The sequence below is a fragment of the Rhizobium sp. CIAT894 genome (genome assembly GCF_000172795.2).
GTDB lineage: Bacteria > Pseudomonadota > Alphaproteobacteria > Rhizobiales > Rhizobiaceae > Rhizobium.
The window spans coordinates 65,001-122,671 of the sequence record NZ_CP020947.1; the positions used below are offsets into that span (position 1 = coordinate 65,001).

Below are 57,671 nucleotides of genomic sequence, written 5' to 3' on the forward strand. Positions count from 1 at the left end.
GAGATAGGGGAAGGACTGGAGGTAGGAGGGAAGCTTGTCGCTCTGGATCGTTTGTTGTTCGTGGCTTCGGCCTCGTCTGATGAACGATCGGATTACCGTTGCCTGACCGCGCGGTATCGGATCCAATCTCGAGAAGCTGGTCTTAAGACAGGCTGCAAGTGGGCTGCTCGGCGTAGCTCCAATAAAGCAGACCTGTCGAACACGTCGATGGCATTGTTGGATTGACTGGGTTGTAAAAGGTAACCCGGTCTGTTGCTGTTTCCTTTGGGAGCGGGCAACGAGATGATGAGCATTGGCAATGAGAACGATTAAGTGTCGTAAGGGCATTTGGTGGATGCCTTGGCATGCACAGGCGATGAAGGACGTGATACGCTGCGAAAAGCCGTGGGGAGCTGCGAATGAGCTTTGATCCATGGATCTCCGAATGGGGCAACCCACCTTAAGATACTTGGGAATCTGATGCGCCGATGGCGCGAGAGTGAGTAGGAATTAGTGAGTAGTGAGTAGTGAGTAGTTTAAAAACTAATCACTACCGACTAATCACTACTCACTGTTTGCATCACAGACGCATGAGGTTCCAAGTATCGATAATAAGGTATCTACACCTGAATACATAGGGTGTAAGAAGCGAACGCAGGGAACTGAAACATCTAAGTACCTGCAGGAAAGGACATCAACCGAGACTCCGCAAGTAGTGGCGAGCGAACGCGGACCAGGCCAGTGGCAATTGTGATTAAAGTGGAACGCTCTGGAAAGTGCGGCCGTAGTGGGTGACAGCCCCGTACGCGTAGATATCATGATTGTCCTAGAGTAGGGCGGGACACGAGAAATCCTGTCTGAACATGGGGAGACCACTCTCCAAGCCTAAGTACTCGTGCATGACCGATAGCGAACAAGTACCGTGAGGGAAAGGTGAAAAGCACCCCGACAAGGGGAGTGAAATAGAACCTGAAACCGGATGCCTACAAACAGTCGGAGCCTGAGAGGGTGACGGCGTACCTTTTGTATAATGGGTCAACGACTTAGTGTAACAAGCAAGCTTAAGCCGGTAGGTGTAGGCGAAGCGAAAGCGAGTCTGAATAGGGCGATATAGTTTGTTGCATTAGACCCGAAACCGAGTGATCTAGCCATGAGCAGGTTGAAGGTTGGGTAACACCAACTGGAGGACCGAACCCGCATCTGTTGCAATAGATTGGGATGACTTGTGGCTAGGGGTGAAAGGCCAATCAAACTCGGAAATAGCTGGTTCTCCGCGAAATCTATTTAGGTAGAGCGTCGAGCGAATACCCCCGGGGGTAGAGCACTGGATGGGCTATGGGGACTCACCGTCTTACTGATCCTAACCAAACTCCGAATACCGGGGAGTACTACTCGGCAGACACACGGCGGGTGCTAACGTCCGTCGTGAAAAGGGCAACAACCCTAACCTCCAGCTAAGGTCCCCAAGTCATGGCTAAGTGGGAAAGGATGTGAGGATCCCAAAACAACCAGGATGTTGGCTTAGAAGCAGCCATCATTTAAAGAAAGCGTAACAGCTCACTGGTCTAAATAAGGGTCTTTGCGCCGAAAATGTAACGGGGCTGAAGCCATGCACCGAAGCTGAGGATTTGCAGTAATGCAAGTGGTAGCGGAGCGTTCCGTAAGCTGATGAAGGGAGACCTGTGAGGGCTCCTGGAGGTATCGGAAGTGCGAATGTTGACATGAGTAACGATAAAGAGGGTGAGAGACCCTCTCGCCGAAAGACCAAGGGTTCCTGCTTAAAGTTAATCTGAGCAGGGTTAGCCGGCCCCTAAGGCGAGGCAGAAATGCGTAGTCGATGGGAACCACGTTAATATTCGTGGGCCTGGTGGTAGTGACGGATTGCACAAGTTGTTCTGGTTTATTGGATTATCAGGGCAGCGGAGCGGTTCCAGGAAATAGCTCCACCGTATAGACCGTACCCGAAACCGACACAGGTGGTCAGGTAGAGTATACCAAGGCGCTTGAGAGAACTATGTTGAAGGAACTCGGCAAATTGCACGCGTAACTTCGGAAGAAGCGTGACCCCATATGAGGCAACTCTTGTGGGGTGGCACAGACCAGGGGGTAGCGACTGTTTATCAAAAACACAGGGCTCTGCGAAGTCGCAAGACGACGTATAGGGTCTGACGCCTGCCCGGTGCTGGAAGGTTAAGAGGAGAGGTGCAAGCTTTGAATCGAAGCCCCAGTAAACGGCGGCCGTAACTATAACGGTCCTAAGGTAGCGAAATTCCTTGTCGGGTAAGTTCCGACCTGCACGAATGGCGTAACGACTTCCCCGCTGTCTCCAACATAGACTCAGTGAAATTGAATTCCCCGTGAAGATGCGGGGTTCCTGCGGTCAGACGGAAAGACCCCGTGCACCTTTACTATAGCTTTACACTGGCATTCGTGTCGGCATGTGTAGGATAGGTGGTAGGCTTTGAAGCGGGGACGCCAGTTTCCGTGGAGCCATCCTTGAAATACCACCCTTATCGTCATGGATGTCTAACCGCGGCCCGTCATCCGGGTCCGGGACAGTGTATGGTGGGTAGTTTGACTGGGGCGGTCGCCTCCGAAAGAGTAACGGAGGCGCGCGATGGTGGGCTCAGACCGGTCGGAAATCGGTCGTCGAGTGCAATGGCATAAGCCCGCCTGACTGCGAGACTGACAAGTCGAGCAGAGACGAAAGTCGGTCATAGTGATCCGGTGGTCCCGTGTGGAAGGGCCATCGCTCAACGGATAAAAGGTACGCCGGGGATAACAGGCTGATGACCCCCAAGAGTCCATATCGACGGGGTTGTTTGGCACCTCGATGTCGGCTCATCGCATCCTGGGGCTGGAGCAGGTCCCAAGGGTTTGGCTGTTCGCCAATTAAAGCGGTACGTGAGCTGGGTTCAGAACGTCGTGAGACAGTTCGGTCCCTATCTGCCGTGGGTGTAGGAATATTGACAGGATCTGTCCCTAGTACGAGAGGACCGGGATGGACATATCTCTGGTGGACCTGTTGTCCTGCCAAGGGCATAGCAGGGTAGCTATATATGGACGGGATAACCGCTGAAGGCATCTAAGCGGGAAACCCACCTGAAAACGAGTATTCCCTATCAGAGCCGTGGAAGACGACCACGTTGATAGGCCGGGTGTGGAAGTGCGGCAACGCATGAAGCTTACCGGTACTAATAGCTCGATCGGCTTGATCGTTCTCATTGACTGTGCTCATCGAACAAAGTTCGATAGTGAGTAGTGAATAGGCAGTAGCGAGTAGTGAGTAGTAAACTGCTCCGCCTCTTCCCTCGCAAACATCAAAGACGTGTTCAAAAAAATGCGATGACGCTAGTCACTATTGCCTAATGGCTACTGACTACCGCCTCATCCCCCAGCTTCTCAAACATAAGTTGCGCTTTGCCGACCTGGTGGTTATGGCGGGGTGGCTGCACCCGTTCCCTTTCCGAACACGGCCGTGAAACGCCCCTGCGCCCATGGTACTTCGTCTTAAGACGCGGGAGAGTAGGTCGCTGCCAGGTCTGCAAAGCGCAACTTCATGATATAAAATCTTCTCACACAAAACTAACGGCCCAAAGCCGATCAAAGGGCCGCTCACAAAGCGGCCTTTCGTGTTAATATATACCGCGGGGTGGAGCAGCCCGGTAGCTCGTCAGGCTCATAACCTGAAGGCCGCAGGTTCAAATCCTGCCCCCGCAACCAAATTCTCTACAGCCATACCAAAAGCCCGCTGCAAAGCGGGCTTTTGGCGTTTCGGCCCTCCAAAAACAGTGGCTGTCCGATAGTTCCTTAAAACCGGTCTTCTGTCCCGCCAATCCTGGCAAGGAAGTCCCCTGCCTGGATCCTATCCAAGGAGCTCGCCGTCTCTCTGAAATAAGGCAGAGTTTCCCAGAGGGACCGGTCGCCGACGATGTAGAAACGGCGTTTGGCGCGCGTCAGGGCCACGTTCAGGAGGTTTGGCTTCGATGCTGCCCAGGCTGCGGCTCCGCTATGCTCGGCATCGGCGCCGAGCACCATGAAAACCATGTCCTCCTCCTTGCCCTGGAAAGTATGCACCGTGCCGATCCGCTCCCGCAGCCACCTCGACAGTCTTGGCGGGGATGAACGCGGATTGCCGTCCGGATCGATCCATCTTGCGTGGGTCAGAGCCTCCCGCAGACGGTTCTTGATCTCCTTGAAGGGCGAAATGATATAAAGATCCGGCAATGCGCCATCCCGGCGGTAGGTGGCGGTGAGGAGATCGACGATAAAGTCCGTCTGTTCGGCAACCATCTGTTTCCCGGATACCTTGCCCTTGATGTCGATCCAGGCGCTGTCGCCGTAAAATGGCGGGGCATCGCCGGCGGGCTGGCGTTGCCTCAGCCCGAATATCATCTTGTTTTGATAGGCGATCCGGTTGGCAAGGCTGAACATCGGATCGATGCAGCGCCGATGCACCCTGAGGGGAGTGCCGATCCAGAGCCCATCCGCTTCCCCGCCCTCGATTGTTGTTCCGTAGCGGTTGGCGGCGTCGGCCAGCATCTGCACCGATGCCATGTTCGGTGAATATTGTCCTGTCGCCGTATGGGGCGAGAGCGCAGCAGTGGCGGTAATGAGCGCACTCGGCAGGGTGAAGACCGGCTCGATCTGCTGGGGGTCGCCGATCACCATAATGCGGCGTCCCCGCAGCAAGGCCCCGACAGCGGCCTGGGGCACGGCCTGGCCGGCCTCATCGATGAAAACCCAGCCGATCGAACCGGCTTCGAGGCCGTGGAACTGCCGGGAGAAGGACGCGAACGTCGTCGACACGATCGGAACGATCATGAAAAGGCTCTGCCAGATCAATGCAATATAGTCGCTGTCGACAGGATTGTTGTTGGAAAGCAGTTTGCTGATGGAGACGATGTTGCCGCCAAAACCTCCGCCCTTTCTGCCGACATCCGCCAGCCAGGCTTCATGCAGCGTCAGCGCCGCTTCCAGCAATGCAGAACGCAAAGCCGCCAGTTCGTCCTGATGCCAAAGGCCGTCGATCTGGACCTGCTCGGTCTCAAGATCCGCAAGGCGCCTGGGTGCGGCGGGATGACCGAGAATTTCCGCCAGCCGCTCGAATTCTTCTCTTTTCGCGGACCAGATTTTCCGTCGTGACCGCAGTGCCCGTTCAGCCCGGTCATGCTCCCGCAAAGCTTGTTCCAGCATAGGCCCATCGGCTTTGGCAAGCTGATGCTCGCATTCCGCCAGCGCCTTGCGCAGTTCCAATTGCTTCAGCGCATTGGCGACAACGTCCTGCCGATGCTGCCGGGCGGGGTTGGTCGCCAGTAATCTTTTCCATCGCGCAGGCGCGCTGCGGTCGAGCAACTGTTCCTCCTCCTTCAGATCAGACAGATCTTTCCTGATGCGACGCATTTCGGCGGCGACCCTGTCGCATCGGTCCTGCGCATCTCGACGTTCGGCCGCAGCGGCTGCCACCCTTTCAAGCGCCTCGCGGCAGAAGCTATCCTGCGAAACGAGAGTGATCTCGTCATGGAGATCGGCATAACGTGCATATTGGCCGATCTTGTCGCGAACCGCGCCGTCGGCGGCATGAAAAGCTGCCGACGCTTCGGCAAAGGTCGGTCCTTCATAGCTCTTCAGCCATTCCCAAATGGTCTGCGGCTTATCGGCACCGGACCAGCCGGGCTTTGGCCGGTCGGTGATTTCCATGAAGGCGAAACGCTCCTTAAAGGCGCGGCGGTTCCTGGAATTGCCGAGCGCACAGGCGATCAGCCCCCATGGGCGGTCGCCGTCGGAAAGCTTGACGGTGGCGCCATTGTCCTTCTGGCAGGCGATCTTGTGCGCGACCGTCTGCAGATATTGGAATGACGACCCTCTGGCGATCGCGCTTCGCTTGGGAAGGTCACGCGAAATATTCTCCACAGCGGCGTTGTTGGAGGAGGTGACGACCATCTCGAAACCGGTAAGGGCCGGGATCAGCGTCGACAGGGTGGCAGTGCTCCGGTCTGCGAAAATGGCGCGGCGCACCGATCCGTCAAAGGCATCGCGCGCCGTCTTCAAGGAGGAGAGAACCCGGGCGCGCCGAACGATATTATCCGCGAACATGTCGCGAAGCAGGGTCGTCTTTCCCGTCCCCGGTGGGCCGTTGACCGAGAAAAGTCCGGTTTCGGAAAGGTCGCCGACGGCCGAATTGATCGCGAACTGCTGCATGAGGCTCATCGCCTGATGCGGTTCGCCGAGCCAGCGTCCACGGTTGAGATTGCCAGGATGCAAGGCCCTGACGATCGCCCGGCGTCCATCCTCCGAGTAGAGGTCGATCCGCTTCTCCCGGGAAAGCGCCGTGAGATATCGCCTGAGCGGCTCGGGGATATCGCCCTGTTTGACGCGCAACATCGCCCGCTCGATATCCTCGATGAAGAAGCTGTTCAGGATACCGATCTCTTCCTCGACGTTTGCGCTCTCATCCTCCGCATCGTCGGCATCGGGCGAAGGGCTCTCCTGCGGCGGCGGCAGCGAGAGGACTTCCGGTTTTTCCACCTTGTCCTTGTAGCGGATTTCAACGGCGGCGATGGGCTTCTCCCGATGCGAGGCAAATTTGGCCCAATCGCAGAGCAATTCATGCAGCGTCAGGATCTCGCCGGCATCGATCGGTTGATCGTCGATGTCCCCGCAGGACGAAGATCTTAAATGCCGCTGCGCCCGAAAATTTTGCAGCAATTCCGATAGCTGCCGCTTACTCTCGGCAAATGCCTCGGAACTGAGCGAGGAGAGGCCGGATTTCTGCACTCGTCCCAGAGCCCATGGCAGCGTGGAAACGGAAAATGTTTCGAAAATCGGCTGCCCCAGCGGTGTGAGCCGCAGGCTGGCAAAGCAGGTATCGCCATCGAGATCGCTGCGTTCGGCATCCTCATATTCGGCGATATCGGCCGCCACATTGTCGAAGTGCCTGCGGATACTGGTAATTTCGGATTTGCTGAAAACGCCGAGGAACAGGGTAAAACCGGTAATCTGTTTCTCTTCGGGGATCGCTGGGCGACTGAGTGCGGCGCCGTCGTCTTCGAGCGTTTTTCTATGCAGCCAGAAGACACTGCGCCCTTCACCTGTGACGATACGGCTGGAGAGATCGTAGGGAATGAAGAACTCGATCTTGTGCCAGAAATCGAGAATGGCCAGAAGCCGTTCTCTTTCGGCGCGATCTGCACTGGTCTGCATGAGTTTCCACTGAGGAGTTGCAAAATTGGCTTGCACCTCTTTTAACAATGATCGCAACTCAAAATCAAAGACCATGCAAACGTGGCCGGCGTCGTTCGCCGAGCTGGCGCCGCCTTCGATCGATATCGCCCGAAAGTGCGCGGCGGTTTTGGCAGCGCCACGTCCATGCGGATTAGATCAAAGCCCGCCGGAGATCTGCGGGCTTGCGTGGATGAAGGCCCACAGCGTCTGGCTGATGGCGACGATTTCGGCGATCGACTTCTCCAGAAGGTCGAGCTCACGTGCATCCATCTGCTCGATCTTGCCGTAGCGGATTTCCTTGTCGTCCTCGACCAGCCGCATCAGCTGCGTGCTGGAGATCTCTCCCTTCTCGTCGAAGGAATAGATGCAGTGATTGTATTTGTTGCGGATTTTGGATTCCTTTTTCAGCCGCGACATGGCTGAGAGGATCGCCTTCCGGTCGGATGGCGAGGTCGACGCGAGCTTGGCAAGCCGTTCGACGAGATCGATCCGGGCGCGCGTCGTGTTGAGCGTCAGGAAGACGACGATTGCCGCTTCCTTTTCGACCTTGAGAAGATGGGCGATGATGTAGATCAGCAGGCTTTCGGTGTTCGTCCAGACATAATTCAAGCGGCCGACCCGCAGCAGGACATCGGACATCGCGGCCATGCTCGCCCTTTCTTCCCCGGAGGAGACGATCCATCCCGAAAGGATGATTGATACCGATACCATGTCGAAACGACGGGCAATCCTTCACTTTTAGCGGATCGGCGTCGTTTGCCGGACCGCCTACCTTCAGCGTTCCTTGATAGCCCGGGACATGCCGTCGGCGATTGGTTTGTTGGCATCCGCTCATTCGAGCGGGAGGCGGTTGGATCGAGGATCAGCAGGATATCGCCTTCCTTCACAGTGTCGCCCTCGCTGACGCGCATGATGCCGCCCTCCAGACGCTGGACGATCTTGTTGTTGCGGTCGCGACGAAGCCTTCCTGCGCGATGACGGCCGAAGCAAGTGGCGCCGTTGCGCCGAACCCTCCGAACAAGGCGAAGAGAACCGTCAGCCCGACGATGCTGTGCATGCGGGTCGAGCGCGGCACGCCGCTGTACCATTCGAGCTGTGCCGGGCCTGTCGTCAGGTGCTGCTGTCCTCGCCGACGTCGGAGACATGCGAATTGCCGCCGATGACGCTGGCGTCGACGGTGTTGCTGAGCAGGTTTGCACCCTGAACGAGCTCGAGGGGGAAGCCAGAATTGGCAGACACATCGATATCGGCTTTAACGGTTACGTCGACACCGTTGTCGGTATTGTCGCGATTATCGTCATTGGCGGCGCCGACATAACCGGTCGAGCCGTCGTCGACTTCAGTTGAATTGACAGCGCCGTTGGCAAAACCGTCGGCGAGCGCCCCGACCTTCGTGATGTCGTCGCCGGGTGGCTTCGGGTCGTGCTGATAGTCGTCAGGCATCAGAGTGTCTCCAGAAAAAACCGGAGCAGCCTTTCGACATCCCTCTCATCTCAAATGGGATTTTGCTCGCGCTCGCTCCGATGCGTTAACATCGGCAGATGTATTCGAAACCAGTCATCTGCGGCATGATCGCGATTTGTTGATCAAATCGTTGGTATTGGGAACGTACGCACTCAGTACAAGACCGCACGTATCCAGATCATCATCCTGGATGAGGATAAGGAGTATTCAGAATTTATTTTCGTTGAGTTGCCCCAATGGAGGTCGGGCATCAAAACGCATGCAGATACCTGACGTTTCCATGTCGCCACTTGGACAACCATCAAAGATTGCTGGAAAAATTGAGGATCCGATAGATATCAATTCGGGCTAAAGGCGGATCTGCCCCGGTGGCTAGCCCCTGTCGGTGGTCGGTTGAGACCGCTTCGGTTGGGGTCGTCGCTGAGCCGCGAGCATCCCAGATACCGGCATTCGCTGCTGGGTTGAGCGGCGCCGTTCGACGGTTGCCTGTCTCATATTCGACACTTCACGAATGCTGAAATATAACAATCTGTACTGAAATATTACATCGAGCGCTCATCTATATTCAGAGCAAATATAACCTTGAAGTATCACCGACAGTAAAAATGCAACCAAAACTTTGTATATTATCGTTTTTTGCCCACTAAAACTAATCACTTTGGGCCATTTCCTTCCTTCTCAATCCGTATTAACATTATTAAGAAATGTCTAAAGAATAAAGCGGTGACATCAGGGGCTGGCATTTCATAATATTTAATACCCGACATCGCTCCACGTTTGAGTAAAGTGTAACGCTAGGGGAGGCGTATATGTTCATGGCAGGCTCAGGAATGGAGAACGCAGACCAGGGAAAGAAGTTGGGTTCATCGGGAAATACTATCCTCGTGGTCGCCAAGGCGGATCTGTTTTCAGAATGCATGGTAGAAGCGCTGGCAAAGAAATTTCCGAACTGTGAAGTGGCAAGCATAACGAACACGAAGCCGATGCTGGAAAAAGATACCGGCGATTTGAAGCTCGTTTTATTCTATCATATACCTGCACCGGAGCTTCATGAGGCACTGCAGGCTGCCCGCGAAAATCACCCGGAAACCTCTGTCGGACTGGTCGTCGAAGCCATCGACATGCTTGAACCCTATGTCAGCCGGCTGGTCGAGGCAAGGATCATCGATGGCGTCCTGCCGCTCAACCTGCGGCTCGATGTCTTCATGGCCGCTGTGGATCTGCTGATGAAGGGCGGCGAACATTTTCCGTCAGCGCTTCTCAATCGCCTGACCAACAACAACGCCCAACTGGAGCCGTCGCTCTATCAGACGAAGTCGGTCGACGTGGCGCGCACCAATGCGCTGAAGCTGAGGCGCGACAGCATTTCCGCTTTGACCACCCGCGAGGTTCAGATCCTCGATCTTATCTGCAAGGGCACGCAGAACAAGATCATTGCCGACAAGCTGCATCTTTCCGAAAACACGGTGAAGGTCCACGTCCGTAACATCTACAAGAAGATGAATGTACGAAACCGCACGGAAGCAGCATCCCGTTTCTTCAACGAGCATCCCGCCGGCGATGACGACATGTCCGGCCGGTGGCGCAACTGATCGACAGCGCGACCTTTCTTTCAGACGTGCAGACGACGTTGCCGCACTTTGAATTGCTGCATAATTTTGTCCTTGGACCGATTCCGATTTGAGGAATTATGCAGTGGCGCTATTGTTTTCAGATCGAGGGGCGCGCAAAGCAGCGCGATTTCTGTCCGAAGCCGCTTGGAGAGCAGATGTAGGGCGCTGAGCCGTGATAGGCGACGCGAACCGTTGCTGGGGCCGGGCGTTCGGGCCGATCTGCCGGATAGGCATAGGCCTTCGAGACGCGCGGCGTCTCGACCGCGTTATTTTTCGCGATGGCGGCGATGTCGTCGTTAACAACCGTGCAGGCCGTCGCTCCGATCGCAAGGGCCGTTCCACAGGCGAACATCGCAAAATGAAATAAGCACCAGCCTTTCGGCTGCGCTGCATCTCGTTTTTTCAACATGGCCAAAACCCCTCTCATATGGCGCTTCCGGATGCAAGCTCGGTCCGCAGTTCAGCGCGGCCAACCTTCCCATTTCTTCTACGTCAACTTCATTGAGTGAAGCTTGAGCAAATGCCGGGATACTCGCTCCAAGTGCAAAATCGATATAAAGTGATTAATCATTTGTTAAAATAAAGAATAGTGCGTAGTTATTTTGGATGGTTGTAATTTTTAAAGTTGAACTTGGCTGTTATCGTCATATCATTTGAATAGTAATTCTGTTATCTTAAGAATAACTGAAACGTTATTCGAGTTGTGGTAGCCGGAAGGTGAATATCAACGAGGATAATGGAGGCGCGCAGTGCATCAATAAATCAAAAGACTAAAACATGGGAAGGAGTTTGTAATGCGTAGTTTCGTTCCCAGCGAAGGCTATTCTAAAGCATCAGGCATAGCGGTGCCCCAGGGGGTAGGCACCGTTCTGGTCAATGGCGGAGCCGGGTTCCTCGGCTCGCATCTCTGCGAAAGACTTCTGCAGCGCGGCCATAAAGTCGTATGTCTCGACAATTTTTCAACCGGCCGCCGCGTCAATGTCGATCACCTCGCCTCGAACAGCCGCTTCCAGATCGTCGAGCATGATGTCCGCCGGCCCTTCGATATCCATGCGTCACTCATCTTCAACTTCGCCTCGCCCGCTTCTCCGCCCGATTATCAGCGGGACCCGGTCGGCACGCTCCTGACCAACGTGCTCGGCGCCGTCAATACCCTGGACTGCGCGCGCAAGACCGGCGCGATCGTCGTCCAGTCGTCGACCTCGGAGGTCTATGGCGACCCGAACCACAGCCCACAGCACGAATCCTATTGCGGCAATGTCAACCCGATCGGACCGCGCGGCTGTTACGATGAAGGCAAGCGTAGCGCCGAAACCCTGTTCTTCGATTATCACAGGACTTACGGCGTCGACATCAAGGTCGGCCGCATCTTCAACACCTACGGCCCGCGCATGCGCCCGGACGACGGGCGGGTGGTTTCCAATTTCATCGTGCAGGCCCTGCGCAATGCCGATCTGACGATCTATGGCGATGGTGAGCAGACCCGCTCTTTCTGTTATGTCGACGATCTCGTCGACGGTTTCCTGCGTTTTTCGGCCGCTGGCAGCGCCTGCATCGGCCCCATCAACCTCGGCAACCCGGCCGAGTTCACCGTTCGCCGCCTGGCGGAAATCATCCGCGACCTGACGAATTCCCGTTCCCGGATCGTCCACCTGCCGCGGGTCATCGACGACCCCCGCCAGCGGCGGCCGGATATCTCCAGGGCCATGGTCGAGCTGGGCTGGCAGCCCCGCATCGGGCTCGAAACGGGCCTCGCCCGCACCGTCGACTATTTCGACAGCGTGCTCGCCGGCACAGAGAAGGCGGAGGTCGTATGAGATGCCCCGCTATATTCTGGTTACCGGCGGCGCCGGTTTCATAGGCAGTCATATCTGCAAAGCGCTGGCGCGCGCCGGCATGGTCCCGGTCACCTACGACAATCTCTCGACCGGGCATGCCGACAGTGTCCGCTGGGGACCGCTTATTCGGGCCGAGCTTGCAGACGCCGCCACGCTGCGCCGGACTCTCGCAGAGTTTTCGCCCGATTGCGTCATCCATTGTGGTGCCAATGCCTATGTCGGCGAATCCGTCGAGATGCCAAGGAAATATTACCGGAACAACGTCGTCGGCAGCCTGACGCTGCTCGAGGCCTGCCTCGACCAGGATATCGGCCGGATCGTCTTTTCGAGCAGCTGCGCCACCTATGGCATTCCTGCCTCCCTGCCGATCCGCGAGGAAAGCCCGCAGCTGCCGGTCAACCCCTATGGGCGCACCAAGCTGATATTCGAGATGGCGCTCGAGGATTTCGCCGCCGCCTATGGCATCCGTTTCGCCGCGCTGCGTTATTTCAACGCGGCCGGCGCCGATCCGGAGGGTGAGCTTGCCGAGCGCCATCAGCCCGAGACCCATCTCATCCCTCGTGCCCTTCTCGCTGCCGCCGGCCGGCTGGAGCGGCTCGATGTCTTCGGCACCGATTATGCGACCGAGGACGGAACCTGTGTGCGCGATTATATTCATGTCAGCGATCTCGCGCAGGCACATCTTGCCGCCGTCAATCATCTGATGGAGGATGGCGGCTCGCTCAGCGTCAATCTCGGCTCCGGCCGCGGCACCTCGGTGCGTGAGGTTCTCGAAGCCATCCATCGCGCGACCGGCCATGAAGTCCCCGTGCGTTATCGCCCCCGCCGCGCCGGCGACCCGCCGATCCTCTTTGCCAACATAGCACGGGCCAAGGCCGAACTTGGCTTCACGCCGGCTCTCTCGGATATCGATACGATCATTCGCACCGCCAGCCCGACCTTTGGACTGGGGGTTGTCGCATGAGCGACGTCTCGCGCCTTGGCTACGGCACCAGGACGGCAAAAGCCGCCACCGCCGCGGATGCGTTCGATGCTGTTTTCACCGGCTGGAACCGCGTTGCCTATGGTTTCGGCATTGTCTGCTGGCTGGCGGCGCTCGGCTACTTCTGGATCTGGTGGTTCCAGTCCACCCATATCATTTCCGGGGCGGCCTTCATGCTGATCACCCTGGTGCTCGCCTGGATCACGCTCGTGCCGGCCTATTTCATCCTGATCTTCCTCGATGCGCGGGCGGTCAACTCCTGCGCATCGCTTCCGGAAGGGCGGGTGGCGATGGTCGTCACCAAGGCGCCGTCCGAGCCCTTTGCCGTCGTGCGCGCCACGCTTCAGGCGATGCTCGGCCAGGTCGACGTCGAATTCGATGTCTGGCTGGCCGACGAGGATCCTTCGGAGGAAACCAGGCGCTGGTGCGCCGAGCATGGCGTGCTGATCTCGACCCGAAAAGGGGTGGCGGAATATCACCGCACGGTCTGGCCGCGCCGGACGCGCTGCAAGGAGGGTAATCTCGCTTACTTCTACGACCATTTCGGTTATGCGCGCTACGATTTCGTCGCCCAGTTCGATGCCGATCATGTGCCGACGCCGACCTATCTCCGCGAGATCCTGCGTCCCTTCGCCGATCCCGGGGTTGGCTATGTCTCCGCCCCCAGTATCTGTGATGCAAATGCCGAAGCAAGCTGGGCGGCGCGCGGCAGGCTCTATGCCGAGGCGAGCCTGCATGGTTCGCTGCAGACCGGTTACAACAATGGCTGGGCGCCGCTTTGCATCGGCTCGCATTATGCGGTTCGCACATCGGCCCTTCGTCAGATCGGCGGTCTCGGCCCCGAGCTTGCCGAAGACCACTCGACGACGCTGATGATGAATGCCGGCGGCTGGCGTGGTGTGCATGCCGTCGACGCCATCGCGCATGGTGACGGCCCGGCGAATTTTGCCGATCTCGTCGTCCAGGAATTCCAGTGGTCGCGCAGCCTCGTCACCATCCTGCTGCAACATTCCCGCCACTATGTCATGCGCCTGCCTTGGCGGCTGAGATTGCAGTTCGTGTTCTCGCAGCTGTGGTATCCGCTCTTTTCCGCCTTCATGGCCGTGATGTTCCTGCTGCCGGTTGCCGCCTTGCTGACGGGCCACGTCTTCGTCGACGTCACCTATCCGGATTTCCTGTTGCACTTCGCGCCGATATCGATCGTGCTGACGCTGTTTGCCTTGTTCTGGCGGGCGACGAGAACCTTCAGGCCGCACAATGCGAAACTGTTCGGCTGGGAGGGGCTCGCCTTCATCTTCCTGCGCTGGCCATGGTCGCTTGCCGGTAGCCTGGCGGCCGTCCGCGATCACATCTCCGGTTCCTTCGTCGACTTCCGCATTACCCCGAAGGGCAGGCAGCAGCAGCAGTCTTTGCCGCTACGCGTCGTTGCGCCCTATATCGGACTCGCCGGGCTTTGCGCGGCCGCCATGGCGATTCCCAACGAGGCCGCATCCGCCCAGGGCTTTTATATTTTCGCCGCGATGAACCTCTCGATCTATCTGTCGCTGACGGTGCTGATCGTCATGCGCCATGCGATCGAGAACGGTCTGCCGCTGCGGCCGCAATCACGCGGGCTCTGGCTTGCGACGGCCACCGGTTTGGCGATCTGCGTCACCGGCGGCATGCAGGCCGGCAGCCACGGTCTGCGCAGCCTCGAAGCCCTCTCCCACGGCCAGACGATCGTAAGTTTCAGCCAATCGCAGTTTGCCGTTGCCGGCGCCGGGCTCGGCGGCAAGACCAGGACCGTGAAGTTCCGCATCAGATGGAATGGGTTCGGAAACACGGGACAGGATCAACAAGGTGTCTGAGCCGGCGGAACCGGCAAGTATCGAGTAGGAGGACGTAATGCGTATCGGATCGAGATTGTATGGGGCAGTCCTTGCCCTCGGCCTGTGTTTGCCCGTGGCGGCGCACGGTGCCGAGGCGGCGGGGACGAAGGCACCGACGCCGCTCAGCGCCTATGAGCTCTATCGGATGTATGGCGACAGGACCTGGACCTGGGGCACCGGCGGCGGCCATTTCTTCGAGGAGGGCCGGCGCTTCGTCGCCTGGACCAACGACAAGGGTAAGCAGTCTTTCGCCGAAGGCAGATGGGTCGTCGACGATCTCGGTCAGCTCTGCATGCGCGCTACCTGGACCAATGCCGAGGGTGCGGCCCGCGCCAGCACCTGTTTCGGTCACCAGAAGCTCGGCAACACGATCTATCAGCGGCGCCAGCCGGACGGCAACTGGTACGTCTTCCGCCATGCAAAGGCGCGTGACGACGACGAATTCCGCAAGCTCATTCCTGTGGATACCGTGAGCGCGAAGGCGCGCGAACTGAAGCAGGTCCTGCTGAGCCAGGAGTAGCCCGAAAAGGAGGGCGAGCCATGAAGACGCTGATGAAAAAGAACCTCTCGACCGCTGCGATAGCGCTGCTGCTGCTGTCGGTCGCGGATCTGCCGAGCCGAAGCGAGATGCAATATGCAGGCATTGTCCCGAATCCGGCAGCGAGCGTGCGGACGATCATCGATAAACGTCCGGTCGTTCATGCCGACGGCATCAAGTTCGGCGCCTACGATCCGAACGGCGATTTCGGTGCGCAGGCGAATGTCGCGACGGAACACCTGTTCCTGCCCTGGGAAGACGTCGATCTGGAAACGCTGCGTGTCGCCGATGCCTACGCACTGGCGAGAGGCCGCAACCTGCTGATCACCATCGAACCGTGGTCCTGGGACGTCGATTGGCGGCTGACCTCCGCCCAGCTTCGCGCAAAGATTCTGCGCGGCGGCTACGATGTCAACATGCGGGCGATCGCGCAGATGATATCTCAGCTGAAAAGCCCGGTGATCGTCCGCTGGGGACAGGAGATGGAAGACAAATCCGGCCGGTTTTCCTGGGCCGGCTGGAACCCGCAGGACTATATTACGGCCTATAGGCGGATGATGGATATCGTCCGCCAGGAGGCGCCCGGCACCCGGGTCATGTGGTCGCCGAAGGGCGAGCCGGGCCTGCAGGATTATTATCCCGGTGACGACTATGTCGACCTCGTCGGGCTCTCGGTCTTCGGGCTGGAGCGCTACGATGAGCTCGCCCATAACCAGCACCGGACATTCTCCGAAGCGCTCAAGCAGGGTTATGATCTCGTCGCCGGCTATGGCAAGCCCATCTGGGTGGCGGAACTCGGCTACCAGGGCGGCGACGCCTATATGAAGCCCTGGATGGAAACCGCGACGCTGAAGCAGAGCGCTTTCCCGAACCTGCAGGAAGTCGTCTATTTCAACGACCGCGATGTGCACGCCTGGCCGTTCGATCTCGGCCGGCCCGACTGGCGGGTGGTCGAGAGCCCGGCGGCCAACTGATGCCACGCAATTCCAACAAAACTGTATAGCGTTTGCGTCCGGAATTGCGTGAAAACAAAGAGATAGAGCGTTTTCGAGACTCTGGGAAAACGGAAAGGCTCTATAGAGAGGCCCGCCGGGGTTTGCGGGCCTCTCCTCTTATGTCAGGCGATCGATCATCCCTTGATCGTCGCCTTACCCTCTTCGATCAGCCGGGTCGCCGCATCGGCCGGCGAAATTCGTTCGAAGGCGAGTTCGTCGCAGATCGGGCGCAGCACGCGCTGGTCGAACTGGGTTGCGCCCATCGGCACCGGCGGCGGATATTCGCCGACCTGATCCTTGAGAAGATTGACGTATTTGACTGTTTCCTGCTCCGTCGGGTTGAGCTGCGGCAGGATGGCTTCGCGTACGGTCGGCGACATCGGCACGCCGCGCTCGACGCCGAGAATCTTGCCGGCCTCGACATCGTTGACGAAGAAATCGATGAACTTCGCGGCCGCTTCGCCGTTCTTCGTCGTGGCGCCGACGCTCCAGATCAGTGCCGGACGATAATAGTGGCCGGAGGGGCCAGCCTTCTTTTCGCGCGGCAGCATGGTGATACCGAGCTTGTTCTTGATGATCAGCTGATAGCCGATCATTTGGTTGGAATAGGCCATGCCGATCACCGATTTGCCGAGACCGAGGCAATTGGTGTCGATGGTGTTCTGATCGAGCGTCTGCACGTCGGCCGCAACGGTGCCGCCCGCCTTGCGCAGCTTCTCCCAGTAGTCGAACCATTCCGTGGCGTCGTCGGCCGTGAAGCCGAGTCCGGCACTTTCCTTGGCAAAGAGGCTCTTGCCGCGCTGGCGCAGCCAGGCATCGAACACATAGTTGTAGCGTGCCGCATAGGGGCCGCCGCCCTTGCCGGAGGACTTTGCCAATTCGACCGCGAGCTTGGCATATTCATCCCAGGTGAGGTCGGGCGTCGGCAGCGGGATTCCTGCCTTTTCGAATTCGACCGTGTCGAAGAACATCGAGAAGGAGTTGAGGCCGAGGCCGACGCCGTAGAGCTTGCCGTCGACGGTGGTCAGCTTCAGCATGTCGGGGCCGAAGCTGCCGACCTTCAGCGTCGAAGGGACGAATTCATCGAGCGGCAGGCAGGCGCCGCGCTTGGAATAGTCGGAGATCGTTCCCGGCTCGAGCTGGAAGACGTCGGCGACCGAGCGGCCGGCCATCTGCGTTGCGAGTTTCGTCCAGTAGCCGTCGCCCGAAAGCGATTCACCGACGATCGTGACGCCAGGCGTTTTCGACTGATAGAGCTTGGCGACGTCGAGCGTACGCTTGGCGCGGTCGTTGGACCCCCACCACATGGCGCGCAACGACGTGCCCTCGGCAAAGGCCGGAAAGGCGCTTCCCGCGCCGAAGGCGAGGCCGGCGGCGGCACCTGCTGACCCCATCAGGAATGAACGGCGATTGACCTGCATGATATCCTCCTTGTCCCAATATGCCTGCTGGCCATCCTCCAATGGCGTTGACGGGCATTTCCGCAAGAAGAGTACGCAAAAAAATAATTATTGCAACAAATAACGATTATCTTGCAAATTTGCGTAATTTGCATAATGTTTGCTCATGAACGATCAGAAAATCAAGCACGATCAGAAAATCAAACGGCCGCGTCAGGCCGATATCGCCACACTCGCCGGCGTCTCCGTCTCCACGGTGTCGCGCGTGCTCGCCAACGAACCGGGTATCAGTGAAACCGTGCGCCGTCAGATATTGAAGGTGGCCGCCGAGCACGGCTATCCCGTCAAACCGGCTTCGGAAACCGTTGCCGGGGGACTGGCGCTGATTGCCAGCGATGGCGTCACCGGCGGTCTCAGCGTTTTCTATGAAACCATCGTCGAGGGGCTGCGGGCCGGAGCCGCTGAAGCAGGCATGCCCTTCGAAATCCGGATGGTCCGCGAGGATCGCACGACGCCGGACGCCGTGCGCGACTATATGCAGGCCGCAGCCGCCGAAGGTCTCTTTCTCGTCGGCATCGATCCGAACGAGATGCTGCGCGACTGGCTGCAGCACAACAGGACGCCGACCGTTCTGGTCAACGGCACCGACCCCAGGACGCAGTTCGACGGCGTTTCGCCGGCCAATTTCTTTGGCGCCTATCAGGCGACCAGCCGGCTGACGCAGGCCGGCCATCGCCGAATTCTGCATCTAAGCGGTTCCCACCGCCAGACGATCCGGGAGCGCATCCGTGGTTTCGAGGCGGCGATCGCCGCCGTCCCCGGCGCCGAGGGCCGTTTCGTGTCCATGGCGCTGCAGGGCAGCGCCAGCGGTGAGGCTCATGAACGCATGGCCGCGATCCTTGCCGAGAATGCCGGCTTTACCGCCGCCTTCTGCATGAATGATTTCATCGCCGTCGGCGTGCTCGAGGCCGTCACCGAAGCCGGCCTGCGGGTGCCGGAGGATTTTGCGATCGTCGGCTTCGACGATCTGCCCTGCGCGCTGATGACCAATCCGCAGCTTTCCACCATGCGTGTCGATCGCGCCGCCCTCGGGCGCGAGGCCGTCTCGCTGATGCTGTCCCGTTTCCGCAACAGGACGGCGCCGGCGCGCCACATCTGCCAGGCTGTCGTTCCCGTTGCGGGAGGGACCGTTCCGAACGCTGAAACCCGTGAGTGATCCGATGACCTATGATCCCGCCAGCGCCAACCCGCTCGCCGGCAATCCGCTGGAAGCCCGTGCCGATATGAGCCGGGCCCTGCTTGATCTCTTCGATCCGCTGCTTGCCTGTTTTTCGAAAAGCAATGCCCGCGTCAGGCTGAGCGGCGCCGCCGCCCATTTCGACCGGGCGGCAGCCGATCTCGAAGGTTTCGCCCGTCCGCTCTGGGGATTGGCGCCGCTCGGCGCCGGCGGCGGCGACTTCGCCCATTGGCATCGTTTTGCCGAAGGCCTCGCAAACGGCACCGATCCCGCCCATCCCGAATATTGGGGAACGGTCAATGGCCGAGATCAGCGCATGGTCGAACTTGCCGCTCTCGGTTTTGCCCTGGCGCTGGTGCCGGAAAAGATCTGGGAACCACTCGATCAGCGCGCCCGCGGCAATGTCATCGCCTATCTCAAACATGCCAGGCAATTCGACTATGCCGACAACAACTGGAAATTCTTCCGCATCTTCGTCGACATCGCCCTCGATCGCCTCGGCGCCGATTTCGATCGCAACCTGACGCGGCAATATTTGCAGGAACTCGAAGGCTTCTATATCGGCGACGGCTGGTATCGCGACGGCAGTGTGCGCCGCATCGATCACTACATTCCCTTCGCCATGCATTTCTATGGGCTGATCTATTCGAAGCTCGTCGATGACGATTACGCCAAGCGCTACCGCGAGCGGGCGATCCTGTTCGCCCGGGATTTCCGCCACTGGTTTGCCGCCGATGGCGCAACGATTCCATTCGGCCGCAGCCTGACCTATCGCTTCGCCTGCGCCGGCTTCTGGTCGGCGCTCGCCTTTGCCGATCTCGAGGCTCTGCCCTGGGGCGAGGTCAAGCATCTCTGCCTGCAGCATCTGCGCTGGTGGAGGGACAAGCCGATCGCCGATCGTGACGGCGTGCTGTCGATCGGTTTCGGCTATCCGAACCTCTTGATGTCGGAGAGCTACAACTCCGCCGGCTCGCCCTACTGGGCGTTGAAGGCCTTTCTGCCGCTGGCGATCCCGCAGGATCATCCGTTCTGGACCGCTGAGGAGAAGGCGCCGGAGCCGTCGTCAGCAGCCGTCCCGCAGCGCCATCCCGGCATGGTGATCATGCGGGCGGGCGGTGACGTCGTGGCGCTATCTTCCGGCCAGGAAAACCTGCAGATGCGCTTCGGCACCGAGAAATACGCAAAATTCGCATATTCGGCCCGTTATGGCTTCAGCGTCGAGTCGGATGAGCGCGGCTTTGCGCTGGCCGCCTTCGATTCGATGCTGGCTTTCAGCGATGACGGCCTGCACTACCGCGTGCGTGAAACGAATGAGGAGGCCCGGCTCGCGGGGGATGTGCTTCATTCGAAATGGTCGCCCTTCCCCGATGCCGAAGTCGAAACCTGGCTCGTGCCCGCGGCCCCCTGGCATATCCGCCTTCACCGGATCAGGTCGGGCCGGCCGCTGCGGATTGCCGAAGGCGGCTTTGCCATCGGCCGCCGCGATTTCGAGCAGGATAGGCTGTCGGCTTCGGAGGGGGCAGCCTATGCGATCGGTGAAGCCGATTTCACCGGCATTCTGGATCTCGGTTCCTCGGTCAAGCGCGCGGGGCTGGCGCAGAAGGCGCAGCCCAACACCAATGTGATCTTTGCCAAAACCATCGTGCCGCAGCTGCGGGGTCAGATTCCGGCCGGCGAAACCATTCTGGTGACGGCGGTGCTGGCACTTGACGATCCCGCTGCCGTTTCGTCGGCCTGGAAGCGGCCGCCGCAGGCACCCGACCTTGCGGCGCTGGAGGCCCTGGTGCGGGAAAAGGGCGTGACCGTCAGCGCCATCGAAGCGCCGGGGCAGATGCCATGAGCCGTCCGGCGATCGTCCTTGCCATGGAGCCGTCGCGCACGGAGCATGTCCTGCCCGATGAGATCCTGCGCCGGCTCGATACGATCGGTCGCCTGCTCGACCCCGAGCCGCTGCAGCGGTTGGACGACGCGCGGGCAAGACGCCTGCTTTCCGAAGCGGAGATCCTGATCACCGGCTGGGGTGCGCCCTATGTCGGGCCTGAGATTCCCGCTGCCGCGCCGCGGCTGCGCCTCGTCGTCCATGCCGCGGGCACGGTCAAGGGCATCATTGATGACTCCATCTTCGATGCCGGCATAGCGGTCAGCCACGCGGCCGAGGCCAACGCCGTGCCGGTTGCCGAATTCACGCTGGCTGCGATCCTCTTCGCCGGCAAACGCGCCTTCCGTTTCCGCGATCTCTACGTCGCCGACCGCGACCGCGATCGGACCTATCCGATGCAGCGCGAAGCGATCGGAAACTACGGCCGAACCCTCGGCATTATCGGCGCCTCGCGCATCGGCCGGCGGGTGATCGAACTCTTGAAACCCTTTGACTACAGGTTGCTGCTGTTCGATCCCATGCTCGATGCCGCCGAGGCCGCGCGATTGGGGGCGGAGAAGGTCGACCTCGACGAGTTGATGCGGCGAGCCGATATCGTTTCCCTGCATGCGCCGTCACTGCCCTCGACGCAGCATATGATCGATGCGCGAAGACTGTCGCTGATGAAGGACGGGGCGACTCTCATCAACACCGCGCGCGGCATTCTCATCGATGAGGCCGCCTTGCTTTCGGAGCTGAAGACCGGCCGCATCGACGCTGTTATCGATGTGACCGATCCGGAGATTCCAGACCCAGGTTCGGTCTTCTACGATCTGCCGAATGTTTTCCTGACACCGCACATCGCCGGCGCCATCGGCCTGGAACGGGCACGTCTCGGCGCGATGGCGGCGGATGAGGTCGAGCGTTTTGCGACCGGCCGGCCGCTGCTCTACGGGATCAGCCGTGAAAATCTCGAAAACATCGCCTGAAGCGTCGCGCCGGCCCTGAGGTCAGCGCGGCGTTTTCAAGGAATTGGGCGAACCGTCATTGGCAAGCTCGGGCATCAGTTCGGCAATCTCGACCACCTTGCCCGTGCGCGAGCTCGTCAGCGCCGCAATGCCGCAGAGCACGGACATGGCGCCCGCCCGCGTGCCGGCACGCTGGCCAAGCCTGTCTTCCGTGTCGGGCTTGAAGATCATGTTGCGCATCCGGTCGTCGCCGCCGTAATGGCCGCCGGTGAAATGCGGCACGACGATGCGTTCGACAGCTTCCTTGCCATTCGGGAAATTGCGGATGAGCAGGATCGTATCCTGCTTCGGCTCTTCCCAGGGCTGAGCCTCGTACTGGCGGATTTCGATACGGCCTTTCGTTCCGTTGAAGGCCAGGTGATGGCCCTCGATCGGCTGGAAAGTATTCAACGAATAGGAGACATGGACGTTGTTCCGGTAGCGGATGGAAACGACCATCGTATCGGGAATATCGATGTCTTCGCGGAAAACGCAGCCGTCGCGGAAATAGCCGTCGATCTCTGAGGGGTCTTCGTAGAGCTGATCGAGGAAGGGATCCTTTTCGAGATCGAGATAGTAGTCGCATTCATGAGCGTGCGGACAGAGCTTGCAGCGGGGGCCGCGGAACGGCCCCTTGCGGCCGTAGTTCTGCAGGTCGGCAAACGAGGTGACGGCTTCCGGATCGCTGTCGAGATACCAGTTCAGCAGATCGAAATGGTGGGTGGCCTTGTGAACGAACAGGCTGCCGGAATTTTCCGTATAGGCATGCCAACGGCGGAAATAATCGGCGCCGTGTTTGGTGTTGAGATACCAGTGAAAATCGACTGAGGTCACCCGGCCGATCTCGCCGGCATTCAGCAGTTCCTTGATTTTCGCGGCCGTCGGCGCATAGCGATAGTTGAAGGAGACGTCGACCCGGCGGCCGGTGCGCTTTTCGGCGTCGAGAATCCGGCGAATTTTCTCGATCGAGGTGGTCATCGGCTTTTCGGTGATGACATCGATGCCGGATTCCAGCGCCCGCACGATGATATCGTCATGCGTATGGTCGGGTGTGCAGACGATGGCGAGATCCGGCCTCTGCTCGGCAAGCATGGAATCGATATTGTCGTAGAGCGGCGCATTGCTGCCGATCATGTTGCGGGCGCGCTCGCCGCGCAGCGAATTCTTTTCGACGATGGCGGTGAGGTCGACATGTTCGCGCCAGCCGGCAAGCAGGTCCTTGCCCCACATGGTGGTGCCGCGGTTTCCGGTGCCGATCAGGGCAAAACGGCGTTTCTCCATCGGATGATCTCCTTCGCACGTGATGAAACAAATACTGAAATCAGATCTGGCAGCAGCTTCGGAAGCGCTCGACGCAGGTGGCGATTACCTCGTCGGCCGGACGCTTCCACCAGTTTTCGGCCGAAAAGATCTCCACCTCCTGCGCCCCGAAGAACCCGGCAGCCTCGATCATCCGTCTTATGCCTTTGAGATCGATGACGCCATCGCCCATCATGCCGCGGTCGAGCAGCATGTCCTTGGTCGGCGCCAGCCAGTCGCAGATGTGATGGGCGAAGATGCGTTTCATCCGGCCGGCGCGGGCAATCTGACCGGCGAGGTCGGGGTCCCACCAGACATGATAGACATCGATGGCAACGCCGACATCCTCGCCGAGCGGCTCGCACATATCCAGCGCCTGGCCGAGCGTGTTCACGCAGGCCCGGTCGGCGGCATACATCGGATGCAGCGGTTCGATCGCGAGCTTCACGCCCGCAGCCTGCGCATGCGGCAGCACGGCGGCAATGCCGTCGAACACCATCTGGCGAGCCGCGACGATATCCTTCGAAGCGCCCGGCAGGCCGCCGACGACGAGCACGAGGCAATCGGCGGCCAAGGCTGCCGCCTCGTCGATCGCACGCCTGTTGTCGTCAAGGTTCTTCTGCCAGTCGGCCTCGCTTGCCGCCGGAAAGAAGCCGCCGCGGCAAAGCCCGGTCAGCTTTATGCCGTTCGATTTGACGATCCGCACCGCCTCGTCGAGACCGATCTTGGCGACCTGGTCGCGCCAGGGCGCGATCGAGGTGATGCCGTGCTTCAGGCAGATATCGACGGCCTCGGCAAAGCCGCATTGCTCGCGGATTGTCGCCAGATTGATCGAAAGTCCTTCGACCTGCATTTCATTCTCCTCCCATTCCGAACTGCGCGCTTCAGTTGACGCCGTGGACGGCGAGCACCTGACGCATGCGGCTTGCAGCAAGTTCGGGATCGGCCAGGACCCGCGCCTTGTCGGCCAGCCGGAAGAGTTCGGCCAGATGCGTCAGCGAGCGGGTGCTCTGCTGGCCGCCGACCATGGTGAAATGGTCCTGCAACCCGTTGAGATAGGCGAGGAAGACGACGCCGGTCTTGTAGAAGCGGGTCGGCGCCTTGAAGATGTGGCGCGACAGCGGCACGGTCGGCTCAAGCAGGTCGAAGAATTCGTGATTGCTCTTGCGGCCGAGCGCGTCGAGCGCTGCCGACGCTGCCGGCGCGATCGCATCGAAAATACCGAGCAGTGCGTCGGAATGCCCCTCTTCGTCGCCGGCAATCAGTTCGGCATAGTTGAAGTCGTCGCCGGTATACATGCGCACGCCTTTCGGCAGTTGCCGGCGCATGGTCACTTCCTTCTCCTTGGAAAGCAGCGAGATCTTGATGCCGTCGACCTTGGCGGCATTGGCTTCGATCACCTCAAGGCAGGTTTCCATGGCCTTCAGGTGGTCGCCATTGCCCCAATAGCCCTCAAGCGCCGGGTCGAACATTTCGCCCAGCCAGTGGATGATGACGGGTTCCTTGACCTGGCGAAGGATGCGGTCATAGACCCTGACATAGTCGTCCGGCCCCTTGGCCGTGACGGCAAGCGCCCGGCTCGCCATCAGGATGATGCGGCCGCCGGCTGCCTCCACCGTTTCGATCTGCTCCTCATAGGCCTTGAGGATGGTGTCGATGGTCACGTCGGGTCCAGGCACTAGGTGGTCGGTGCCGGCGCCGCAGGCGATCAGCGCGTCGTTGCGTCCGGCGGCTTCGGCAAGCACCCGGCGGATAAGGTCGCGCGCCTCAGGCCAGCCGAGGCCCATGCCGCGTTGTGCCGTATCCATCGCTTCGGCAACACCGAGGCCGAGATCCCAGAGCCGATGGCGGAATGCGAGCGTCCGCTCCCAGTCGATCGCCGGCGTCAGCCAGGGATCGTTGTCGGCGAGCGGGTCGGCGACCACATGGGCGGCGGCAAAGGCAATGCGCGGAAAGGCCTTGGCGTCCCGCTTCTTCAGTTCGATCGGCGTGCCGGTCAGCGTATACGGGACGATCTTGTCGTCGAGGGGGAGATTGATCGTCGTCACGGCTCAAAACTCCAGTGCGGGGACATCGAGCCAGCGGCGTTCGGCCCAGGATTTCAGGCCGAGTTCGGCAAGCTGCACGCCCTTGGCGCCGGCTTCCAGGCCGTAGGGCCACGGCGCATCTTCGACGACATGACGGATGAACATTTCCCACTGCGCCTTGAAGCCGTTGTCGAAGGCCTGGGTATCCGGAACCTCATCCCAGGTCTTGTAGAAGTCGATCGTCTGCGGCTGGTCGGGGTTCCACACCGGCTTCGGCGTGTTGACGCGGTGCTGGCTCCAGCATTTCGTCAGGCCGGCGACGGCAGAGCCATGCGTGCCGTCGACCTGGAAGGTGACGAGGTCGTCGCGGCGCACGCGAACGGCCCAGGAGGAGTTGATCTGCGCGATGGCCCCGCCTTCCAGCTCGAAAGTCGCATAGGCCGCATCGTCCGTGTCGCAGTCATAGGGCTTGCCCTGCTCGTCGATGCGCTGGGGAATATGCGTCGCGCCGACGCAGGAGACGGCCTTGACCTCGCCGAACAGATTGTCGAGCACGTAGCGCCAGTGGCAGAGCATGTCGAGGATGATGCCGCCGCCATCGCCCTTGCGGTAATTCCAGGAGGGGCGCTGGGCCGGCACGCCCCAATCGCCTTCGAAGACCCAATAGCCGAATTCGCCGCGCACCGAGAGGATCTTGCCGAAGAAGCCGGAATCTCTGAGCAGTGCCAGTTTGCGCAGACCGGGCAGGAAGAGCTTGTCCTGCACGACGCCGTGCTTCAGCTCGGAGCGCCGCGCCTTGCGGGCGAGATCGATCGCCACCTGCAGATCGTCGGAAATCGGCTTTTCGCAATAGACGTGTTTACCCGCATCGAGCGCCTTGGACAGAAGTTCGGCGCGCATCAGCGTCGTGCCGGCATCGAAGAAGATCGTGTCGTCAGGATTGGCGAGAGCGGCGTCGAGATCGGTCGACCAGCGCTTGATGTTATGCTTCTTCGCCAGCTCCTCCATCTTGGCGCCGTTGCGGCCGACGATGATCGGGTCGATCTCGAGTTTCTCGCCCGATTTCAGCGTAATGCCGCCCTGGTCGCGGAAGGCGAGGATCGAACGCACCAGGTGCTGATTGTAACCCATGCGGCCGGTGACGCCGTGCAAGATGATCCCCAAGCGTGCCATTTTTTCCTCCCTGGAATCTTTTGCGGCGGGGAGCGGGCATCCGGCCCGGCCCTCCCAAGCCGGTAACTAAACAGTTACTTGATGGCAGAAGAGCGGCGAGCCTGTCAAGAGTCAAATCCGACATTCGAAAGTCAGCGCTTGATCGACGCGAGCGTCACGTGGACGATATGCCTTTCCCAGGCGTTGAGATGGGTCGGCTCGATCAGGTCGCGGCCGAAGATTGTCGAAAGCGTGTACTGGTTGGATAGGTAGAAATAGCCGAGCGAGGCGATCGTCAGGTAGACGTTCAGGGGATCGGCGGTCTCGATGAAGACGCCCTGCTTCTTTCCTTGTTCCAGCACTTCGGAAAGCTCGCCGATCAGGTGCGAATGCAGCTCCTTGAGGCGCACGGACTGGCGCAGCCAGCGGGCGCGGTGCAGGTTTTCCGTGCCGAGCAGGCTCAGGAATTCCGGGTGCTGGAGGAAATAGCGCCAGGTGAAGAGCGCCAGTTCGCCGATGCCTTCCTCCGGGCTGCGGTCGCCGATATGAAGCGCCCGCTCGGCCGTGCGGATGCCGACATAGGCCTCTTCGAGCACCTTGAGGTAAAGCTGCTCCTTGTCGCCGAAATAGTGATAGAGCATGCGCTTGTTGGTGCCGGCGCGCTCGGCGATGGCGTCGACGCGCGCCCCGCCCATGCCGTTTTCGGCAAACTCCCGGGTGGCCGCTTCCAGGATTGCGGCGCGTGTCCGCTCCGGATCACGTTGGCTCGTCCGCTCCTGAGACGGACGTCGAGGCCGTTTCCTGTCCGCATTCCCCCCGCTGTCGTTCACCGCTCCACCCTCCGTCGTCACGTGTTGCGCTCATAAGCCTTCGGTGCGAAATTGTAAAAACCGAATTTGAAGGCTGGCTCGCGAGCCGACACACCGCTTGACACGCTTGCCGCTTTGCCCGTAGCTTGTAACCAATTAGTTATTTGCGCAAGTAAAACTAGTTTGGAAGCGTGTGGAGGCGCTTCCCTTTGGAGGAGGAAAAAATGACTCTACGTGTAAGCAGACGTAATTTCGTTGCGGGAAGTGCGGCACTTCTGTCGCTCTCGGCGCTTGGAACCAGCGCCATGGCACAGGAAACGCGCCTGCGTCTCCTGTGGTGGGGCTCGCAGCCGCGCGCCGACCGCACCAACAAGGTGTCGGAGCTTTACAAAACTAAGAATGCCGGCACTGCCATCACCGGTGAATTTCTTGGATGGGCCGATTATTGGCCACGCCTTGCAACCCAAGTCGCTGGCCGTAATGCCCCTGACATTATCCAGATGGACTACCGTTATATTGTTGAATATGCCCGGCGCGGCGCCCTCGCCCCACTGGAATCCTACATGCCGTCGAAGCTGCAGCTCGAGGATTTCGACCCTGCGCAGATCGAAGGCGGCAAGGTCGATGGCCATCTCTATGGTGTCAGTCTCGGCGCCAACTCGGCTGCAACAGTGTTGAACACGGTGGCCTTCAAGGAAGCCGGCATCGATATGCCGACGCAGAAGACAACATGGGAAGAATTCGGCAAGATCGGTGCCGAGATGACCAAAGCCGGTAAGCGCAAGGGTTACTTCGGCTTTGCCGACGGCAGTGGCGTCGAACCGGCCCTCGAAAACTACCTCCGCCAACGCGGCAAGGCGCTCTACACTGCGGACTCAAAGATCGCTTTCGGTCCTGAGGAAGCTACTGAATGGTTCGATATGTGGGCGAAGTTCCGCGAAGCTAGAGCTTGCGTTACACCTGATATCCAGGCTCTGTACAAGGATACGATCGATACCAGTCCGCTCACCGTCGGTAAGGCTGCCTGCGATTACGCACACAGCAACCAGTTCGTCGGTTACCAGGCCATGGTCAAGGACAAGCTGGCCCTTACCAACTATATGCGCATTACCCCGGACTCCAAGGGTGGCCATTACCGCAAGCCTTCGATGTTCTTCTCGGTCTCGGCGCAGTCGAAGGTGATGGATCAGGCGGTCGACTACGTCAACTTCTTCGTCAAAAATCCGGATGCCGCGGTAATCCTCGACGTCGAACGCGGCATTCCTGAATCAAAGGCAATGCGAGATGTCGTCGCCGCCAAGCTCGACGAAACCGGCAAGGTTCCGCTTGCCTATGTCGCCGGGCTCGGCGATCTCGCCGGCCCGCTGCCGCCCCCTCCGCCGACCGGTGCAGGCGAAGGTACCCTCATTCTCCGTAACATCGCCGAGCAGGTTGCCTTCGGACAGCTGTCTCCCTCCGATGGCGGCAAGCAGCTTGTCGACGAAATCACGCGAATTCTCGCACGAGGCTGATCCCGTATGAGCAATGCGATGCGCACGCCCGCAGGGGCCATATCCGTGGAAAGATATCAGGGGGCCGTGGCCGAAGGACGCCTCAAGCGTCTGTGGAATGCCAATGCTCCCGGCTATCTCTTCCTGCTGCCATGGCTCGTCGGCTTTTTCGGGCTGACGCTCGGGCCGGCCCTGATTTCGCTCTATCTCTCCTTCACCGACTTCGACATGCTGCAGTCGCCGCGGTGGGTGGGAATGGCGAATTACGTGCGCATCGCCACGGCGGATCCGAAATTCTCGGCTGCCATGCACGTCACCCTGACTTATGTGGTCTTCTCGGTGCCGTTCAAACTGACTTTCGCCTTGCTGGTCGCCATGGCTTTGAATCGCGGCCTGCGTGGGCTGCCGATCTATCGTGCCATCTTCTATCTGCCGTCGCTGCTCGGCGGCAGCGTGGCGATCGCCGTGCTCTGGCGGCAGCTTTTCGCCAGTGACGGCCTCGTCAATGCCGCGCTCTCGCATTTCGGCATCGAAGGTCCGAGCTGGATCTCGCATCCGAACTATTCGATTTACACGCTGGTGGCGCTGTCCGTCTGGCAGTTCGGCTCGCCGATGATCATTTTCCTGGCCGGCCTACGCCAGATCCCACAGGATATGTATGAGGCCGCGAGCCTCGACGGCGCCTCGAAATTCCGGCAATTCTACAAGATCACCTTGCCGCTGCTCACACCCGTCATCTTCTTCAACGCCGTGGTCCAGACGATCGACGCCTTCAAGGCATTCACGCCGGCCTTCATCATATCAGGCGGCACCGGCGGGCCGATCAATTCGACGCTGTTTTACACGCTCTATCTCTATCAGGAAGCCTTCGGCAATTTCCGCATGGGTTATGCCTCGGCGCTCGCCTGGATCCTGGTGCTGATCATCGCCGTTTTCACCGCTTTCTCCTTCCTGACCTCGCGTTACTGGGTGCACTACGATGACTGAGATGACCGCTTCCGTCACTGCGGCCAGGCCGCCATCCGATATCACCAAACGCAGCCTGCCGGCCTCGCTCGTCATCCACGCCTTGCTGATCGCCGCTTCGCTTCTCATGCTCTATCCGCTGCTGTGGATGGTTTCGGCATCGGTCAGGCCGGAAACCGAGATCTTTTCGTCGACCTCGCTCATCCCTTCGTCGATCGATTTCTCCTCCTATGCACGCGGCTGGGTCGGCCTGGACGTCAGCTTCGGCCGGTTCTTCTGGAATTCGCTCGTCATTTCGCTGCTTGTCGTGACGGGCAATGTCATCGCCTGTTCGCTGACGGCCTTCGCCTTTGCGCGGCTGCGTTTTGCCGGCCGGAACTTCTGGTTCGCGATCATGCTCGGCACGCTGATGATCCCCTACCATGTGACGCTGATCCCGCAATATGTGCTCTTCCTCGATCTCGGTTGGGTGAACACCATCCTGCCGCTGGTCGTGCCGAAGTTCCTGGCAAGCGACGCCTTCTTCATTTTCCTCATGGTGCAATTCTTCCGCGGCATCCCGCGCGAACTCGACGAAGCCGCCATGATGGATGGCTGCAGCGCCTGGCGCATCTACTGGAAGATCATGCTGCCGCTGTCGCTGCCGGTTCTGGCGACGGCCGCCATCTTCTCCTTCATCTGGACCTGGGACGATTTCTTCGGTCCGCTGATCTACCTGAACGACATGAATACCTACACGATCCAGCTCGGCCTGCGCACCTTCGTCGATTCCACTAGTGCATCGGATTGGGGCGGCCTCTTCGCCATGTCGACCCTGACGCTCGTGCCGGTGTTCTTCTTCTTCCTGTTCTTCCAGCGCCTGCTGATCGAGGGCATCGCCACGACGGGCATGAAGCGTTGATGGCGGCAATGGGAAAGAGTGACATGAGCATCAAGACGGTCGCGATCGTCGGCTGCGGCATCGGCCGCTCGCATATCGTCGAGGGTTATCTGCCGCATTCCGACAAGTTCAAGGTCGTGGCGATCTGCGACCTGAACGTTGAGCGCCTGGCTTCCGTCGGCGACGAATTCGGCATCGAACGCCGCACCACCTCCTTTGCCGAGCTCTTGGCCGACGACACGATCGACATCGTCGATATCTGCACCCCGCCCGGCATCCATCTCGAACAGGTGGTTGCAGCGCTCGCTGCCGGTAAACATGTCGTCTGCGAAAAACCGCTGACCGGCTCGCTTGCCGGCGTCGATACCATCATGGAAGCGGAAAAGGCGGCCCCTGGCGTACTGATGCCGATCTTCCAATATCGCTATGGCGACGGCATCCAGAAGGCCAAGCGCATCATCGATGCCGGTATTGCCGGCAAAGCCTATACGGCTTCGGTCGAAACCTTCTGGCTGCGCAAGCCGGAATATTACGCCGTGCCCTGGCGCGGCAAATGGGCGACGGAGCTCGGCGGCGTGCTCGTCACCCATGCGCTGCATCTGCACGACATGATGATGCATCTGCTGGGGCCAGCGGCAAGGGTCTTCGGCCGTGTCGCCACCCGCGTCAACGATATCGAGGTCGAGGATTGCGCCTCCGCCAGCCTGCTGATGGAAAACGGCGCCGTTGTCTCGCTGTCCTGCACGCTGGGTTCGCAGGAACAATTGAGCCGGCTGAGGCTGCACTTCGAGAATGTCACCTTCGAAAGCAGCCACGAGCCCTATACGCCGGGCAAGGACCCCTGGAAGATCATCGCTGCCAATGACGATGTGCGGCAGAAGATCGACCGGGTGATTGCCGACTGGCAGCCGGTCGCGCCGCGTTTCACCACCCAGATGGGCCAGTTCCACGCCTTCCTCAGCGGCCAGGGGCCGCTGCCGGTGACGACGGTGGATGCCCGCCGGGCACTGGAACTCGTGACCGCCATCTACCAGTCCTCCGACAGCGGCGCCGAAGTGCCGTTGCCGGTCGGCCCGGACAGTCCGAAATACGCCGACTGGCGCGCAAGAACGAAGTAACCGATAAATAAAACGAGAGGGTTTTGAGAAGATGGCAACCAGTGTCGTTCTTCAGAAGGTCGAGAAGCGCTACGGCTCGCTGGATGTGATCCATGGCATCGACCTGACAATCGATCCCGGCGAATTCGTCGTTTTCGTCGGTCCCTCCGGCTGCGGAAAATCCACGCTTCTGCGTATGATCGCCGGTCTTGAGGAAATATCAGGCGGCGCGTTGCTGCTCGACAGCGAGCGCATGAACGAGGTGGCGCCGGCCAAGCGCGGCATCGCCATGGTCTTCCAGTCCTATGCGCTTTATCCACATATGTCGGTCTACAAGAACCTCGCCTTCGGCCTGGAGACGGCCGGTTACAAGAAGGCCGATATTCAGCCGAAGGTGAAGCGTGCCGCCGAGATCCTACAAATCGAGAAGCTGCTGGAGCGCAAGCCGAAGGCGCTCTCCGGCGGCCAGCGCCAGCGTGTCGCCATCGGCCGCGCCATCGTGCGCGAGCCGCGCATCTTCCTGTTCGACGAACCGCTGTCCAACCTCGATGCCGAATTGCGCGTGCAGATGCGTGTCGAGATCTCCCGCCTGCACCGCAGCCTCGGCAACACGATGATCTATGTCACCCATGACCAGGTCGAAGCCATGACCATGGCCGACAAGATCGTGGTGCTGAATTCCGGCCGCATCGAGCAGGTCGGCGCGCCGCTCGATCTCTACAATAACCCGGCCAACCGTTTCGTTGCCGGCTTCATCGGCAGCCCGAAGATGAATTTTCTGAAGGCCCGCATCGAACAGGTCGGCGAGACGGAAACCAGCATTCATGTCTGCGGCAATTCCGTCCGCCTGCCGCGCCGGCTGAAGGGCGAAGCCGGTGAGGCAGTCACCTTCGGCATCCGCCCCGAGCATCTGTCCCTGACCGGCGGCGCCATCACGCTCTCGAGCGTCAACGTCGATCTCGTCGAAAATCTCGGCGGCGCCACCATGCTCTACACCACGACGCCGGATGGCCAGTTGCTCACTATCGCCCTCGACGGTCAGCAGAAGGTCGAGCGCGGCACCAACGTCACCACCTTCTTCGATCCGGCCCGCTGCCACGTCTTCGATGCCTCGGGCAAGACGATCTGACCGCTCCGCTTGACAGCCGATCTTCCTCTGCCCCATCATTTCGATGATGAGGCGGGGATGGGGATAGCATGACGCCTGAAGATAGGATTCATGCGCTCGGCATCTGGCAGGGCCCGATCGAAATTTCGCCGATCTCAGGCGGCATTACCAACCGGAACTATCTGGTCAGCGATGCCGTGGCGCGCTGTGTGGTGAGACTCGGCACCGATATCCCCATCCATCACATCAGCCGGCAGAACGAGCTTGCCGCAAGTTATGCCGCCCATGCAGCGGGCCTATCGCCCGCCGTCATCCACCATTCGCCCGGTGTGCTGGTGCTCGACTATATCGAGGCGAGGGCGCTTTCGCCGGAGGATATCAGGGCGCGTGATATGCTGGCCCGGGTCTTGTCCCTGGTGCGCGCCTGCCACCATGATATCGCCCGGCATTTCCGCGGCCAGGCGATGATCTTCTGGGTCTTCCACGTCATCCGCGATTACGCCGCCAGTCTGAAGGAGTCCGGCAGCCCCTATGTGCCGCTGCTGCCGGCGCTGATCGCCAAGGCCGAAGCACTGGAACAAGCGGCAGGGCCGTTCGAGATCGCTTTCGGCCACAATGACTTGCTCGCCGCCAATTTTCTCGACGACGGAAAGCGGCTCTGGCTCATCGACTGGGACTATGCCGGTTTCAATACGCCTCTGTTCGATCTCGGCGGACTGGCCTCCAACAACGAATTTTCGCAAGCGGCCGAGCGCGCGATGCTGGAGAGCTATTTCGACGGGCCGCTCACCGATGATCTCGGCCGCCGCTATAGCGCGATGAAATGCGCCTCGCTGCTGCGCGAGACGCTCTGGAGCATGATTTCGGAAATCCATTCCACCATCGATTTCGATTACGCCGCCTATACGGCCGAAAATCTGGCGCGCTTCGAGCGCGCCTACCAAGCCTTTGAACAGGATCGATAAATGACGAGACAATTACCGAAGACGGCAAAAGCCGTGATCATCGGCGGCGGCATCATCGGCTGCTCGACAGCCTATCATCTCGGCAAGCTCGGCTGGACCGATACTGTGCTGCTCGAACGCAAGAAGCTGACCTCGGGCACGACCTTCCATGCCGCCGGCCTCGTCGGCCAGCTGCGCACCAGCGCCAACATCACCCAGCTGCTCGGTTATTCCGTCGATCTCTACAAGCGGCTGGAGGCGGAAACCGGCCTCGGCACCGGCTGGAAAATGAATGGCGGCCTGCGCCTTGCCTGCAACGAGGAACGCTGGACGGAAGTCAAACGCCAGGCGACCACCGCCCAGTCCTTCGGGCTCGACATGCAGTTGCTGACGCCGCAGGAGGCCTTCGATCTCTGGCCGCTGATGAATACAGACGATCTCGTCGGCGCCGCCTTCCTTCCGACAGACGGCCAGGCCAATCCCTCCGACATCACCCAGGCGCTGGCAAAGGGCGCCCGCCTGTCGGGCGTTTCGATCTTCGAGGATACCGAAGTTCTCGACCTCGAAATCGACAAGGGGAAGATCCGTGCCGTCGTGACCGCTGAGGGCCGTATCGAATGCGAGCGGGTCGTCGTCTGCGCCGGTCAATGGACGCGCGCCTTCGCTGCCCGCTTCGGCGTCAACGTGCCGCTGGTCTCGGTCGAGCATCAATATATCATCACCGAATCTTTCGGGGTGCCCTCCAACCTGCCGACCCTGCGCGATCCCGATCGCCTGACCTATTACAAGGAGGAGGTCGGCGGCATCGTCATGGGCGGCTATGAGCCCAATCCCATTCCCTGGGCAAAGCAAGGTATCCCCGAAGGTTTCCACTACACGCTGCTGGACAGCAATTTCGACCATTTCGAACAGATCATGGAACAGGCGCTCGGCCGCGTTCCGGCACTGGAAAATGTCGGCGTCAAGCAGCTGCTGAACGGCCCGGAAAGTTTCACGCCTGACGGCAACTTCATTCTCGGCGAGGCGCCGGAACTGAAGAATTTCTTCGTCGGCGCCGGTTTCAACGCTTTCGGCATCGCCTCGGCCGGCGGTGCCGGCATGGCGCTCGCCGAATGGGTAACGAAGGGCGAGCCGCCCTATGATCTTTGGCCGGTCGACATCCGCCGCTTCGGCCGCCCGCATTTCGACACCGACTGGGTGCGCACACGCACGCTGGAAGCCTATGGCAAACACTACACGCTGGCCTTCCCCTTCGAGGAATATGCGAGCGGCCGCCCCTGCCGCAAGTCGCCGCTCTACGACCGGCTGAAGGCGCAGGGCGCCTGTTTCGGCGAAAAGCTCGGCTGGGAGCGGCCGAACTGGTTCGCCGATCTCTTCGCCAATGAGGAGCCGAAGGATGTCTACAGCTACGGCAGGCAGAACTGGTTCGACGCCGTCGGCCGCGAGCACAGGGCAGTGCGCGAGGCGGCCGTCATCTTCGACCAGACCTCCTTCGCCAAATTCGTGCTGAAGGGCAGGGATGCCGAGGCGGCTCTCTCCTGGATCGCCTCCAACGACGTCGCAAAACCGGTGGGCTCGCTCATTTATACGCAGATGCTGAACGACAAGGGCGGCATCGAATGCGACCTGACCGTCGCCCGCATCGCCGAGGACGAATATTACATCGTCACCGGCACCGGTTTCGCCACCCATGACTTCAACTGGATCGCCCGCAATATTCCGGCGGAGATGCATGCCGAGCTGGTCGACGTCACCTCGGCCTATTCCGTGCTGTCGCTGATGGGACCGAATGCACGCGCGGTGCTGGAAAAGGTGACCGGCAGCGATGTCTCGAACGCGGCCTTCCCCGTCGGTCAGGTCAGAACCATCGGCATATCGGGCTGCCCGGTGCGGGCGCTGCGCATCACCTATGTCGGCGAGCTCGGCTACGAACTGCATATTCCCATCGAATACGCGACCACGGTCTATGACGTGCTGATGGCATCAGGCGGCGAGTTCGGTCTCGTCAATGCCGGCTACCGCGCCATCGAGAGCTGCCGCCTGGAAAAGGGCTATCGCGCCTGGGGCTCCGATATCGGTCCTGATCACACGCCAGCCGAAGCTGGCCTCGGCTGGGCGGTGAAGATCAGGAAGAACATTCCCTTCCGCGGCCGCGAGGCGATCGAGCGCCAGCTCGCAGACGGGGTGAAGAAGCGCCTTGCCTGCTTCGTGCCCGACGATCCCGATATCGTGCTGCTCGGCCGCGAAACCATCTATCGCGACGGCAAACGCGTCGGCTGGCTGTCGAGCGGCGGCTTCGGTTATACGCTCGGCAAACCGATCGGCTACGGCTATGTCCGCAATCCCGATGGCGTCACCGAGGATTTCATCCTCTCCGGCAGTTACGAGCTCGACGTCGCCAGGGAACGCATCCCCTGCAAGGTGTCGCTGGCGCCGCTTTACGATCCGGATATGCTGCGGGTGAAGGCTTGATGGGTTGATTTTACGGTGCGTTGAGCGCTCCGAGGATATGGTTTTAGGAGGAGAGGGTGTGCCGTGCCCGCCCCCCCCCTGCCGGGCATCTCCCCCACAGGTGGGGAGATCGCAAGTGGCCAAACCTTCGCACCCGTCTATCGTTTCGCCGGGCTGTGACGCCAGTTGTTTGGGGAAGCCAGTGAGCCCAGCCAATCTCCCCACCTGTGGGGGAGATGCCCGGCAGGGCAGAGGGGGGCTCACACGGCGTACCCTCTCTGTTAGAAAACCTCAAAACAACGGCAGCCGATCGTCCTGGATCAGAATTTCCAACTTGTCAGACACATCCTGCGTCCAGGCCCGGTGCCCGGTCAAAGCCGCCGGGAACAATCCGGGAAGGGTAAACAGCGCCGCCGAAATCGCCGGCCCTGTGCGTGGGACATCGGCAATCAGCGCGGCGATTTCCGCGGCCCGGGGATCGCGTAGCTCGTAACGCTCGCCATTGCCGTGTTCGCCCAGCGCATAGCGCATCCAGGCGGCCACCGCGATCGCATAGGTTTCCGCCCTGTCGCCATGCGCCAGCGCCTCACATGCCGGTTCCAGCAGCCGCTGCGGTAGTTTCTGGGTGCCGTCCATGGCGATCTGATAGGTGCGATGCGCGATCGCCTTATTTGCAAAGCGTGCTATCAATTCGTTGGCATAGTCGTCGAGATCGATGCCGGGGACCGGATCGAGCGTTCTCGCCGCCGCATGCATGTGGCGGTAGGCCAAGGCTGCCAGGGCGGCATCGTCCATCACGTCGCGGATGAATTCATAGCCGCCGATATAACCGAGATAAGCAAGCAGCGAATGGGCGCCGTTCAGCATCCGGAGTTTCATCTTCTCATAGGCCGAGACGTCTTCGACCATCAGCGCGCCGCGCACCTTTTCCCAGGCCGGACGGCCATCGGCGAAATGATCTTCGATGACCCATTGCGTAAAGGGCTCCGTCTCGATCGCCGCCATATCCGCGCGCGCCGTCAGCCGCTCGGCATCGGCATAGGTCGCGTCGGTACTGGCCGGGGTGATGCGGTCGACCATCGTCGACGGGAAGGGCACGTTCGCTTCGATCCAGTCATGCAGATCGGCATCGATGCGAGAGGTGAATTCGAGCACGAGGCGTCTCAGGACGGCGCCGTTGCTGGGCAGGTTGTCGCAGCTGAGCGGTGTAAAGGGGGCGATCCCCTTCTGCCGGCGGCGCGCAAGGCCTTCCACCAGGTAGCCGATGACGCCGCGCGGCGCATGCCGGTTGGCGAGGTCGGCGACGATATCGGGATGTTTCAGGTCGAGGCCGCCGGTTGCCGGATCGAAACCATAGGCCTTTTCCGTCACGGTCATGCTGACGATGCGGATCGCGGGATCTTCGAGCCGCGCCAGCAGGCCGGCCGGGTCGCGCGGCGCCACATGCGCCTTCAGGATCGAGCCGATCACCTCAGCCGTCGTGCCCGAGGTGTCGCGGATCAACGTCGTATAGAGCCCGTTCTGGGCGCTCAGATTGTCGGCTACATCGGGTGTGCGCAGGCTCGCCACCTCGATACCCCAGTCACCGCCTGCGGCGGCGAGCGCGCCATCGGTGAACGGCGCGAAATGCGCGCGGAAGAAGGCGCCGGGGCCCAGATGCAGGATGCCGCTTTTCAGCCGGCTGCGGTCATAGGCGGGAAGCTTCGCCGTCGGGGCGAGGCCGGAAAGGGTCTGCAGTCGTTCGGTCACAGCTTATAGGCCTTCTTCGCATTGCCATAGGAGAGTTCGCCCGCCACGATCTCGGCCTCCCTCTTGGAAAGCCGGTGCTCGGCAGCGAGCTGGGCGAGGAAGCGGCAGACTTCGCGGCGCCAGACGTCATGGCGCGCCGGGATCGAAAGCAGTGCGCGCGTATCGTCGTTGAAGCCCGCCATATTGGCGAAGCCAGCCGTTTCCACCACCTGGTCGAGATAGCGGCGAATACCGAGCGGGCTGTCGTGGAACCACCAGGGCGGTCCGATCATCAGGCAGGGCCAATGGCCGGCCATCGGCGCCAGTTCCCGGGCATAGGTCGTCTCGTCGAGCGTGAAGAGCAGCACCCGCAGCCCCGGCGCATGTCCGTATTTTGAAAGCAGCGCATTCAGGCCGCCGACCCAGTCCGTGCGGGTCGGGATATCGGCGCCCATATTGGGGCCACGCGTCGCAAACAGCCCGCTGTCGGTGTTGCGCCGCGAGCCGGCATGGATCTGCATCACCATGCCGTCCTCGGCCGAAAGTCCGGCCATCTCGGTCATCATCTGGCCGCGGAAAAGCTCTGCATCGGCAGCCGAGAGCGGCCCCTTCAGCGCCCTGTCGAGCAGCGCCTGTTTTTCCGCAAGCGGCAGATCGGCGGTGAAGGCGCTCGGTACGCCGTGATCGGTCGCGGTGGCGCCGAACTGGCGGAAATAGGCGCGCCGGCGCCGATGCGCCTCGATCAGCCCGTCCCAGCGCGTCACATCGGCGCCGGTGATCTCTCCGAATTTGACGAGATTGTCGCGGAAGCCGACGGCGTCCGGATCGGTGACGCTGTCCGGCCGGTAGGTGGTGCGCACCTTGCCGATCCAGCCATCGGCCGCCATCTTCTGGTGATGGACAAGCGGGTCGAGCGCGCCTTCGGTGGTCGCGATCGTTTCGATGCCGAATCGCTGATGCAGTGCCCGCGGCCGGAATTCGGGACGGGCGAGCTGGGCATTGATATGGTCGTAGAGCGCATCGGCATTGTCTGCTGTCAGCGGCTCGGTGCAGCCGAGCACGGCCGACATCGCATGGTCGACCCAGAGGCTCGAAGGCGTGCCGCGGAAGAGATGGTAATGCGCGGCAAAGGTCCGCCAGATCGCGCGCCCCGTTGCCACCGGCTTGCCGTCCAGCCTGGGAACGCCGAGTTCGTCCAGCGTCACGCCGACGCTGTGCAGCATCCGGAAAAGGTAGTGATCGGGAATGACCAGCAGCGAGGCCGCGTCTTCGAAGGGCTTGTCGTCGGCAAACCAGGACGGTTCGGTATGGCCGTGCGGGCTGACGATCGGAAGATTGCGCACCGTCTCGTAGAGGTCTCGCGCGATCGTCCGTGTTGCCGGATCGGCCGGAAAGAGCCGGTCCGGATGAAGAAAGCCGTTGCCTGCATCCATCAGTATTCCTCCCTGATGGATAGGGCCTACCCCACAACATCAGGCACGGCAAGGTCTTTCAGTAACCAAACGGTTCGGTTTTGCGCGTGGGCGCGACCGCCCTCGAAAGCATTGACGCGGTGGCCTATTTCCGCTTTGGGAGAACCATCTGTTCTGCCGGTGTCGGCAAAGGAGGTTCGATGTCCGACGAGACCAACCGCATCACCCGGCTGGAGGAAATGCTGGCCTATCAGGCAAAGACGATCGAGGAGCTTTCCGATCAGCTCGCCGAACAATGGAAGCTCGTCGAGCAGATGCGCACCAAGCTCGACCGGCTGACCGAACGCTTCCTGTCGCTGGAGGAGCAGTCGCTGGAAGCCCCGGCAATTACCCGGCCGCCGCATTATTGACGGCACGCGGCATTCGGCCGCGTGCCTGATTCCGTGCGACGGCGGATCAGACGCCGCCGATGCAGAGATATTTCAGTTCCAGATAATCGTCGGCGCCGTGGCGTGAGCCCTCGCGGCCGAGGCCGGATTGTTTGATGCCGCCGAAAGGCGCCGTCTCCGACGACATCAGCCCGGTATTGATGCCGATCATGCCGTATTCCAGCGCTTCCGCCACCCGCCAGACTTTCTTCAGGTCACCGGCAAAGAAATAGGCGGCCAGGCCGAATTCCGTATCATTGGCCTGAGCGATGACGTCCTCGGCCGTCTCGAAACGGAAGAGCGGCGCCACCGGCCCGAAGGTTTCCTCGCGCGCCACCGTCATGCCGCGGGTCACGCCGGTCAGCACCGTCGGGGCAAAGAAGGTGCCGGCGCCGTCGATGCGCTTACCGCCGGTCAGCACCTTGGCGCCCTTGGCAAGCGCGTCGCCGACATGGTCTTCCACCTTGGCAAGGCCCTGCTCGTCGATCAGCGGCCCGATCTCGACGCCGGCCTGGAAGCCGTCGCCGACCGGCATTGCGGCGACCCTGGCGGCAAGCTTGGCCGCGAAGGCGTCATAGACGCTCGACTGGATGTAGAGGCGGTTGGCGCAAACGCAGGTCTGGCCGGCATTGCGGTATTTGGAGGCGATCGCACCTTCGACGGCGGCGTCGAGATCGGCATCCTCGAAGACGATGAACGGCGCGTTGCCGCCGAGTTCCAGGCTGACCTTCTTGATCTGGTCGGCGCACTGCCGCATCAGGATGCGGCCGACCTCCGTCGACCCGGTGAAGCTGATCTTGCGCACCTTGTCATTGCCGCAGAGCTCGCGGCCGATCGCCGGGCCGTCGATGCCGACAATGAGGTTGAAGACGCCGGCCGGAATGCCGGCCTGTTCGGCGAGCACGGCAAGGGCGATCGCCGTCAGCGGCGTCTGTTCGGCGGGCTTCGACACGACGGTGCAGCCGACGGCAAGCGCAGGGGCGATCTTGCGGGCGATCATCGCCGCCGGGAAATTCCACGGCGTGATCGTGCCGACGACGCCGACCGGCTGCTTGATGACGATCATGCGCTTATCGTTGGAAGGCGCGGGGATCGTCTCGCCGTAAATGCGTTTGGCCTCTTCCGCATACCATTCGATATAGGCGGCGGCATAAAGAATCTCGCCGCGCGCTTCTGCGAACGGCTTGCCCATTTCGGCCGTCAGGATCGCCGCGAGTTCGTCGGCATTGGCGACCATCAGGTCGAACCATTTGCGCAGGATGACGCTGCGCTCCTTGGCCGGGCGGGCAGCCCAGGCCGGCTGGGCGGCATGGGCCGCATCGATCGCGCTCCGCGTCTCGGCAGCGCCCATATCGGGCAGCGAGGCGAGCAATTCTCCCGTTGCCGGGTTGAGCACGTCGAAAGTCCCAGTGGCATTGCCTGAGGTCCAGGCGCCGTTGATGTAGCCGGCGTCGCGCAGCAAGGGAGAAGAAAAGGGAACGTGTTTCGTCAGTGCGGTGGTGAAAGGCATGTCATATCCTCATTGGGAACGCGGCTGCCGGCGCCGGCAGCCGTGGAATGCGGGTTCCGGTGCGGTCACTTGCCCGCAGTCGCTTCCAGCATCGAGGCTTCGAGAATGTCGAGCGCCTCGCCGAGTACCTCGTCTTGGATGGTGATCGGCGCGAGGAAGCGGATAACGTTGCCGTGGACACCGCAGGTGAGCAGGATCAGCCCCTTGTCGAGCGCGATCAGCCGCACCCGGTTGGCGAGGTCGGCACTCGGCAATCCCGTCTTCCGGTCGTTGAATTCGACGGCGTTCATGAAGCCCGGTCCGCGGATATCGACGATCTCCGGCACCGCCTCGCGCAACGATTCCAGCCGCTGCTTCAACCGTCCGCCGAGCTGGTTAGCGCGGTTGCAGAGATCCTCATCCTTGATGACGTCGAGGACGGCATGGGCGGCGGCGATTCCGAGCGGATTACCGCCATAGGTGCCGCCGAGCCCGCCCGGTCCCGGCGCGTCCATGATTTCGGCGCGACCGGTGACGGCGGCAAGCGGGAAACCGCCGGCAAGGCTTTTCGCCATCGTCGTGAGATCCGCCGCCACCTCGTGATGATCCATCGCGAACATTCTGCCGGTGCGGGCAAAACCGGTCTGCACCTCGTCGGCGATCAACAGGATGCCGTGCTGGTCGCAGAGCTCGCGCAGCGCCTTCATGAAGGCGGCCGGCGCCGGGTAAAAACCGCCTTCGCCCTGCACCGGCTCGAGGATGATGGCTGCGACGCGCTGCGGATCGACATCGGCGGCGAAGAGCTTCTTCAGCGCTGCAAGCGACTGATCGGCGGTGACGCCGTGCAGTTCGACCGGGAAGGGAACATGGAAGACATCGCCCGGCATTGCGCCGAAGCCGACCTTGTAGGGCACGACCTTGCCGGTCAGCGCCATGCCCATGAAGGTGCGGCCATGGAAGCCGCCGCCGAAGGCGATGACGGCCGAGCGGCCGGTCGCGGCACGCGCGATTTTCACGGCATTTTCAACGGCTTCGGCCCCTGTCGTGACGAAGATCGTCTTCTTCGCGAAGTCACCAGGCACAAGCGCGTTCAGCCGTTCGGCAAGGCTGACGTAGTTCTCATAGGGCACCACCTGATGGCAGGTATGGGTGAAATGATCGAGCTGCTCCTTGACCGCCGCGATCACCCGGGGATGGCGGTGGCCGGTGTTGAGAACGGCGATGCCGGCGGCGAAATCGATATAGCGGCGGCCCTCCTTGTCCCAGATCTCGGCATTCTCTGCGCGATCGGCATAAATCTGGGTCGTCATGCCGACACCGCGGGAAATCGCGGCGTTCTTCCGGTCGGTAGGGCTTGTCGTGGGCATCGATCCGCTCCTGCGTTGAAGGTTTTTGAATTATCTTGCATAAGTTCTGCAAGCTGTGTAGAAAACTCCTACATTTTTCCTGCAAGAAAACAAGCGGGATTTTTTGCTTCAAACATCACGGGTTTTGATAAATGCTCACGGGCGTTGGAATCGGGGATATTTTCGGATGAACGAGAACGGGCCGGTACGCTACAAGGTGGCGGAAGCCGCACGGCTGGCCGGCGTTTCGGCCTCGACGCTGCGGCTCTGGGAAAGCCAGGGTCTGCTCGTTCCCGGCCGTTCGCAGACCGGTCATCGGCAATACAGCGCCGATGATGTGGCGCGGCTGAAGCGCATCTCCTGGTATCGGGTCGAGCGTGGTCTCAATCCTGCAGCCATCCGCGAAGCGCTGGAAGGCGAGGAGCCATCGGCCGATGGCGCCGAGGCAGGCCAGGGCACAGGCCTCGGCCGCAAGCTGCGCAGCCTGCGCCATGCGAGCGGCAAGACGCTGGATCAGGTGGCCGGCGATATAGGCATCACCGCTTCGACGCTCTCGACGCTGGAGCGCACCTCACAGGGCGTCAGCTTCAAGACGCTGCACGATCTTGCCGAATATTACGGCACCACGGTCTCCCGCCTTTCCGGCGAGGAAAGCGATGAGGTGCCGGCGCTGGTGCGCGCCGGGGAGTGGCGCAGCTGGCCGGAAACGACGCCCGGCGTTGCGGTGCAGCTTCTCGCCGAAGGCCGCAGGATGATGGATTGCCATCGTTTCGTGCTGGCGCCGGGGGCTGCCAGCGAGGGCGCCTATCGCCACGAGGGCGAGGAATTCATGCATGTTCTTTCCGGCCGGCTCGAACTGGTGCTCGACAGCGATCAGTTCTTCGATCTCGGCCCGGGTGATTCACTCTATTTCGAGAGCCGCCGCTACCATTCCTGGCGCAATCGCCACGACGGCGAAACCGTGCTTTTATGGGTCAATACGCCGCCGACATTCTGACGGCCCGCATCGGCCCGAAAATCGGAATCGATTTTCGGAAAGCACGATGCGGAGATTAAAAGAGGTAGAGCGTCCTTTGTGCGTCCGAAAGGACGCACGGCGCTCTAGCAGCAGGAAGCGGTTTCGCATTTTGCGCCTTTGCGCTATAGCGCCAGGGGAGAGTATCCGAACGAAAGACAGTCCGATGGCCGCCACCATACGTTATCACGAAGGCGATATTTCCGCAGCCGATGCCGCCCGCTATACCGGCGCGATTGCCATCGACACGGAAACGCTCGGCCTGGTGCCGCGCCGGGACCGTCTTTGCGTCGTCCAGCTTTCACCGGGCGACGGCACTGCAGACGTCATCCGCATCGCCGCCGGCCAGAAAGAGGCCCCCAATCTGGTCGCCCTGCTCGAAGATCCGACTCACCAGAAGATCTTTCATTACGGCCGCTTCGATATCGCCGCGCTCTTCCATACTTTCGGCGTCACCACGACTCCGGTCTTCTGCACCAAGATCGCCTCGCGCCTTTGCCGGACCTATACGGACCGCCACGGTCTCAAGGACAATCTCAAGGAGATGCTCGACATCGACATCTCCAAGACGCAGCAGTCCTCCGACTGGGCGGCCGAGCCGCTGTCTCCGGCCCAGCTCGAATATGCCGCCTCCGACGTGCTGTATCTGCACGCGCTTCGCGACAAGCTGACGGCACGGCTGATCCGCGACGGCCGGTTCGATCATGCGACGGCCTGCTTCGCATTCCTGCCGACCCGCGCCAAGCTCGACCTGCTCGGCTGGGAAGAGGCCGATATCTTCGCCCACAGCTGATCAAATTGCCTGCGACATGCAGGAAACCCGGGACCGTGGACGGGTCTGTTCGCAGCCGTTAAAGCATGTCGCGCAAAAGTGTGCAGCGGTTTTGCCAGGCAAAGCGCGAAGCGCTTTTGCCGCAACGACATGCGTAAAACAAAGACCTAAAGCGCGAGGAGCGAATCTGAAAGATTGCGACGCGCTTTAGCGATTCGTTAACGCCTCTTTCCTAAAATTCCTCTTAATATTTATGCATTCGATGACGCTGAAATCGCGTCATGCGGACGGGAGGATCTGCTCGATGCAAGGGGGCCGGATGAGCGCGGTCCTTTTATAGAGCCTGCTTTCATCGTCACTTTACGAAAGGAGCATGCCATGTTGACTCCCGTTCGTGCAGCGTCCAATGCGAGCTTTTCGTCTCAAGGCCAGACTGCGGCGATCGTCGCCGGCAGCATCGGCCGTTCCGTCATTGCTCCCGCGCCCGTCAACCCAGTCGAAGCTGCCGACCTGAATTCCGCCATTGCCGGCAAGCTCAATATCCTGCTCCTTGCGGCGCGCGAGCGCATGGTCGAGGCTCTTTTCGACGTCATCGACGCGGCAGGCCGCTCGATCTCGCTGGATCGCGGCGAGGACGAGACCAATCTTGCTTTTGCCTCCCGGCTCGCCGACGCTATCCGGGGGCTGCCGGCCGCCAGGATCGACGAGATCGAGCGCCAACTCGCCGGAGAAGGCCATAGCCTGCCGCTGCGGATGATCGCCGAAGCCCTGAAAAACCCGGCAGGCCCGCAAGCGGCGCGTGTCGTCGCCTATCTGGAAATCGTCCGCTACAAGGATCGCGATCTCGCCGCCCGCGCCGTCGTGCGTTCCTATGGCCAGAACGACGCTTCGCCGATGCGCACTGAGGCCCGCCCCGAGATAGAGCTGCATGAGGACAGCCTGCCCGCCGCCATGCGCCAATCGGCAGAAAGGCCACCCCTGCCGGCCGATGCGCCGGTCGAGGTTGCCGTGCTTGCGACCGCCGAGGAAGCAGTCATCGCCGAAGTCGCGGAAGCTGCCGATCCGGAAACGCCGCAGCTTGAAACCCGGGCTCAGCCCGCTTCGGCAACGGCAAGGGAGGTCGTCTCCGAGAGAGCTGCGCCGCAGGAGATCGAGGCCAGCCAATCCCTGTCGGCGGAGACAGCCGCAACAGACGACCTGATGGAGACGACGGAGCCGTCTGCCGTCCAGCCGCGCGCGACGTCGGAAAGGGCCGATCCCGTCATTCCGAGGAACTGGACGGGCATTGTCGCCTCGATGACCGAAGAGGCCTCCGAAATGATCGCCACCATCATCCGCGAGCAGGACGTCGAAACCCTGCTTGAGGATGTTTCCGTCGAAGCGGCAGTGGAGATCGATACGATCCTCGATGAAGCCGTCATTAGCGACGCGACCGAGACCTTGACCCGGCAGCCGGCGGAATTGGCAGTGCCGGATGCTCGCCAGTCGGCCGTCCCCCACGCGCCGCAGATGGATCGCGAGATCGCGGCTCCCGCTGCCCGGCAACCGAAGGACATCTCAGCGCAGCCACCAATGATGCCGATTCCCGAGACGGCCGAGCCTGCCTATATCCAGCTCGCAGCCCGGATGCCGGACGGCTTTGCCTATACCCAGCTGCCCTATCAGTTCGCCAAGGATACGCCGCCGAACGAGACGGCAGGCGAAACGAGCCACCAGCATCATCATGGCGGTGCGCCGCAGGATCAGCAGCAGCAGGATGACCAGCAGGCTCAATCCGGTGGCGAAGATGCCGAACCCCGCGCCGAAGCAGCCAATGCGGCGCCCGAACGCAGGGCCCCGAGAATGATCGATGCCGAGCCAACGCCGCATCAGCCAGGCGCGCCCGCAGATCCTGTCTATGCGCTCTATCAGCGGATGGTCGGCTGGGAATAGTCGAGGCAGGCCTTAAAACTTTTTACCGCCTGAAAATGAAGAACCCGCCGGATCGCTCCGGCGGGTTCTTCAATTCAGAAGCGGATGCGAGGCTTATTCGCCGCCGCGGTTCTTCAGGGCTGCGCCCAGGATGTCGCCGAGCGAAGCACCCGAGTCGGACGAACCGAACTGAGCAACGGCTTCCTTCTCTTCCGCAATCTCCAGAGCCTTGATGGACAGCATGATCTTGCGGTCCTTCTTGGAGAAGTTGGTGACGCGGGCGTCGAACACCTGGCCGACCGAGAAACGCTCGGGGCGCTGCTCGTCGCGGTCGCGGGCGAGGTCGGCGCGACGGATGAAGGAAGTGATGTCCTCGTGGTTGACGAGCTTCACTTCGACGCCGCCGTCGTTGACTGCGATGACTTCGCAGGAAACGACCGCATTCTTGCGCAGATCGCCGGAAGCAGCAGCATCGCCGACCGCATCCTTGCCAAGCTGCTTGATGCCGAGCGAGATGCGTTCCTTCTCGACATCGACGTCGAGAACGACGGCCTTGACGACGTCACCCTTGTTGAACTCCTCGATGACCTGTTCGCCCGGACGGTTCCAGTCGAGGTCGGAGAGGTGCACCATGCCGTCGACATCGCCGTCGAGGCCGATGAACAGGCCGAATTCGGTCTTGTTCTTGACTTCGCCTTCGACTTCAGTGCCGGCCGGATGGCTGCGGGCGAATGCTGCCCACGGGTTTTCCAGCGTCTGCTTGAGGCCGAGCGAGATACGGCGCTTGGACGGATCGACTTCGAGAACGACGACTTCGACTTCCTGGCTCGTGGACAGGATCTTGCCGGGGTGAACGTTCTTCTTGGTCCAGGACATTTCCGAGATATGGATCAGGCCTTCGATGCCCGGCTCCAGCTCGACGAACGCACCGTAGTCGGTGATGTTGGTGACGGTACCGGAAATCTTCTTGCCTTCCGGATACTTGGCCTGGATGCCATCCCACGGATCGCTCTCGAGCTGCTTCATGCCGAGCGAGATGCGGTGGGTTTCCTGGTTGATGCGGATGATCTGAACCTTGACCTGCTGGCCGATGTTCAGGATTTCCGACGGATGGTTCACACGGCGCCATGCCATGTCGGTGACGTGCAGCAGGCCGTCGATGCCGCCGAGGTCGACGAACGCACCGTAATCGGTGATGTTCTTGACGACGCCGTCGACAACCTGGCCTTCTTCGAGGTTCTGAACGATTTCAGAACGCTGCTCGGCACGGGATTCTTCCAGAACCGTACGGCGGGACACGACGATGTTGCCGCGGCGCTTGTCCATCTTGAGGATTTCGAAGGGCTGCGGGTTGTGCATCAGCGGCGTGACGTCGCGGATCGGGCGGATATCGACCTGCGAACGCGGCAGGAAGGCGATCGCACCGTCGAGGTCGACCGTGAAGCCGCCCTTGACCTGGTTGAAGATCACGCCTTCGACGCGCTCGCCGGCTTCGAATTTGGCTTCGAGCTTGATCCAGCTTTCTTCGCGGCGAGCCTTTTCGCGCGACAGAACAGCTTCGCCAAGCGCGTTTTCGATGCGCTCGACATAGACTTCGACTTCGTCGCCGACCTTCAGCGAACCGTCCTTGGCGCGTGCGCCGAATTCCTTGAGCGCGATGCGGCCTTCAACCTTGAGGCCGACGTCGACAACGGCGACGTCCTTCTCGATGCCCGTGACGATGCCCTTGGTGACATAGCCTTCGGCCAGGTCGTTCTTGGCAAAGGACTCTTCGAGAAGAGCCGCGAAATCCTCGCGGGAGTGGGTAGCTACTGACATAAAATCTCCTGCGTGTCCTGGTAGGGAAGCGGACACGTATGCGCCGGTTGGTTTGCGTTGAACGGGCCTGAACCCAGTCCGCCCTCTTTCACGAAGGCAATCCGGCGCTTGGACGGAATTTCAGGCTTGCTGTATTAAAAAGCGATTCATGCTCGAAGCATGCAAAAACGCTTGAATTTAGGCATTTCGGTTCAAGACTGCATCGATGATCGATTGCGCAGCTTGAAACGCGGCTTCTATACTCATTTCCGACGTATCAAGCAAGTGCGCATCATCAGCTGGTTTCAAAGGGCTGTCGGCCCGTCCCGTATCGCGTTCGTCGCGCCGCTTGACGTCTTCGAAAATCGCCTCGAAATCCGCTGTCGCCCCCTTGCCGAGGATTTCGTCGTAACGGCGTCTGGCGCGCACCTCCGGCGAGGCCGTCACATAGAGTTTGACCGGCGCATCCGGGCAGACGACCGTGCCGATATCGCGTCCGTCGAGCACGGTTCCCGGCGCTCTGCCGGAAAAGCGCCGCTGCGCCTCGACCAGCGCCCGGCGCACCGCCGGCATGACGGCAATCTTAGAGGCGGCTTCGCCGATCTCGTGTTGCGAAAGTATATCGCGATTGAGCCCTGCGAGTTCAACCTCCCGCGCGATCTTTTCGGCCACCGCCTCGTCATCAAGCGGCAGGCCGGCATCAAGCAGCGCCTTGGCGGTGGCGCGGTAGGTGAGCCCCGTGTCGAGATGGTGAAAGCCGTACCGCTCGGCGATAAGGCGCGAAAGCGTGCCCTTGCCGGCCGCCGCCGGGCCATCGATGGCGATGGTGAAAGTCTTCGGTGTCATGTGATCCATCCTGCGTCAGGGCTTACGGAGGGCGGCAGGCCCCGGCGCGGAGCCGTGCGTGGCGTAATCCTTTGTAAAGGCGAAGCATTTCCTTCGCAATGCCGGCCTTTCCGGCGACGATCGCCGCCCGCTTGCGCGACCGCTGCGGCTCGTTACCATATCGGCGCCGGCCGGTCATCCGCCGGTGCCGGAAAAACCCGGCGCTCTGATCATAAAGTTTGGCTTTGACATGGGAAGCCACAGCGATTAAGGGGACCGGCTTATAAATTCCGATGGAACGCCGGCTTGAACGGCATTTGCCGAATCTCGGATTCGGCCATTCTCACGAGGCTTATAGTGGCGAAAGCGGAACTTGGAACCAAGCGTACCGATCCGGAAACCGGCAAGAAGTTTTATGATCTGAACCGGGATCCGATCGTTTCTCCTTATACCGGCAAGTCCTACCCCCTGTCCTTCTTCGAAGAAACCTCGGCGATCGCTGACGTTGCCGAAGAAGACGAGGTTGCGGAAGTCGATACCGAAAACACCGAAGTCGAGCTGGTTTCGCTCGAGGATGCCGATGACGGCGCCTCCGGCGACGACATCCCCGATATGGGTGATGACGATGTCGAAATCGAAGGCGACGACGATGACGATACCTTCCTCACACCCGACGAAGACGATGACGACGACGACATGAGCGACATCATCGGCGTGACCGGCGACGAAGACGAAGTCTGATTCAGACAAATGCCGGCCCGGATGACAAAAAAATTCCGGGTCGGATTTTTTAGGCTTGCCATCTGCGAAAACCGCAAGTAAGAAGCCGCCACCCCAGAGGAAACGCCCTCTGGAGTATCCCAGGACCGGCCAGACCGGGCCACCTTGATGGGGCTATAGCTCAGCTGGGAGAGCGCTTGCATGGCATGCAAGAGGTCAGCGGTTCGATCCCGCTTAGCTCCACCAATTCCTATTCATGTCGTTTTTTCTCAATAAAAATAACTGGATAAGGCGTCACGGGAGATCCGTGAGTACCCAATAAAGTACCCAACCTAGGTACCCAGTAGATTCGCAGCTTTGCCGGATGATTGGCCCAAGCGAGCGCATAACGCCGACGAGAGTTGCGCACATGTTCCGTACTCGCCATGGTGTAGGCGGCGGTGACAGATGATTCGGGGGGGCAGGTGACTAATCGGGACCACTTAGATACCGAAACCTCACTAACGGCGGAAGTTACACCTACCGGCGTGAGTGCGAAAGCAAAAAGCCGACTGATTTCCGCGTTTGATCGGTTGGGTGGTAATTTAGCGGAGTGGTTGAACGTCCGCATCGAAGGTGGAACTGCACGGCGGAGATCAATTATTGAAGGTGAGCGCGCCTTAATAGAGGAAACCGTCAAGTACGGAATCGAGCACCTAAAGAGCGATCCTCAGTTTGCTGCAAGGGCATTTGAAACCCACTTCGGGACGGTCGCGCGAAAGCAAATCAATAGGGACGAAGTTCTGGGTTATGCCGTCGAAGATTTGAAGATTTCTCCCCCGACCGAAATTGAAGCTGCTGCTGGCCCTGAAGAGCTTAACCAACCCTTTATGGATCGGTTAGGGAGTTACGCTGGCGAAGCATCGACCGAAGAGCTGAGGCAGCGATGGGGTCGGGTATTGGCTGAAGAAGTAAGGAACCCGGGAACATTTTCGAACAAAGTTCTTCGCGTCGTGGATGAGATCGATGCGGCAACTGCTAAGCTTTTTGAGGACGCTTGCGATCATCGAATTGGCGACTCCTTACCCAGATGCCTGACAGGCGAACTCCCCTACGCCACCGTAATTGCCCTCACAACTGCAGGTCTCCTTGTGGAGCCGGGCCTGGGTCAACATCGTGGGTTCAGCGGGAGCAAGAGCAACACGGGGGAGGACTTTTGGTTGATCTCATTCGACGACAATGCTCTCGTGATTTCGAAAGACGCGAAATTGCCCGACCAACAGTTTGGGGGTATGGCCGATTCAAGTAGGGCAATCTTCCGGAACCACACTTCGTTCCCTGCGACAAGCGTCTACATCCTGACAAAGGAAGGCCTTGCGATTAGTTCGATCCTCCCAGATAAGGCCCGCGAAGCGTTTCTTCGCTATGCAGGACTCGTCCGGGAGCAAATGCCCGAGATAGAGTTACGCATCTGCCGCCGCAACGTCGCAGGGGGATATGACGTGGTGCAGATACTTGAAGGCTCCCCTCCAGAGCAACCCTCTCCCGGATTCTCTACAGCAACATAGGGCCTCAGCAGGAGACTTGAACAGGACCTTCGGCCCCTTCTTGTAACTAAGTCGCAAGCCAAGCAGATTTAGAGGTCGCGCATCTCAGAGGCCACCTACGTGCCAGTGACCGCGCAATTTCCCCCCGGTACCCCTTGATGGGACCCTAGAGCTGGTGCGAAGTATGGTCGAGGCCACCGTTTGGAATCAGTTCAATGACGCGCAGCGCTGCGTCTCCGATCCTCAACCAGCCTCTGCAAGACGGCCAAGAGAGAGGTTTCATCATCCGTCCCGGTGCTCCATCGCTCGGCAACTAATCCACGTAGCAAGACTTTATGACTGGACCCGCCGTACATTGTGTTAGCGGATGCCAGCGCTTCGACGGCTGGAACATGCCGGAGACCCAGCATCCCCTCTCGAAGCTCTTCCGGTGACGCCTTAGGCGGGGTTGCTGCGAACTCGATACGGTAATTTGGAGCATGTCCCTTTCCTCCCGCGCCGAGACGAACCGCCCACGGACCGTGCTGAAGTTCGAACTGTTTCGCGTTCCTGAAGATACCTCGGACGTATTCCTCCGGCTTATTTAGCAGGCCGTTTCTGACGATGTAGTCAAGGCGCACGTCCTGGGGCAATGTAGCCATCTCAAGCTCCAACGTTTCCGTAAGCTAGGCTTCGGATCGCTACCAAGTTAACGAGCTGTCTCAATAGAGCAAGCCCTTGTGAGTCTTTCCCTAGGCGGCCCGAATAGTCTCACATAAGTACTGTTGACATTTTGAGACAGATAGCATCTCATAGTCAGTGATCCGTGTGAGACTGAGGACGCCAACATGACAGCAGTGATGATAGGTTATGCCCGCACATCCACCAACGACCAAAAGGCAGGCCTGGATGCCCAGCTCCGAGACCTACAGGCGGCGGGATGCACCAAGATATTCAAAGAGCAGCTTTCCTCTGTGGCAAACACCAGGCCCGAGCTGGAGCGCGCCCTTGAGTTCGTTCGCGAAGGTGACGTACTGGTGGTGACCAAGCTGGACCGGCTTGCCCGCTCGGTGGCAGACCTCATGGCCATCACGGCGGCCCTTAAGGCCAAGGGGGTCGAGTTGCGCATCCTCACCATGAATCTCGACACGTCTACACCCACAGGCAAGCTCATGCTCAATCTGTTGGGGTCAATCGCGGAGTTTGAGCGGGAGCTGATGTTGGAGAGGCAACGAGAGGGCATCGCCAAAGCAAAGGCAGAGGGGAAGTATAAGGGTAGGGCTCCAACCGCGCGCCTACAGGCGAGTCACGTGTTAGCGTTGAAGGCCGAGGGAAAGAGCCCGACGCAAATACAATCGACATTGGGGATTAGTCGTGCCAGCTACTTCAGGATTCTAAAAGAGGCGGATATCGTTTCGAGATAGATCACGCTCCAGAAGGCAAGGCAATGACTCAAAAGATAGTCCTGCGATACGTGTTGCCGATAGCCGCTCTCTTATGTCCAACCATCGCCCACGCTGACGCAGCCTTTATGACGGGCAACATGCTTCTTGAAAATTGCCACAAGGAAAAGCTCTTTGTGCTCGGATACATGATGGGCGTAGTAGACAAAGGACTCCTAGACAGCGATGTCGCTGACTGGGGGCTTGAACATGAACCTGGGTCCATACAGCTGAAAGTCGTCGGCAAATTTGTACGCACCAACCGTTGTGTGCCTGACAGAGTCACCTCGGGCCAAATGGTTGACGTGGTTTGCAAATGGTTAGATGACCATCCAGCTGACCGACACAAGTATGGACCTTCGTTGATAGCCAGCGCTTTCGAGAATGCGTGGCCATGTGAGTAGTATGACAGCGCAACGCGGTATCCCAAGTTCCTCGCGTATCCCCGCTCGAACCTATCCTCATTGAGGCCCTTCAGTTTGGCTGGACTGCACGAAATCCCTGTTGGACTGGCTCCAAGGAAAGCACGTCAAAGGTTTCCCGATATTGCCGTGATCATAGTAGCAAGCGGAAATCGCGCCGGAAGTAGTGTCCATTCGGACAATCGTGGTGTTCTTGAGAAGGACGGCCTGATAGCGGCCCAAAGAACCCCACGGAGAAAGATGCAATACAATCGCACTGCCCAATACGATACCGAGCGCGCTTAACGCAACGACTGCGATAGGTGACAATGAGGTGGCGGCGGGTAACGCTTGGGGCTTCCCATCGTCAATCTTGCGGGTGGCCTGAAGCCCTTGCTCAAGTGTATCCATAGCGATTTCCTTGAGGCCTGTGCCTGCGGTGCGCCCCCGCAAGCTTGCCTCCATGACCCCTTGATCCGGGGTTGGAAACCGAGTCTAGTCGGCCCTAAGCTTTTAGTTCCGTGGAACCTGGACATAACCAAGGCCCCCGGACCAACTTAAGGTCAAGGACGGTTCCCTTCCGGTGGGAACCAGTACCGCTAGACTCAGGGTTTCCAGCCCTGGAGCGCCGCGTCTGCGCTCAACGCCAACCATTATCCACCTATCGGCAAGTCGGCAAGAATCTCCTTCAAAAAGAATATCAACTTAAAATCGTATTAGTGGTATATGCTAACGTATTGAGATAGCCTCTCTGCCGTGTTTCCGGAGGACATGGCTTCATCCATCGACCTTCGGATTCCTTCCCATGTCCTATCCTAAATGTCTGATCCAACTAGATTTTCGCGATGGATATTCTTGAATGCGTGGGCCAGCAACCCATGTGTGCGTCTCAACTCATGGAGAACACACAATGGGAATTGAACCTTTTCGCATTTACATTGCCGCGACGCAGCATGGAGCGCATCGCAACGGAAAAGTGCACGCCGGCTACGCACTCCGGATGCTAGGAAACGGCATCGACAAAGTGATGCATGCTGGCGGACTCCAGGCGGAAGTTCAGGCGATGTACGCAATCGGCTTGAAGGACGCTTATTCGTTTCTGTGGTCTGAGGTCGAGGACAAAGTCTCCGACAATAAGCCGACCGTCGAGGTTGTGGTCAGAAAACCGAACATGAGCGTTAGATTTCGCAACGCCGACGAGAGCCTGGTCGAGAAGGCTAAAACGCGGGAAACCAAAGCCGCAGATAACATCGACGTGTGGCTGGAAGATAGCGTGATGGCGACTCACTTCCCGACTACATTTCGGAAGCCTGTTGACAAGGAAGGGCAAATACTGAGGCAGGTCGAAGATTTGGCAAAAGCTGAAGCCCGCAAAAGTGCTTTGAGTAGCGGGGGCGCCGGTGAATAAAATACACAGAAGCGGCCATATGACAGCGGAATGTCGATGCGCGGTCCCAGGATGCAGCCGACCGGCAGAAGTATCCGATGGGTCCGGCCTGGCTCGCTACCACTGTCGTTACCACGTCCAACACAAGTCTCGGCACGGCTCTCATTGGCACACGACCTACAAAGCATCCGAACTGCGGGCCTATGTCGATAGCGCCAACCTTTGGATAAAAAACCACCGGCAGGACCCAGCCTATCAGGCGGCATACTGGCAGCTAGAGCACCTATTGGCTGGCGCTGGACCTGCGGCCCCGGCAACAAATCTGCGTGGCCAATCTGCCGAGTATCGCGCGCGGGTCGCCTTTGCGCGTCTGCGGGCAGCGAACATTCCAACGCGGAGGATCATCGCCATCTATCTCGGCGTTGCGGCTCTCATTGAGGATGATTACGGCAGTCATCGCACCCGAGAGTTCCGCATTGTGCAAGCAGCAAAGGCCATCCATAGGCTCGCTAGCGGCACGCACCGCAAGTGGGACGTTTGGGACCCGCGAACAGGCGGCACCCGGCAGGCCGAACTTCACGCCTACCCTCGCTCATCGGGGCATGTCCTGAGGAAGATCGGAGAGACGTTGGAGAAGGCATGCGATGAGCTAGCCCCTGCAGCCGTGCCCGAGGTCATCGCAATGCGAACCCAGCACTTCGGACCCCATCCATCTCATCGGCCCATCGCTACGGCGTCCTGATCAACAACAAAGTCCTCACCACCGTCTGATCACCTGGCGGAGGTGGGGACGCACATGTTGGAGCCAACTTGCATCCGAAACGACAAGCGGACGAAAAGGCGATGCCTCATGTCCTGCATTATGACCCGTGGCTGACCGCCCGTAGTGATGGTTTTACCGGATTGGCTGACCGGTTGTTTGAAGAGCTTCCGCGCCCGATCATCACCGAAGGAAGGAAGCCGAGGGCCGACGCAGAGGAGCGTCGTAAGCTCTCCTTGAAGACACTCGTGGCTAACGTTATGAAGGCTGCGCTCAGCCCATCTAGGTATGTCGGCTTGGCGGTGCCGCTCGGCAATGGGAGGCTCACCCGATACGACCGGAAAGACTTCAGTGCTGATGTCTTGAGGCTGGTGATTGACGAGGCGAGACACGCGGGCCTCGTTGCAGTCGAGAAGGCTATCTTTAAGGAGCGGCGGACGATCGTTGCCCCGACACCCTATTTCCTAAAGCTTGTTGCCGAGCGTGGCGTGTCGATTGCCGATCTCCATCACCTCGAAGGCCGGGAGACAATCGAACTGTGGGCGGGGAGCAGAAGAAGCGGCGGCAAGACGCCGGTTGACTATGCGGATTGCGAGGACGCGGACGCGAGGCGCGCCCAGATGGCGGAAATCAACAGGGTCCTTAATGGTGCTGATATTCGCCTGGACAATCGTGGATGCGGCCCTATCCAGCTCGTACGGAAGTTTCGAATTGAAACGCCCGAAGACGCCCACACCTTCAATGGCCATGGCAGGCTTTATGGCGGCTTTTGGGAGGACTTGCCGAAGGACCAGCGGCATTTGCTGACGATTGGTGGGGAGCAAGTTGTTGACCTCGATTTTGCAGCGATGTTCATCCAGCTCGCCTATTGTCGCCAAGGGGCCGAGCCGCCGAGCGGCGACCTATACGCGATTCCCGGATTGGAGGAGCACCGGAAGGAGGTCAAGCCGCTAATGGTCTCATTGTTCTTTCGGAACAAGGAGGCTCGGCGGCTGCCCAACGGCGGCAAGGGGGCTTTGCCTGACGAATGGAACATGGCGCGCTTTAAGGCGGCAGCATCACAGTTCCATCCGGCCATCATACCGCTTTTTGATACCAACGTTGGCTTTGAGATGATGGCGCTGGAAAGCGAAATCCTGGTTAGCATCTTGTTGGAGCTTGCCTCAAACGGCGTGGCCGCATTGCCAATGCACGATGGTATCATGGTGCCGGCAAGCCAGAAGGAGTTGGCCGTCGAAACAATGCGAAGTGTCAGCGCCGCAAAGGCGGGTCGTCCGCTTCCAGTTGTCGAAAAGCCAGTCCAAAAGCCTGCGCCAAATAACTCCCCACTATGGTGCTCTAGGGCTGCCTTGGGGTGATTGGCCTCATTGCGGTAGACCCCATCATCACCTTCAGCTCAATGGCGGCTTCAAGCTGCTTAGGGGAACCTGGGGGCTGTATCTCAAAGTGACCAACATGGGGGGCTCATGCTTCCTTCCCGTGCTGCCTTGGGGAAGAGATGATGATAGGCGACCCATTACCGTTCCAATGCCTCAAAGCTATACTTTGCGTTCGCTAACGGGAGACCAAAAGATCATTCCACTAGGCGGCTGTCGGTGGAGGTGATGGGGTCAGAGAATGGACGGCTTTCTTCCGCGAGCTTGCAGGCTCAACCTCAGTATGTCACGCTCCCAAGAACCACAACCCGAGCCATTATGGTAACAGATTGACTGACCCCGGCTTCTCCCTCGAAGAAATCCACGAGATGCTGGACGGCATTGAGCGAAGCCTAAGCAGGCTGAAAGCTGCAACCCTCCACCAGAAGTACATGCCCATGACATATATTCCAGAGGCGGTCTCTGTCTTTATGGAACTCGAGATGAATGGCGTTCTCCATAGCCTCGGGATCAATCCCTCAGTGGCGAACAAACTGAAGAACTTTGACGCGAAGCTCAGAGCCCCCGTAATGATAGCCGCGCTGGGCAGGGCTCGCAGCTACCTTCGAACGTTGGAAAGCGAGCACGGCGGTGGCAAACCTTCTCCAGAGCATCCGGCGAACCAGGATCTTCTGATTCAAGAGCTTGCCGAGGCACATCCACCCCCGCCAATTCAGGTTTGGGCAGAACAGTGGGTCTATTTGAAGCGTGGATCACGCGCCAAGGTGATTATCGCTGATGTCTCCGAACTGCTTGACGAAGCTGTGTTTCTAGCCAAGGCCACAAACCTGCCTGAAGATCAGGCCGCCTTGACCGCCATCGAGCGGGCGCAGCTCATTGCCATCTTGGAAACTACGCTTGCTGTGTTAAGGGCTCCGATGGTCGAGCCTGGGCTCTTAAAGAAGGCTGCTGGCATCGCCAAAGAGGTTGCCCAGAAGACGGCCAAAAAGAAGGCCGAAGAGGCGCTCGGTACTGGTCTTGAGGTTGTTGCCAAAAGGCTTTTAGAACTCATTGGGAGTTTAATGTAAACAGGCGCACCGATTATTCCGGACCCCTTGTGGCTGCTGAAAGTAGAGGGCGTCCATGATTGAA

At 60.0% G+C, this 57,671-nt stretch carries 42 protein-coding genes, 2 tRNA genes, 2 rRNA genes and 2 pseudogenes; 30 read left to right on the forward strand and 18 right to left on the reverse strand.

The window, feature by feature from the left end; all coding sequences use genetic code 11:
- Positions 1–306: 306 nt before the first annotated feature.
- From RHEC894_RS00320 to RHEC894_RS00330, 3 genes are all read left to right on the forward strand, one after another.
- Positions 307–3,198: ribosomal RNA gene (locus RHEC894_RS00320) — 23S ribosomal RNA — on the forward strand.
- 208 nt (positions 3,199–3,406) lie between these two features.
- Positions 3,407–3,521: ribosomal RNA gene (gene rrf, locus RHEC894_RS00325) — 5S ribosomal RNA — on the forward strand.
- Between the two features lie 104 nt (positions 3,522–3,625).
- Positions 3,626–3,702: transfer RNA gene (locus RHEC894_RS00330), tRNA-Met, on the forward strand.
- Between the two features lie 87 nt (positions 3,703–3,789).
- Here the strand turns inward: RHEC894_RS00330 and RHEC894_RS00335 are convergent.
- The 4 genes and pseudogenes from RHEC894_RS00335 to RHEC894_RS00350 all read right to left on the reverse strand — a co-directional run.
- A complete protein-coding gene (locus RHEC894_RS00335) occupies positions 3,790–7,182 on the reverse strand; it encodes a DEAD/DEAH box helicase (protein WP_085735436.1) in 3,393 nt (1,130 codons plus the stop codon).
- Positions 7,183–7,359: 177 nt separating this feature from the next.
- A complete protein-coding gene (locus tag RHEC894_RS00340) occupies positions 7,360–7,851 on the reverse strand; it encodes a hypothetical protein (RefSeq protein WP_085735437.1) in 492 nt (163 codons plus the stop codon).
- A 176-nt stretch (positions 7,852–8,027) separates the two neighbouring features.
- Positions 8,028–8,317 (reverse strand): annotated as a pseudogene (locus tag RHEC894_RS00345) (biotin/lipoyl-binding protein); the annotation flags it as partial.
- Positions 8,318–8,424: 107 nt separating this feature from the next.
- A pseudogene (locus RHEC894_RS00350) lies at positions 8,425–8,646 on the reverse strand (fibrinogen-binding protein); the annotation flags it as partial.
- 830 nt (positions 8,647–9,476) lie between these two features.
- On the opposite strand from RHEC894_RS00350, the gene RHEC894_RS00355 reads away from it, so the two are divergent.
- Complete coding sequence (locus RHEC894_RS00355; protein ID WP_085735439.1) at positions 9,477–10,259, forward strand: response regulator transcription factor; 783 nt, start codon at positions 9,477–9,479, stop codon at positions 10,257–10,259.
- Between the two features lie 118 nt (positions 10,260–10,377).
- Here RHEC894_RS00355 and RHEC894_RS00360 read toward each other — a convergent pair whose 3' ends face one another.
- Positions 10,378–10,689, reverse strand: a complete 312-nt coding sequence (locus RHEC894_RS00360; protein ID WP_085735440.1) for a hypothetical protein — start codon at positions 10,687–10,689, stop codon at positions 10,378–10,380.
- 385 nt (positions 10,690–11,074) lie between these two features.
- On the opposite strand from RHEC894_RS00360, the gene RHEC894_RS00365 reads away from it, so the two are divergent.
- Genes RHEC894_RS00365 through RHEC894_RS00385 form a run of 5 tightly spaced genes read left to right on the forward strand, consistent with a single transcriptional unit; the run spans position 11,075 to position 16,480 of the window.
- The gene (locus tag RHEC894_RS00365) at positions 11,075–12,097 is read left to right on the forward strand and encodes a UDP-glucuronic acid decarboxylase family protein (RefSeq protein WP_085735442.1); all 1,023 of its coding nucleotides are present in this window, start codon (positions 11,075–11,077) and stop codon (positions 12,095–12,097) included.
- 1 nt (position 12,098) lies between these two features.
- The gene (gene galE, locus RHEC894_RS00370; protein WP_085735443.1) at positions 12,099–13,082 is read left to right on the forward strand and encodes a UDP-glucose 4-epimerase GalE; all 984 of its coding nucleotides are present in this window, start codon (positions 12,099–12,101) and stop codon (positions 13,080–13,082) included.
- Positions 13,079–14,947, forward strand: coding sequence for a glycosyltransferase family 2 protein (locus RHEC894_RS00375; protein WP_085735445.1), 1,869 nt, complete (start codon positions 13,079–13,081; stop codon positions 14,945–14,947). Before galE ends, RHEC894_RS00375 begins: the two co-directional genes overlap by 4 nt.
- A 37-nt stretch (positions 14,948–14,984) precedes the next feature.
- Positions 14,985–15,488 carry a DUF995 domain-containing protein gene (locus RHEC894_RS00380; protein ID WP_085735446.1) on the forward strand — a complete coding sequence of 168 codons (504 nt, stop codon included), beginning with the start codon at positions 14,985–14,987 and terminating at the stop codon, positions 15,486–15,488.
- 20 nt (positions 15,489–15,508) lie between these two features.
- Entirely contained in the window at positions 15,509–16,480 is a 972-nt protein-coding gene (locus RHEC894_RS00385; RefSeq protein WP_085735448.1) for a glycosyl hydrolase, read from the forward strand.
- Positions 16,481–16,635: 155 nt separating this feature from the next.
- Here the strand turns inward: RHEC894_RS00385 and RHEC894_RS00390 are convergent, their stop codons facing one another.
- On the reverse strand, positions 16,636–17,922 hold the full coding sequence (locus RHEC894_RS00390; protein ID WP_085738802.1) for an ABC transporter substrate-binding protein: 1,287 nt from the start codon (positions 17,920–17,922) through the stop codon (positions 16,636–16,638).
- Positions 17,923–18,067: 145 nt separating this feature from the next.
- On the opposite strand from RHEC894_RS00390, the gene RHEC894_RS00395 reads away from it, so the two are divergent.
- The 3 genes from RHEC894_RS00395 to RHEC894_RS00405 are packed head-to-tail and all read left to right on the forward strand — an operon-like array spanning position 18,068 to position 21,985.
- Positions 18,068–19,117: a LacI family DNA-binding transcriptional regulator gene (locus tag RHEC894_RS00395; RefSeq protein WP_085735450.1), complete on the forward strand. Its 1,050-nt coding sequence runs from the start codon at positions 18,068–18,070 to the stop codon at positions 19,115–19,117.
- A gap of 4 nt (positions 19,118–19,121) precedes the next feature.
- Positions 19,122–20,978, forward strand: a complete 1,857-nt coding sequence (locus RHEC894_RS00400; RefSeq protein WP_085735452.1) for a DUF2264 domain-containing protein — start codon at positions 19,122–19,124, stop codon at positions 20,976–20,978.
- A complete protein-coding gene (locus RHEC894_RS00405) occupies positions 20,975–21,985 on the forward strand; it encodes a hydroxyacid dehydrogenase (RefSeq protein ID WP_085735454.1) in 1,011 nt (336 codons plus the stop codon). Before RHEC894_RS00400 ends, RHEC894_RS00405 begins: the two co-directional genes overlap by 4 nt.
- A 21-nt stretch (positions 21,986–22,006) precedes the next feature.
- Here the strand turns inward: RHEC894_RS00405 and RHEC894_RS00410 are convergent, their stop codons facing one another.
- The 5 genes from RHEC894_RS00410 to RHEC894_RS00430 all read right to left on the reverse strand — a co-directional run bounded on the left by RHEC894_RS00410 (position 22,007) and on the right by RHEC894_RS00430 (position 27,311).
- On the reverse strand, positions 22,007–23,284 hold the full coding sequence (locus RHEC894_RS00410) for a Gfo/Idh/MocA family oxidoreductase (protein ID WP_085735456.1): 1,278 nt from the start codon (positions 23,282–23,284) through the stop codon (positions 22,007–22,009).
- Positions 23,285–23,324: 40 nt separating this feature from the next.
- Positions 23,325–24,155, reverse strand: a complete 831-nt coding sequence (locus RHEC894_RS00415; protein ID WP_085735457.1) for a sugar phosphate isomerase/epimerase family protein — start codon at positions 24,153–24,155, stop codon at positions 23,325–23,327.
- Between the two features lie 31 nt (positions 24,156–24,186).
- The gene (locus RHEC894_RS00420) at positions 24,187–25,350 is read right to left on the reverse strand and encodes a dihydrodipicolinate synthase family protein (RefSeq protein ID WP_085735459.1); all 1,164 of its coding nucleotides are present in this window, start codon (positions 25,348–25,350) and stop codon (positions 24,187–24,189) included.
- A gap of 3 nt (positions 25,351–25,353) precedes the next feature.
- Positions 25,354–26,502, reverse strand: coding sequence for a Gfo/Idh/MocA family oxidoreductase (locus tag RHEC894_RS00425; protein ID WP_085735461.1), 1,149 nt, complete (start codon positions 26,500–26,502; stop codon positions 25,354–25,356).
- A 131-nt stretch (positions 26,503–26,633) separates the two neighbouring features.
- Positions 26,634–27,311: a TetR/AcrR family transcriptional regulator gene (locus RHEC894_RS00430; RefSeq protein ID WP_085735462.1), complete on the reverse strand. Its 678-nt coding sequence runs from the start codon at positions 27,309–27,311 to the stop codon at positions 26,634–26,636.
- A 203-nt stretch (positions 27,312–27,514) separates the two neighbouring features.
- On the opposite strand from RHEC894_RS00430, the gene RHEC894_RS00435 reads away from it, so the two are divergent.
- From RHEC894_RS00435 to RHEC894_RS00465, 7 genes are all read left to right on the forward strand, one after another.
- Positions 27,515–28,801: an extracellular solute-binding protein gene (locus RHEC894_RS00435; RefSeq protein ID WP_085735464.1), complete on the forward strand. Its 1,287-nt coding sequence runs from the start codon at positions 27,515–27,517 to the stop codon at positions 28,799–28,801.
- A 6-nt stretch (positions 28,802–28,807) separates the two neighbouring features.
- Positions 28,808–29,767, forward strand: coding sequence for a sugar ABC transporter permease (locus RHEC894_RS00440; RefSeq protein ID WP_085735466.1), 960 nt, complete (start codon positions 28,808–28,810; stop codon positions 29,765–29,767).
- 1 nt (position 29,768) lies between these two features.
- A complete protein-coding gene (locus RHEC894_RS00445; RefSeq protein WP_085735470.1) occupies positions 29,769–30,647 on the forward strand; it encodes a carbohydrate ABC transporter permease in 879 nt (292 codons plus the stop codon).
- A complete protein-coding gene (locus RHEC894_RS00450) occupies positions 30,647–31,744 on the forward strand; it encodes a Gfo/Idh/MocA family oxidoreductase (RefSeq protein ID WP_206427887.1) in 1,098 nt (365 codons plus the stop codon). Before RHEC894_RS00445 ends, RHEC894_RS00450 begins: the two co-directional genes overlap by 1 nt.
- 31 nt (positions 31,745–31,775) lie before the next feature.
- A complete protein-coding gene (ugpC, locus tag RHEC894_RS00455) occupies positions 31,776–32,852 on the forward strand; it encodes a sn-glycerol-3-phosphate ABC transporter ATP-binding protein UgpC (RefSeq protein WP_085735474.1) in 1,077 nt (358 codons plus the stop codon).
- A 68-nt stretch (positions 32,853–32,920) separates the two neighbouring features.
- Positions 32,921–33,796: a phosphotransferase gene (locus tag RHEC894_RS00460; protein ID WP_010069236.1), complete on the forward strand. Its 876-nt coding sequence runs from the start codon at positions 32,921–32,923 to the stop codon at positions 33,794–33,796.
- A complete protein-coding gene (locus tag RHEC894_RS00465; protein ID WP_085735476.1) occupies positions 33,797–36,247 on the forward strand; it encodes an FAD-dependent oxidoreductase in 2,451 nt (816 codons plus the stop codon).
- Positions 36,248–36,517: 270 nt separating this feature from the next.
- Here the strand turns inward: RHEC894_RS00465 and RHEC894_RS00470 are convergent, their stop codons facing one another.
- Entirely contained in the window at positions 36,518–37,975 is a 1,458-nt protein-coding gene (locus tag RHEC894_RS00470) for a mannitol dehydrogenase family protein (RefSeq protein WP_085735478.1), read from the reverse strand.
- On the reverse strand, positions 37,972–39,387 hold the full coding sequence (gene uxaC / locus RHEC894_RS00475) for a glucuronate isomerase (protein ID WP_085735480.1): 1,416 nt from the start codon (positions 39,385–39,387) through the stop codon (positions 37,972–37,974). Before uxaC ends, RHEC894_RS00470 begins: the two co-directional genes overlap by 4 nt.
- 179 nt (positions 39,388–39,566) lie before the next feature.
- Here uxaC and RHEC894_RS00480 point away from each other — a divergent pair, with 179 nt between their 5' ends.
- A complete protein-coding gene (locus RHEC894_RS00480; RefSeq protein WP_085738803.1) occupies positions 39,567–39,776 on the forward strand; it encodes a SlyX family protein in 210 nt (69 codons plus the stop codon).
- A 46-nt stretch (positions 39,777–39,822) separates the two neighbouring features.
- Here the strand turns inward: RHEC894_RS00480 and RHEC894_RS00485 are convergent, their stop codons facing one another.
- Together RHEC894_RS00485 and RHEC894_RS00490 are read right to left on the reverse strand one after the other, a co-directional pair.
- The gene (locus tag RHEC894_RS00485; RefSeq protein ID WP_085735482.1) at positions 39,823–41,304 is read right to left on the reverse strand and encodes an NAD-dependent succinate-semialdehyde dehydrogenase; all 1,482 of its coding nucleotides are present in this window, start codon (positions 41,302–41,304) and stop codon (positions 39,823–39,825) included.
- A 65-nt stretch (positions 41,305–41,369) separates the two neighbouring features.
- Positions 41,370–42,650, reverse strand: a complete 1,281-nt coding sequence (locus tag RHEC894_RS00490) for a 4-aminobutyrate--2-oxoglutarate transaminase (protein WP_085735484.1) — start codon at positions 42,648–42,650, stop codon at positions 41,370–41,372.
- Between the two features lie 166 nt (positions 42,651–42,816).
- Between RHEC894_RS00490 and RHEC894_RS00495 the strand changes: the two genes are divergently transcribed.
- The 3 genes from RHEC894_RS00495 to RHEC894_RS00505 all read left to right on the forward strand — a co-directional run bounded on the left by RHEC894_RS00495 (position 42,817) and on the right by RHEC894_RS00505 (position 46,348).
- Positions 42,817–43,626, forward strand: a complete 810-nt coding sequence (locus RHEC894_RS00495) for a MerR family transcriptional regulator (RefSeq protein WP_085735485.1) — start codon at positions 42,817–42,819, stop codon at positions 43,624–43,626.
- A 184-nt stretch (positions 43,627–43,810) separates the two neighbouring features.
- A complete protein-coding gene (locus tag RHEC894_RS00500; protein WP_085735487.1) occupies positions 43,811–44,437 on the forward strand; it encodes a ribonuclease D in 627 nt (208 codons plus the stop codon).
- A gap of 357 nt (positions 44,438–44,794) precedes the next feature.
- Entirely contained in the window at positions 44,795–46,348 is a 1,554-nt protein-coding gene (locus tag RHEC894_RS00505) for a hypothetical protein (protein WP_085735489.1), read from the forward strand.
- Between the two features lie 93 nt (positions 46,349–46,441).
- Here the strand turns inward: RHEC894_RS00505 and rpsA are convergent, their stop codons facing one another.
- The gene (rpsA, locus tag RHEC894_RS00510; RefSeq protein WP_085735491.1) at positions 46,442–48,145 is read right to left on the reverse strand and encodes a 30S ribosomal protein S1; all 1,704 of its coding nucleotides are present in this window, start codon (positions 48,143–48,145) and stop codon (positions 46,442–46,444) included.
- A gap of 177 nt (positions 48,146–48,322) precedes the next feature.
- Positions 48,323–48,970, reverse strand: a complete 648-nt coding sequence (cmk, locus tag RHEC894_RS00515) for a (d)CMP kinase (RefSeq protein ID WP_085735493.1) — start codon at positions 48,968–48,970, stop codon at positions 48,323–48,325.
- Positions 48,971–49,306: 336 nt separating this feature from the next.
- Between cmk and RHEC894_RS00525 the strand changes: the two genes are divergently transcribed.
- From RHEC894_RS00525 to RHEC894_RS00545, 4 genes are all read left to right on the forward strand, one after another.
- The gene (locus tag RHEC894_RS00525; protein WP_011423496.1) at positions 49,307–49,690 is read left to right on the forward strand and encodes a TIGR02300 family protein; all 384 of its coding nucleotides are present in this window, start codon (positions 49,307–49,309) and stop codon (positions 49,688–49,690) included.
- Between the two features lie 149 nt (positions 49,691–49,839).
- Positions 49,840–49,915, forward strand: a tRNA-Ala gene (locus tag RHEC894_RS00530).
- Between the two features lie 350 nt (positions 49,916–50,265).
- Positions 50,266–51,216, forward strand: a complete 951-nt coding sequence (locus tag RHEC894_RS00535; RefSeq protein WP_164517658.1) for a DUF2806 domain-containing protein — start codon at positions 50,266–50,268, stop codon at positions 51,214–51,216.
- Positions 51,217–52,022: 806 nt separating this feature from the next.
- Positions 52,023–52,598 carry a recombinase family protein gene (locus RHEC894_RS00545; RefSeq protein WP_010069704.1) on the forward strand — a complete coding sequence of 192 codons (576 nt, stop codon included), beginning with the start codon at positions 52,023–52,025 and terminating at the stop codon, positions 52,596–52,598.
- A 479-nt stretch (positions 52,599–53,077) separates the two neighbouring features.
- Here RHEC894_RS00545 and RHEC894_RS00555 read toward each other — a convergent pair whose 3' ends face one another.
- Positions 53,078–53,428 (reverse strand): hypothetical protein, encoded by a 351-nt coding sequence (locus RHEC894_RS00555; RefSeq protein WP_010069706.1) that lies wholly within the window; start codon positions 53,426–53,428, stop codon positions 53,078–53,080.
- A gap of 499 nt (positions 53,429–53,927) precedes the next feature.
- Between RHEC894_RS00555 and RHEC894_RS00560 the strand changes: the two genes are divergently transcribed.
- From RHEC894_RS00560 to RHEC894_RS00575, 3 genes are all read left to right on the forward strand, one after another.
- Complete coding sequence (locus RHEC894_RS00560; RefSeq protein WP_010069707.1) at positions 53,928–54,425, forward strand: hypothetical protein; 498 nt, start codon at positions 53,928–53,930, stop codon at positions 54,423–54,425.
- Between the two features lie 822 nt (positions 54,426–55,247).
- The gene (locus RHEC894_RS00570) at positions 55,248–56,522 is read left to right on the forward strand and encodes a hypothetical protein (RefSeq protein WP_010069709.1); all 1,275 of its coding nucleotides are present in this window, start codon (positions 55,248–55,250) and stop codon (positions 56,520–56,522) included.
- Positions 56,523–56,869: 347 nt separating this feature from the next.
- The gene (locus RHEC894_RS00575) at positions 56,870–57,607 is read left to right on the forward strand and encodes a hypothetical protein (RefSeq protein ID WP_245339489.1); all 738 of its coding nucleotides are present in this window, start codon (positions 56,870–56,872) and stop codon (positions 57,605–57,607) included.
- The last annotated feature ends 64 nt before the right edge of the window (positions 57,608–57,671 follow it).

Excerpts from the sequence above, each read along its gene's own strand:
- RHEC894_RS00335 (WP_085735436.1), bottom strand. The coding sequence starts at position 7,182 with ATGCAGACCAGTGCAGATCGCGCCGAAAGAGAACGGCTTCTGGCCATT.
- RHEC894_RS00465 (WP_085735476.1), top strand. The coding sequence starts at position 33,797 with ATGACGAGACAATTACCGAAGACGGCAAAAGCCGTGATCATCGGCGGC.
- RHEC894_RS00385 (WP_085735448.1), top strand. The coding sequence starts at position 15,509 with ATGAAGACGCTGATGAAAAAGAACCTCTCGACCGCTGCGATAGCGCTG.
- RHEC894_RS00400 (WP_085735452.1), top strand. The coding sequence starts at position 19,122 with ATGACCTATGATCCCGCCAGCGCCAACCCGCTCGCCGGCAATCCGCTG.
- RHEC894_RS00445 (WP_085735470.1), top strand. The coding sequence starts at position 29,769 with ATGACCGCTTCCGTCACTGCGGCCAGGCCGCCATCCGATATCACCAAA.
- RHEC894_RS00480 (WP_085738803.1), top strand. The coding sequence starts at position 39,567 with ATGTCCGACGAGACCAACCGCATCACCCGGCTGGAGGAAATGCTGGCC.
- RHEC894_RS00555 (WP_010069706.1), bottom strand. The coding sequence starts at position 53,428 with ATGGATACACTTGAGCAAGGGCTTCAGGCCACCCGCAAGATTGACGAT.
- RHEC894_RS00390 (WP_085738802.1), bottom strand. The coding sequence starts at position 17,922 with ATGCAGGTCAATCGCCGTTCATTCCTGATGGGGTCAGCAGGTGCCGCC.
- RHEC894_RS00415 (WP_085735457.1), bottom strand. The coding sequence starts at position 24,155 with ATGCAGGTCGAAGGACTTTCGATCAATCTGGCGACAATCCGCGAGCAA.
- cmk (WP_085735493.1), bottom strand. The coding sequence starts at position 48,970 with ATGACACCGAAGACTTTCACCATCGCCATCGATGGCCCGGCGGCGGCC.
- ugpC (WP_085735474.1), top strand. The coding sequence starts at position 31,776 with ATGGCAACCAGTGTCGTTCTTCAGAAGGTCGAGAAGCGCTACGGCTCG.
- RHEC894_RS00570 (WP_010069709.1), top strand. The coding sequence starts at position 55,248 with ATGCCTCATGTCCTGCATTATGACCCGTGGCTGACCGCCCGTAGTGAT.
- RHEC894_RS00410 (WP_085735456.1), bottom strand. The coding sequence starts at position 23,284 with ATGGAGAAACGCCGTTTTGCCCTGATCGGCACCGGAAACCGCGGCACC.
- RHEC894_RS00450 (WP_206427887.1), top strand. The coding sequence starts at position 30,647 with ATGGCGGCAATGGGAAAGAGTGACATGAGCATCAAGACGGTCGCGATC.
- RHEC894_RS00560 (WP_010069707.1), top strand. The coding sequence starts at position 53,928 with ATGGGAATTGAACCTTTTCGCATTTACATTGCCGCGACGCAGCATGGA.
- RHEC894_RS00435 (WP_085735464.1), top strand. The coding sequence starts at position 27,515 with ATGACTCTACGTGTAAGCAGACGTAATTTCGTTGCGGGAAGTGCGGCA.
- RHEC894_RS00495 (WP_085735485.1), top strand. The coding sequence starts at position 42,817 with ATGAACGAGAACGGGCCGGTACGCTACAAGGTGGCGGAAGCCGCACGG.
- RHEC894_RS00375 (WP_085735445.1), top strand. The coding sequence starts at position 13,079 with ATGAGCGACGTCTCGCGCCTTGGCTACGGCACCAGGACGGCAAAAGCC.
- RHEC894_RS00505 (WP_085735489.1), top strand. The coding sequence starts at position 44,795 with ATGTTGACTCCCGTTCGTGCAGCGTCCAATGCGAGCTTTTCGTCTCAA.
- uxaC (WP_085735480.1), bottom strand. The coding sequence starts at position 39,387 with ATGGATGCAGGCAACGGCTTTCTTCATCCGGACCGGCTCTTTCCGGCC.
- RHEC894_RS00425 (WP_085735461.1), bottom strand. The coding sequence starts at position 26,502 with ATGGCACGCTTGGGGATCATCTTGCACGGCGTCACCGGCCGCATGGGT.
- RHEC894_RS00365 (WP_085735442.1), top strand. The coding sequence starts at position 11,075 with ATGCGTAGTTTCGTTCCCAGCGAAGGCTATTCTAAAGCATCAGGCATA.
- RHEC894_RS00545 (WP_010069704.1), top strand. The coding sequence starts at position 52,023 with ATGACAGCAGTGATGATAGGTTATGCCCGCACATCCACCAACGACCAA.
- RHEC894_RS00380 (WP_085735446.1), top strand. The coding sequence starts at position 14,985 with ATGCGTATCGGATCGAGATTGTATGGGGCAGTCCTTGCCCTCGGCCTG.
- RHEC894_RS00360 (WP_085735440.1), bottom strand. The coding sequence starts at position 10,689 with ATGTTGAAAAAACGAGATGCAGCGCAGCCGAAAGGCTGGTGCTTATTT.
- RHEC894_RS00405 (WP_085735454.1), top strand. The coding sequence starts at position 20,975 with ATGAGCCGTCCGGCGATCGTCCTTGCCATGGAGCCGTCGCGCACGGAG.
- RHEC894_RS00460 (WP_010069236.1), top strand. The coding sequence starts at position 32,921 with ATGACGCCTGAAGATAGGATTCATGCGCTCGGCATCTGGCAGGGCCCG.
- RHEC894_RS00440 (WP_085735466.1), top strand. The coding sequence starts at position 28,808 with ATGAGCAATGCGATGCGCACGCCCGCAGGGGCCATATCCGTGGAAAGA.
- RHEC894_RS00395 (WP_085735450.1), top strand. The coding sequence starts at position 18,068 with ATGAACGATCAGAAAATCAAGCACGATCAGAAAATCAAACGGCCGCGT.
- RHEC894_RS00355 (WP_085735439.1), top strand. The coding sequence starts at position 9,477 with ATGTTCATGGCAGGCTCAGGAATGGAGAACGCAGACCAGGGAAAGAAG.
- galE (WP_085735443.1), top strand. The coding sequence starts at position 12,099 with ATGCCCCGCTATATTCTGGTTACCGGCGGCGCCGGTTTCATAGGCAGT.
- RHEC894_RS00490 (WP_085735484.1), bottom strand. The coding sequence starts at position 42,650 with ATGCCCACGACAAGCCCTACCGACCGGAAGAACGCCGCGATTTCCCGC.
- rpsA (WP_085735491.1), bottom strand. The coding sequence starts at position 48,145 with ATGTCAGTAGCTACCCACTCCCGCGAGGATTTCGCGGCTCTTCTCGAA.
- RHEC894_RS00500 (WP_085735487.1), top strand. The coding sequence starts at position 43,811 with ATGGCCGCCACCATACGTTATCACGAAGGCGATATTTCCGCAGCCGAT.
- RHEC894_RS00485 (WP_085735482.1), bottom strand. The coding sequence starts at position 41,304 with ATGCCTTTCACCACCGCACTGACGAAACACGTTCCCTTTTCTTCTCCC.
- RHEC894_RS00340 (WP_085735437.1), bottom strand. The coding sequence starts at position 7,851 with ATGGCCGCGATGTCCGATGTCCTGCTGCGGGTCGGCCGCTTGAATTAT.